The following is a 57,671-nucleotide window of genomic DNA, read 5'->3' as shown; positions in this document are numbered from 1 at the left end:
GGCCTCGACGAAGGGCATGACCATGCCCAGGGTGGCGGGCGCCGAGTCCCAGATGGTGATGCTCTCCTGTTCTAGCAGATCCACCAGGGTGTCCGGCTCGGCGAGGTCCGCCGCGGACGCCACCCGCACGGTCGCGCCGGCGGCCAGCACACCGAACATGTCGTAGACCGAGAGGTCGAAGCAGAACGACACGGTGAACAGGATCTCGTCGGCGGGCCCGACCTCGTAGGTGCGGTTCATGCAGTCGATCAGGTTCACCACGGCCCGGTGGCCGACGACGACTCCCTTGGGCGCACCGGTCGAGCCGGACGTGAAAATGGTGTAGCAGGCGTCGTCGGCCGTCGGACCGGTGGCGAGGGGGCCGGCCGGCCGGAGGCCGATGTGATGGCCGGTCCACAGCGGCTCGCGGCCCGGCGCCGCCGCACGGTCGCGGGACGGCTCGACGCGGATGACGGCGTCGTACCGCTCGGCGGGTTCACCGGTGAACTCCCCGGCCCGGCGGCGGTGGACGCCCGCGTGGGCCACCCCGGGCAGGAGTTCGGGGAGGCGCTCGACGTAGCGGGGCGGCACCCGCAGTCCGGAACCGGCGCCGAGCCCGGGGCCGACGAGGTCGGCGAGGACGATGACACCGTCGTCGGCGAGCAGCCCGACAAGTGAGTCGAGGACGCCGGTCAGGTGGTCGAGGTCCGGCAGGAACCGCACCGTACCGGCCAGCACGACGACGTCGAACGGGCCGTGGACCCGCTCGGCCGCCTCATGGGCGAAGCACACCACGCCCTCGACCTCGCCCCCGGCGCGGTCCCCGGCCTCCTTGCTCCGGGCCACGGACTCCGGTGAGGGGTCGACGGCGACGTAGCGGGACGCCCACGGTGCCAGGGCCTCGACGACCAGGCCGGATCCGCACCCGATCTCCAGGACCGAGGGCCGTTCGGCGGACGTCGCGGACCGTACGAACCGCGCCACGTGGTCCTGGCAGACCTGGAAGCCGGCGGCTTCGAGCGGGTCCGCGGAGCCGGACGGAGGGTCGGAGAGATCCGCGACCTGCTCGCGCCGGAACGTGGCCGACCAGGAGAACTCCTCGGGGATGTCGGGGCACAGCACGTGGCGGAGCGAAGGCACCTCCCACCGGAACTCCTGCACGGAGGGCAGGGACGCGCGGTCGGTCAGTACGGCCGTCACGTCGAGCCGGTCGAGCAGCCCGACCACCCGGGAGGCGGGCCACGCCGGGTCGAGCGGGACGTAGGAGGCGCCGGCCTTGAGCACCGCGAGCATTCCGACGAGGGCCGGGGCGCCGCGCTCGCCGTAGACGCCCACGCTGGAGCCCCGGCCCAGCCCCAGCTCGCGCAGCAGCCGTGCCAGCCGGTTGGAGAGGCGGTCCAGTTCGCCGTGGGTGAGGACCCGCTTGTCGGAATCCACGATCGCCGGGTGGTCCGGGTGGCGCCGGGCGGCCTCGGCGATCAGCTCGGGGACCGTGGCGTCGTCGCGGAAGGGCCGCGTGGTCTCGTTCCACCCGCTCCAGGGCGCGCCCTGGACGGACGTCGGCGAGGCGCTCACCGGGCCGCCGCCTTGAAAGCCTCGTGGGCCGCGAGCGCGCCGGTCAGTTCATTGACCGTCGGGTGGGCGAAGAAGAGCCGGAGCTCCACGCGCACGCCGAACTCGGCCCCGAGCGCGGCCATGATCTCGGCGACCAGCAGGGAGTTTCCGCCGGCGTCGAAGAAGTCCTCGTCGTCGCCGAAGTCGTCGTGCTCCAGTACGTCGACCCACTGACTCCGCACCTGGGCGCGCAGCGGTTCGAGGTCCGGGCCGTCGTGGCCGGTGTGGTCCGGGCTCGCCACCCCGACCGGTCCGAAGTTGTCCACCACTCACTCCTGCGTCTCTCGCGGGCTCTGCTTCCCCCGACTGGCTCTCGCTGCCTTTCCCGCGTGCCAGTCTCGCCGTGACGCCCGGCGATCGGCCGAGGATCTTTCACAGGCCCGTCAGGGTCGGCGCCCATGGGCCGGGACGACCGGTCATCCTCACGTGCATGGGAACAAACACGAAGAGTCGCTGGTTCGTCGGTGTCCCTCACGACGGCCCCAAGGACCGCGCGCTGTACGCCTTTCCGCACGCGGGCGCCGGCGTGACCACGGTGCGTCAGCTGTGCGTCGAGCTCTCCGACGCCTTCGACGCCTTCGCGGTACGCCTTCCGGGCCGGGAGTCCCGGCTCGGGGAACCGGCGGAGACCGTCATGCACGAGCTCGCCGACAAGGTCGCCGACGAACTGCTCCACCACGCGCAGGGACGGCCGGTGGTGCTGTACGGGCACTGCGCGGGCTCGTCGATCGCCTACGAGGTGGCACGTCGCCTGGGCCCCGCCCGGACGCGGGCGCTCGTCGTCTCCTCGCACCCGGCGCCCGGGAGCCTCCGCCGCGAGCCCACGTGGGCGTTGCCGCGGCCGGACTTCCTCCGGCAGGTCGTGACGGACGGGTACCTCCCGTCACAGCTCCTCGGCAACGAGGACCTGCTCGACATCGTCGAGCCCGCCCTGCGCGCCGACTACGAGGTCATGGAGACCTACGAGCTGGAGCTGTACGAGAGCGGTGCCGTCGAGCCCGTCCCGGTCCCGACGGTCGCCGTGTACGGCCGCGACGACCACACCGTCGACCCCGCCCTGATCGAGGCGTGGTCGGCGCTCACCACCGGGCCGTTCCGGGTCGTGTCGCTGCCGGGCAGCCACGACCTGCCGAGCAGCCGTCCGGCGGACCTGGCGGCGGCCATGCGCGAGGCGCTGGCGGCCGTCGCCTGAGCACGCACGCGGACGGCTCGAGAACCCCTTCCAGGGTGGGCTCACCCTGCGCAGACGACCGAAAGGCAGACAGGAACATGGCGCCCCTCCCGTACGCGCGGCAGCGCACGTGGTCCGTCAACCGGTTCGAGGAGATCGAGGCCGCGCTCCGGAGGCAGGACGGCGTGGCGCAGGCGGCCGTGGCCCCCCGCGAGAACCCGCTCGGCGAGCGGCACCTGGTGGCGTACGTGGTGCCCGAGGTGCCGGACGCGGACGTGACCAGGCACGTCGAGAAGTGGCGCGCGGTCTACGACTCGATGTACGGCGACACCGCGCCGGCCGCCACCGGGATCGGCGACGACTTCACCGGATGGAACAGCTCCTACACGCGCGAGCCCATCCCCCTGCCGCAGATGCGCCGGTGGCGCGCGTCCGCGGTGGAGCGGGTGCGCGGACCGGGGGCGCACCGGGTGCTGGAGATCGGGGTCGGCTCCGGCCTCCTGCTCGGCCCGCTGGCCCCGGAGGCCGAGGCCTACTGGGGTACCGACTTCTCGGAGCCGGTCATCGAACGCCTCGCCGCCCAGGTCGCCACCGATCCGCGGCTGAAGGACAAGGTGACGCTGCGATGCCTGCCCGCCGACGCCGACGACGGCCTGCCGGCGGAGTTCTTCGACACGGTCCTGCTCAACTCGGTCGTGCAGTACTTCCCCGACGCCGCCTACCTCTCGAACGTCCTGGAGGTCGCACTCCGGCGGCTGGCCCCGGGCGGCCGGATCGTCCTCGGCGACATCCGCAACCACGGCACCCTGCGGGAGTTCCTGACGGCCGTCCACCACGCTCAGCGCCCCGGCGACGAGCCGTCCGCAGTCCGGGCGGCGGTCGCACGCGCCATGCTCGGCGAGACCGAACTCGTCCTCGATCCCGGCTTCTTCACCGAGTGGGCCGACGCGCACCCCGGCATCGCGGCCGTGGACATCCGGCTGAAGTCCGGACCGAACGGCAACGAACTCACCCGTCACCGCTACGAGGTCGTCCTGCACAAGCAGCCGAGCGGACCGACGGACCTCACGGACGTCCCCATCCTCACCTGGGGCCGGGACGTGCACCGGGTGTCCGGCCTGGAGGCCGAACTGGCCCGGCACGGCGGCCGCCTCCGACTGACCCGGATACCCAACGCGAGACTGGTGAGCGAGGCGGCCGAGTGCGGGGTCCCCGCCACGGCACACGGCACGCCGCTCGACCCGCACGCGCTGGAGACCTGGGGCGAGGAGCACGGCCGTGCCGTCCTGTGCACCTGGTCGGCCGAGGCACCCGGCTGGTTCGAGGCGGTGATCGTGCCCGCGGACGGTACGCGCTGCTACGACGGCGTGTACCGGCCCCTGGACACCCGTACCAGGCCGCTCGCCAACGCGCCCGCGGCCGCCCGCCGGGCGTCGAAGCTGCCGGCCGCACTGCGGCGCGAGCTGGCGGCCGAACTGCCCGGGCACCTGATGCCGGACGACATCGTGGTGATCGCCCGCATGCCGCTGACCGCCCGCGGCGAGATCGACCACACCGCGCTCGCCTGACCACCGGCCCCCGTGACGCACCGGACATGAGAGCAAGGGAGAAGACATGGCAGTGAACCCGTTCGACGACGAGAACGGCGAGTTCCTCGTCGTGGTCAACGACGAGGAGCAGCACGCGCTGTGGCCCACGTTCGCCGACGTGCCCGGCGGTTGGCGGATCGTCGCGGGACCGGCGGGACGGGCGGAGAGCATCGCGTACGTCGAGGAGAACTGGACCGACACGCGGCCCCGGAGCCTGCGCGAGGCGACACCGGCGCCCTGAACCGGGCCGCCCCGCTGCCCCCGGACTCGACCGGGGCTCGAGCCGGCCTTCTGTCCTCGGACTCGACCGGGGCTCGTCCGCGCCCTCAGCTCCGTGGGCTTTCGTGGGACGGACCCGGAAGTACGTGGGATGTACAGGGAGGACGTGCCGTGAACGGTCGACATTCCGACGTCGTCTTCGTCCGATGGCCCGTGCAGGCGGAGCTGAGAACGCGCTGCCGGAAAGAGGGCATGCCGCGCCTGCTCGTCGTGGAGGCGGGCGCGCAGCCGCCGATCAGCGACGACCCGGTCGAGGACTGGGTACGTCCCCCGGTCTCCCGGGACGACCTGGAGGCCCGGGTCGCCGTCCTGCAGAACCGCTTCGACAGCAGTCGGGTACCGACGATCGACTCGGCCGGAACCCTGAGCTTCGGGCCCCACTCCATCACCGTCTCGGCCACGCAGACCGAGTTGATGCGGCTGCTCGTCGACCGCTTCGGAGACGTCGTGCACCGCACCGAGTTCGTGCAGCGCTTCGCCCTGCGGACGCCGACACTGAACAGGAACTCGCTCGACCTGCACATCATGCGGCTCCGCCGCCGGCTCCTGCCCGTCGAACTGTCCATCCGGACCGTGTGGGGGAGGGGCTACATGCTGGAGAGCGCGGCCGCGGCCGAGGCCGCCCCGGTGACGAGCGCCCCCGATCCCGTGCACGCCTGACGTCGTCGCGCGCGACGGAGCCAAGGGACCAACCGACCACTCGACACCGGAGACGACATTGGACTCCTCGACGACCAGCACTCTGTACGAGGTGGGCGACCTGCCCCCGCTCGGGACCGTCCCGCGTTCCATGTACGCGTCGGTCATCCGCCCGGAACGGTACGGGGATCCGGCGACGGCCTTCCGGACGGAAGTCGTCGACACGCCCGAGGTTCCCCCCGGGTTCGTTCTCGTCGCGGTCATGGCCGCCGGCATCAACTACAACAACGTCTGGGCCGCCAAGGGACATCCCGTCGACGTCGTGGCCGCGCGCCGGAGACAGGGCAGCCCGGAGCCCTTCCACGTCGGCGGTTCGGATGCCTCCGGAATCGTCTGGAAGGTGGGAGAGGGCGTACGGCAGGTCAAGGTGGGCGACGAGGTCATCGTCTCGGCCGGCCTGTGGGACGAGGACGATCCCGATGTGCGGCTCGGCGTCGATCCCATGCTGGCGACATCGCTCAAAGCGTGGGGCTACGAATCGAACTGGGGGTCGTTCGCCCAGTTCGCCCTGGTGGCCGACTTCCAGTGTCTGCCCAGGCCCGCCCGGCTGAGCTGGGCGGAATCCGCGGCCTTCCTGCTGACCGGCGCGACGGCGTACCGACAGCTCAACGGCTGGGCACCCAACACGGTGCAGCCCGGGGACGGGGTCCTCATCTGGGGTGGCTCCGGCGGCCTGGGGTCCATGGCCATATCCCTGACCCGGCAGATGGGCGGCAGGCCCATCGCCGTCGTGTCCTCGCCGGAGAAGGCCAAGTACTGCCTCGACGCGGGCGCCACCGGCGTCATCGACCGGACCAAGTACAGCCACTGGGGCCGCGTGCCCGAGATCGGCACCGAAGAGCACAAGCGGTGGACCGCCGAACTCCGCGCCTTCGGGCGCGAGATCTGGGACATCCTCGGCGAAAAGGTCTCACCGAAGATCGTTTTCGAGCATCCGGGCAGCGACACCATCCCCACGTCGGTCTACGTGTGCGGCACGGGCGGAATGATCGTGATCTGCGGGGCGACATCCGGCTTCAACGTCGATGTCGACCTCAGGTACCTGTGGATGCGGCAGAAGCGGCTCCAGGGGTCCCACTTCGCCAATCCGCGCGAATGCCACGCCGTGGCCCGCCTCGTGGACATGGGTCTGCTGGACCCGCACCTGGGACACACCTACGCGTTCGAGGAGATCGGCCGGGCCCATCAGGACCTGCTGGAGGGTGTGCAGGCGCCGGGCAACTCGGCCGTACTGGTCGGTGCGAGCAGCGGAACCAGAGCCTGAGAGCACGCCCGGGAACGCGGCACGGTCCCGCGAGCGCCACCGAGGCCCCGAACCCCAGAAGTCTTCCCCCCCCGCGCCCTTCCTGGAAGGAATCCCGATGGCTGATCAGAATCGGTTGGAACTCGCCCTCCCCGTGATCCGGGAACTCAAGCGGCGGGCGACCGATCTGGAGGCCCAGCTCACCGAACCGGTCGCGATCGTGTCGATGGCGTGCCGGCTGCCGGGCGGGGTGGGCACGCCGGAGGAGTTCTGGGAGCTGTTGTCCTCGGGTGGGGACGCGATCGGGGGGTTCCCGTCGCGCTGGGACGGCTGGGACGTGTACGACCCGGACCCGGAGGCCGTCGGCAAGAGCTATGCGCGTGAGGGTGGGTTCCTGCGGGACGTCGAGGATTTCGACGCCGGGTTCTTCGGGATCCCGCCGCGCGAGGCACGAGGCATGGACCCACAGCAGCGACTGATCCTCGAAACCTCCTGGGAGGCCCTGGAGCGCGCCGGAATCCGCTCCGAAGCCCTGGAGAACAGCGACACCGGTGTCTACCTGGGCACGATGAGCGGCGACTACGGCAGCCTGGGGCACGGTCTCGGGGACCAGGACGGATACGTCAACACCGGCAGGGCGAGCAGTGTGCTGTCGGGTCGGGTGTCGTATGCGTTGGGGTTGCGGGGTCCGGCGGTGACGGTGGACACGGCGTGTTCGTCGTCGTTGGTGGCGTTGCATCTGGCGGTGTCGGCGTTGCGGCAGGGTGAGTGTGATGTGGCGTTGGCCGGTGGTGTGACGGTGATGTCGACGCCGTCGGTGTTCGTGGAGTTCTCCCGGTTGCGGGGGATGGCTGCGGACGGGCGGTGCAAGAGTTTCTCGGCCGATGCTGATGGTGCGGGTTGGTCCGAGGGTTGTGGTGTGCTGGTGCTGAAGCGGTTGTCGGCTGCGCGGGCGGCCGGGGACCGGGTGCTGGCGGTGATCCGTGGGTCGGCGGTCAACCAGGACGGCCGGTCGCAGGGTTTGACCGCTCCGAACGGGCCCGCGCAGCAGCGGGTGATCGAGGAAGCACTGTCGCGCGCGAGGCTGTCGCCGTCGGACGTGGACGCGGTCGAGGCGCACGGTACGGGCACACCGCTCGGTGACCCGGTCGAGGCGGGCGCGTTGGCGGCGGTCTTCGGGCCGGGGCGTTCGGCGGAGCGGCCGGTGTGGCTGGGGTCGGCGAAGTCCAACATCGGGCACGCCCAGGCCGCCGCCGGTGTGATCGGCGTGATCAAGATGGTGCTCGCGCTCCAGCACGAGACGCTGCCCCTGAGCCTGCACGCCGAGCGGCCCAGCGAGCACGTCGAGTGGGAGGGCAGCGGGCTGCGGTTGTTGGACGAGGCGCGTGCGTGGCCGCGGGAGGAGTCCCGGCCGCGGCGTGCGGGTGTGTCGTCGTTCGGCCTGTCCGGGACGAACGCCCACCTCGTTCTCGAGGAGTCCCCTGCCGGAGAGGCCGCCGTGACCGTCGCTGACGAGGTGGTGGCGGGGGGTGTGTTCCCGGTGGTGGTGTCGGGCCGGGACGCGGGTGTGGTGCGGGCACAGGCCCGGCGCTGGGCCCGGTGGTGGCGCGACCACCCCGAAGTGCCCCTGGAGCGAGTGGCGTCGACGGCGCTGTGGCACCGCAGTTGGTTCGACTCCCGTGGCGCGGTCCTCGCCACGACTCGCGAAGAGGCCATCGAACGGTTGGAAGCACTCGCCGAAGGCACCGATGCCCTCGGAGTGATAGCCCCCGCCGAAACGCCGGGCGGCATCGCCCTCCAGGACGCCGGCTCCGGTGGTGTGTGGGTGTTTCCGGGTCAGGGGTCGCAGTGGGAGGGCATGGGCCGGGCGCTGTTCGAGCAGTCGCCGGTGTTCGCCGAGGCCGTTCGTGCGTGTGAGGCGGCTCTGCTGCCCTGGACGGGCTGGTCGGTCGTCGAGGTCCTGACCGGACGGCGTGCTCTGTCGGGTGTGGAGGAGGTGCAGCCGGCGCTGTTCGCGATGAGTCTGGGCCTGGCGGCGTGGTGGGAGTCCATGGGTGTCACCCCGCAGGCGGTGATCGGGCACTCGCAGGGTGAGGTGGCCGCCGCGGTGGTCGCGGGGATCCTGACCGTGGAGCAGGGCGCGAGGATCGTCGCCGCCCGGTCGCGGGCTGTGGCCGCCTGCCGCGGGCGGGGAGGCATGGCCGTGGTCGAACGCGGCCTGGAGTGGGTCACCGAACGCCTCGCCGGCACCGGACTGTCCGTGGCCGCGGTCAACACCCCCGCATCGACCGTGATCTCCGGAGACAGCGACGCCCTGGACAGCTTCCTGGCGGACGTACAGGCCGAAGGGGTGTTCGCCCGCCGGGTGCAGGTCGACTACGCCTCCCACAGCGCGCACATGGACCCGCTCCTGCCCGCCCTGGCCGAGGAACTCGCAGACCTCCAGCCCCAGGCCGGACGAATCCCGATGTACTCCACCGTGTACGGCCGTGTCGTCCAGGGCGGTGAAGTGGGCGCGGACTACTGGTGCGCCAATCTGCGCCGGCCGGTGCGCTTCGATCTGGCCGGCCAGGCCGCCACCGCCGACGGTCACCACACGTGGACCGAGATCAGCCCTCACCCGGTCATGGCCATGGTCCTCGACGAGATCACCCGGCAGCACGGCGGAACCACCGTCGCCACCGCCCACCGCGACCAGGCCGACACCACCGACGTGCTGTCGTCGTGGACGCGTGCGGGGCTGGCGTACGCAGACCAGTGGCCGTGGGAGCGCGCGGTGCCGCGAACCCCGGTGGAAGCCGCCCTGCCCACCTACGCCTTCGACCGTGAGCGGTACTGGCTCCCCACCCCCGGCACCATCCCGGCCGACCCCTCGGCGTGGGGGGCGGACGGGCTCGACCACCCCTGGCTCACCCTCTCCACCCCTCGGGCCGACGACGACGGCCTCATCCTCAGCGGCAGCATCGACGCCACCCGACCCGGGCAGCGCTGGCTGACCGAGCACAAGGTGTTCGACACCGTCCTCCTGCCCGGCACGGCGATCCTGGACATGGTCCTCACCGCCGCGGAGCGGGTGGGCGCCAACGGGATCGACACCCTCACCCTCACCACCCCCCTCGTCCTGCCCGACAGCGGGGCGCTGCGCGTCCAGGTCGCGGTCACCGGCATCGACGGCAACGGGCGGCGCCAGGTCACCGTCCACACCCACCCCGGCCCCGAGACGCACCCCGACACCCCCTGGACCACCCACGCCACCGCCCACCTCACCCACCACACCCCCGCCCACGCCCCCGATCCCGTCGACTGGACGGCGATCGAGCAGGCGGAGCGCGTGCCCCTGGACGGCTTCTACGACCGCTTCCGCGAACGCGGAATCGACTACGGACCCGCCTTCCAGGGCCTGGTGGAGCTTTCCCGCAGCGACGACACCGCCTTCGCCGTGATCCGTCTGCCCGAGGCCGAAGCCGAAAGTGCGCAGGCAGGCGACTTCGCGGTGCATCCGGCGCTGCTGGACGCGGCGCTGCACGCGGTCGCCGTGCTGGACGACGACACGGCAGGGGTGTCGCTCCCCTTCGAGTGGACCGGGGTCGAGCTGTACGCCACCGGGGCGACCGAACTCCGCGTCCGGATCCAGCGGGATCCCGCGTCGTCCCGGGCCCGGCTGTGGATGGCGGACGCCCACGGCGACCCCGTGGCCTACGTGGACGCGCTCGTCCTGCGTCCGGCGACCGAACAGCGGCTGCGGCGGCGCACGGGCAGCCACCTCCACCGGCTCGACTTCCAGCCGCCCCGCACGATGCGCGAGACACCGGCCGAGACCTGGGTCCTCGGCGGCTCCGGAGAGCTCGCGCACGTGATCGGCGGGCGGCCCGTCGTCGATGTGGACGAGCTGCGCGCCCGGCTCGACGCGGGCGACCGGCCCCCGGCCCGCCTCGTCCTCGACAGCACCACGCCGGCCCCGGGCGGTCTGGCGGACGCGGTGCGCGTGGCCACCGCCACCGCACTGCACGTGATGCAGGATCTGCTGGCCGAGTCCAGGCTGGAGGGGACCGAACTGGTCTGGGTGACCCGGGAGGCCGTACCGGCCGAACCGGGGGAGGGCGTCGACGGCCTGGTGCACGCCCCGCTGTGGGGCCTGGTCCGCGCCGCGCGCGCCGAGTACCCGCAGCGGTCGCTGCGACTGGTGGACACCGGTCCCGCGGCCGAGGACGCCGCCGCTCTCGCCAGGGCCGTGTCCGTCACGGACGAGCCCGAGATCGCGGTACGGGGAGGGGAGATCCGGGTCGCGCGGCTGGTCGCGGTCGAACCGGAGCAGGAGGACGTCCCCGAGGGAACCCCGGCCTCGGAGGGAACGGCACTGATCACCGGAGGAACAGGTGAGCTGGGCAGGGAGCTCGCCCGGCATCTGGTGCGCACCCGTGGTGTCCGGCGTCTCGTGCTGACCTCGCGTCAGGGCGAGGGGGCACCCGGGGCCGCCGACCTCGCCGCCGAACTCGCGGGGGCCGGGGCCGACAGCGTACGGATCGTGGCCTGTGACGTCGCCGACAGGGAAGCCCTGGCCGGTCTGATCGGTTCCATCGACGATCTGGACTCGGTGTGGCACCTGGCCGGTGTGCTGGACGACGGACTGCTGCCGGACCAGAACACGCAGCGGCTGGAACGCGTCCTCGCTCCGAAGCTGGACGCCGCGCTGCACCTGCACGAACTCACCCGAGAGCACGAGCTGTCCGAGTTCGTCATGTTCTCCTCGCTCGCCGGAGTGCTCGGAAGCGCCGGTCAGAGCACGTACGCCGCGGGCAACGCGTTCCTCGACGCCTTCGCCGCTTGGCGTGTGCACGCGGGCCTGCCCGCCAGGAGTCTGTCCTGGGGACTGTGGGAGCAGGGCGGCACGGGACTGACCGCGCATCTCGGCCGGGCCGAGCTGACCCGGATCCGGCGCATGGGCGTCGAGCCGTTGTCCGTGGACGAGGGGCTGCGGACCCTGGACGCGGCGCTGGCGACGGATGCGCGGGAACACCTGGTTCCCGTACGACTGGGGCCGGCCTCGGCGCACCGTGACCAGGACGAGGTGCCGGCGCTGCTGCGCGGCCTGGTCAGGACGCGCCTGCGGCGGGCGAACACGGGCGAGACCCCGTCGGGCCTGCGCGGCAGGCTCGCGGTGCTCTCCCCCGACCAGCGGCGGGAGTCGTTGACGCTGCTGGTGCGTTCGGCGGCGGCGAGCGTGCTCGGCCTTCCCGGCGAGGGCGCGGTGTCGGCACAGCAGGTGCTCAGGGACCTCGGCCTGGATTCGCTGATGGCCGTGGAACTGCGGCGCCGCGTCTCGCGGGAGACCGAGGTTCCCCTGCCCGCGACGCTGGCGTTCGACCACCCGACCCCGGCCGCCATGGCGGAGTACCTCCTGGAACGGATGGACCTGTCCCCGGCCGTGCTGCCCGCCAAGGCTGTCGCCCGGGCCGCGGACGGGGACGACGATCCGGTCGCGATCGTGTCGATGGCGTGCCGGCTGCCGGGCGGGGTGGGCACGCCGGAGGAGTTCTGGGAGCTGTTGTCCTCGGGCGGGGACGCGATCGGGGGGTTCCCGTCGCGCTGGGACGGCTGGGACGTGTACGACCCGGACCCGGAGGCCGTCGGCAAGAGCTATGCGCGTGAGGGTGGGTTCCTGCGGGACGTCGAGGATTTCGACGCCGGGTTCTTCGGGATCCCGCCGCGCGAGGCACGAGGCATGGACCCGCAGCAGCGACTCGTGCTGGAAGCCTCGTGGGAGGCCCTGGAGCGCGCCGGAATCCGCCCGGAAACCATGGAGGGCAGCAACACAGGTGTGTACCTCGGTGCGATGGGGTCGGACTACGACCGCTTCCGCAACCAGGACCTGAACGCGCTCGACGCGTACGGCTCGATGGGAAGCGCCGGCAGTGTGCTGTCGGGTCGGGTGTCGTATGCGTTGGGGTTGCGGGGTCCGGCGGTGACGGTGGACACGGCGTGTTCGTCGTCGTTGGTGGCGTTGCATCTGGCGGTGTCGGCGTTGCGGCAGGGTGAGTGTGATGTCGCGTTGGCCGGTGGTGTGACGGTGATGTCGACGCCGTCGGTGTTCGTGGAGTTCTCCCGGTTGCGGGGGATGGCTGCGGACGGGCGGTGCAAGAGTTTCTCGGCCGATGCTGATGGTGCGGGTTGGTCCGAGGGTTGTGGTGTGCTGGTGCTGAAGCGGTTGTCGGCTGCGCGGGCGGCCGGGGACCGGGTGCTGGCGGTGATCCGTGGGTCGGCGGTCAACCAGGACGGCCGGTCGCAGGGTTTGACCGCTCCGAACGGGCCCGCGCAGCAGCGGGTGATCGAGGAAGCACTGTCGCGCGCGAGGCTGTCGCCGTCGGACGTGGACGCGGTCGAGGCGCACGGTACGGGCACACCGCTCGGTGACCCGGTCGAGGCGGGCGCGTTGGCGGCGGTCTTCGGGCCGGGGCGTTCGGCGGAGCGGCCGGTGTGGCTGGGGTCGGCGAAGTCCAACATCGGGCACGCCCAGGCCGCCGCCGGTGTGATCGGCGTGATCAAGATGGTGCTGGCACTGGCCCACGAGCAACTGCCCGCCACCTTGCACGTGGAGGAGCCGAGTCGGCACATCGAGTGGGAGGAAAGCGGGCTCGCGCTGCTGGGTCAGGCGCGTGCGTGGCCGCGGGAGGGGTCCCGGCCGCGGCGTGCGGGTGTGTCGTCGTTCGGCCTGTCCGGGACGAACGCCCACCTCGTTCTCGAGGAGTCCCCTGCCGGAGAGGCCGTCACCGAGCAGACGGTGGCGGAGGGTGTGTTCCCGGTGGTGGTGTCGGGCCGGGACGCGGGTGTGGTGCGGGCACAGGCCCGGCGCTGGGCCAAGTGGTGGCGCAACCACCCGGAGGTCTCACTGGACCGGGTGGCCTCCACGGCCTTGTGGCACCGCAGTTGGTTCGACTCCCGCGGCGCGGTCCTCGCCACGACTCGCGAAGAGGCCATCGACCGGCTGGAAGCACTCGCGGAGGGCACGGACACAGCCGGCGTCATCACCCCCGTGGAGACGCTCGGTGCGGAGGTCCTCGCCGAGGGGCCCGGTGGTGTGTGGGTGTTTCCGGGTCAGGGGTCGCAGTGGGAGGGCATGGGCCGGGCGCTGTTCGAGCAGTCGCCGGTGTTCGCCGAGGCCGTTCGTGCGTGTGAGGCGGCTCTGCTGCCCTGGACGGGCTGGTCGGTCGTCGAGGTCCTGACCGGACGGCGTGCTCTGTCGGGTGTGGAGGAGGTGCAGCCGGCGCTGTTCGCGATGAGTCTGGGCCTGGCCGCGTGGTGGGAGTCCATGGGCGTCACCCCGCAGGCCGTGATCGGGCACTCGCAGGGTGAGGTGGCCGCCGCCGTGGTCGCGGGGATCCTGACCGTGGAGCAGGGCGCGAGGATCGTCGCCGCCCGGTCGCGGGCTGTGGCCGCCTGCCGCGGGCGGGGAGGCATGGCCGTGGTCGAACGCGGCCTGGAGTGGGTCACCGAACGCCTCACCGGCACCGGACTGTCCGTGGCCGCGGTCAACACCCCCACCTCGACCGTGATCTCCGGAGACAGCGACGCCCTCGACGCCTTCCTCACCCGACTGCGGGCGGAGAACGTGTTCGCCCGCCGGGTGCAGGTCGACTACGCCTCCCACAGCGCGCACATGGACCCGCTCCTGCCCGCCCTGGCCGAGGAACTCGCAGGCCTCCAGCCCCGGGCCGGACGAATCCCGATGTACTCCACCGTGTACGGCCGTGTCGTCCAGGGCGGTGAAGTGGGCGCGGACTACTGGTGCGCCAATCTGCGCCGGCCGGTGCGCTTCGATCTGGCCGGCCAGGCCGCCACCGCCGACGGTCACCACACGTGGACCGAGATCAGCCCTCACCCGGTCATGGCCATGGTCCTCGACGAGATCACCCGGCAGCACGGCGGAACCACCGTCGCCACCGCCCACCGCGACCAGGCCGACACCACCGACGTGCTGTCCGCATGGGTCCGCGCGGGACTTGCCCGGGGGAACGGGTGGCCGTGGGAGCGCGCGGTGCCGCGAACCCCGGTGGAAGCCGCCCTGCCCACCTACGCCTTCGACCGTGAGCGGTACTGGCTCCCCACCCCCGGCACCCCGGCCGACCCCTCGGCGTGGGGGGCGGACGGGCTCGACCACCCCTGGCTCACCCTCTCCACCCCTCGGGCCGACGACGACGGCCTCATCCTCACCGGCAGCATCGACGCCACCCGACCCGGGCAGCGCTGGCTGAGCGAGCACAAGGTGTTCGACACCGTCCTCCTGCCCGGCACGGCGATCCTGGACATGGTCCTCACCGCCGCGGAGCGGGTGGGCGCCACCGCCGTGGACACCCTCACCCTCACCACCCCCCTCGTCCTCCCCGACACCGGAGCGCTGCGCGTCCAGGTCGCGGTCACCGGCACCGACGGCAACGGGCGGCGCCAGGTCACCGTCCACACCCACCCCGGCCCCGAGACGCACCCCGACACCCCCTGGACCACCCACGCCACCGCCCAACTCACCCACCACACCCCCGCCCACGCCCCCGACCCCGTCGACTGGACGGCGATCGAGCAGGCGGAGCGCGTGCCCCTGAACGGCTTCTACGACCGCTTCCGCGAACGCGGAATCGACTACGGACCCGCCTTCCAGGGCCTGGAGGACCTGTGGCGACAGGACAACGAGCTCCACGCCGTCCTCCGCCTTCCCGAGAGCCTGCGCACCGACGGCTTCGGGATCCACCCCGCCCTCCTGGACGCGGCGTTCCACACGATCCTCGCCGCCGAGGAAGCCGGGCAGCGCGCCGAGCGGGTCCTCCTGCCGTTCGAGTGGAGCGACGCCCGCCTGTACGCGACCGGGGCCTCGGTCGTACGGGTGCGCGTACGCCTCGACGAGAAGCACGAGCAGGCCGAGCTGTGCGTGACGGAGGAGAACGGGAACCCGGTGGCCGCGGCGAGCCTCCGCCTCCGGGAGGCCACCGCGGGAAGCCTGCGGGCGACGCGGCAGCCGGACCTGTACCGGCTGGAGTGGCAGGAGTGCCCGGCCCCCGCTGCCGCACCGACGGACACCGCGATCACCGCCGGCCCCCTGGCCGCCGCACTCGAACTGCCCACACCGGACACCGGGACCGGACCGGCTCCCTCTCGCATCGTGGTGGACGCCACGCAACCCTCCGGCACCCCGGAGGAGTTCACCGCGGCGGCACTGGTCCGTGCGCGTGATCTACTGGCCGATCCACGGGCGGCCGGCACCGAACTGGTCTGGGTGACCCGCCGGGCGGTCTCCGTGGACGAGGACGAGACCGTCGACCTGGCCTCGGCGCCCTTGTGGGGGCTGCTGCGCGCGGCACGCGCCGAGGGACATCCGGTGCGGCTGGTGGACGTGGACGGGGACGCCGATCCGGACGCGGTGCGGGCCGCACTCACCGTCGCCGAGCCGGAGCTGGTGGTCCGCGGCGAAGACATCCGGGCTCCCCGGCTCGTCCGGCTCACCCCGGGCGACACCGCCCCGGCGGAGGGCGGCGCGGTGTCCGCCGCGGACCCCGGTGCCACCGGACACGCATCGGGCACGGTGCTGATCACCGGCGGTACCGGTGCGCTCGGACGGCAGGTCGCACGGCACCTGGTGGGCGCATGGGGCGTGCGCAAGCTCGTCCTGGCCTCCCGTCGAGGTGACGCGGCGGACGGATCCGCCGAGCTGATCGCCGGGCTGACCGCCGCCGGGGCCGACAGCGTGCGCGTGGTGGCCTGCGACGTCACCAGCCGCGACCAGGTGGCCGCACTCGTGGAGTCCGTCCCGGATCTCAGCGGCGTGTGGCATCTGGCCGGCGTACTCGACGACGGGCTGCTCACGGACCAGACCCCGGACCGTCTGGAACGGGTCTGGGCGCCGAAGGCACGCGCGGCGTGGTGGCTGCACGAGCTGACCGCGGACCGTCCACTGACCTCGTTCGTGGTGTTCTCGTCCGCCGCGGGAGTTCTCGGAAGCGCCGGACAGAGCGTCTACGCCGCGGCGAACGCGTTCGCGGACGCGGTCGTGCTCGAGCGGCACCGGCGGGGACTTCCGGCACTGAGCCTGTCCTGGGGGCTGTGGGAGCAGGACGGCACGGGACTGACCGCGCACCTCGGCCGTGCGGAACTGGCGAGGATGCGCAGGCAGGGCGTGACCGCGCTGACCGGCGCGCAGGCGCTGGACGCTCTGGACGCCGCGCTGACCAGCCGGCGAGCACATCTCGTGCCCCTTCGCATCGACCTGTCGGGGGCCGAGGACGACCGCTCGCCGCTGCTGCGGGGCCGGACCCGGATGCGGAGACTCGCGGACACCCGGACGGACGGCGCCGGCACCGGCTGGTCCGCCCTGCCGGAACAGCGGCGCCTGCCCGCCCTGACCGATCTCGTGCGGCGCGAAGCGGCCGAGGCGCTGGGCTCCTCCGGCGAGGTCCACCCCGACACGCGGTTCACCGAACTCGGACTGGACTCCCTGATGGCAGTGGAACTGCGCCGCAGGCTGTCCGCCGAGACCGGACTGTCCCTGCCCGCGACGGCCGTCTTCGACCACCCGACACCCGCCGGCCTGGCCCGGTACCTCGACGGTCGCCTGGGAGACCGGGGGGACGACACGGGCCGGGCGCGCGTGCGACGCGTGCGGCGACGCGATGTCCACCCGGCGACCGAGGGGCAGCGCAGGCTGTGGTTCCTGGAGCAGATGCGTCCCGGCACGGCCGAGTACAACGTGACGATGCCGGTCCGGGTCGCCGAACCGCTGGACCGCGCGGCGTTCGCCTCCGCCGTCGAGTTCGTGGTGCGGCGACACGAGGCACTGCGCACCGGCCTGGAGAGCCGCGACGGTGAGCTGGTCCAGGTGGTGCACGAGGAGTTCGGCACCCCGCTGCGCTTCGAGGAGGCGGCAGGTCCCGAGGAACTGGCCGCCCGGATCCGGGACGAGGCCGAGACGCCCTTCGACCTGTCCGGCCCCGTGCTGCTGCGCTGCCTGGTGCTGACCGGCGCGGACGAACAGGTCGTCTGCTTCACCCTGCACCACGCGATCATCGACGCCTCGTCGCTGGTCATGGTCCTGCACGAGCTGTTCGCCGCGTACGACGCGTTCCGCGCGGGCCTCGTTCCCGACAGCGGCAGCGAGCCGCCCGTGCACCTCGGCGACTACGCCGGCTGGGAGCGGGACGCGATCGCCCGGGGAGCCTTCGAGGCGGGACTCGGCTTCTTCCGGAGCGAACTGGCCGGGGCCCCGCGACTGGAACTGCCCCGCGGCACCCCGGACTCCGGCGCGGGCAAGATCGGATTCGCCCTGCCGGACGCCCTCCGCGGCGAGCTGGAGACACTCGCCTCCGACGCGGGAGTCACCCTGTACACGGTGCTGGCCGGCGCCTTCGCGGCGCTGCTCTCCCGGTACAGCGACCAGCGGGACTTCAGCATCGGCACGGTGTGGTCCGGGCGCACCCTGTCCGGGACGGCGGAGATCGTCGGCTTCCTCGCCAACACCCTGCCGTTGCGCTGTGACCTCTCCGCCGATCCGACCGTGCCCGAGCTGCTGGCGGCGATGAGGTCCCGCGTGCTCGGCGTGATGGAACACCAGAACGTGCCCCTGTCCGAGGTGGTCAGGGCCGTCGGCGCCGAACGCAACGGCGAGGAGAACCCGCTGTTCCGGGCGGTGTTCAACTACGGCCTGGGGGCGGAGCCGGACGACGGCGCATGGCAGCCGTTCGCCGGGAGCTTCACCGGTAACGTCGCCGGAACCGCCAAGTTCGAGCTGACCATGAGCCTCGCGCCCGCCGCGGAGGGCCTGCGCGGGGAGCTGGAGTTCCGGTCCCACGTACTGGATCATGAATCCGCACAGCGCATGGTCGCGAACTTCGAGACCCTGCTGCACTCCTTCCTCCGGGACGGCGCCCTGCCCGTCAGCCGCCTGTCCCTGCTCCACCCCCGGGAAGAGGGCTGGTTCCGGCAGCACGGCGACAGCCCGACGCCGGATACGGCCGCGCTGCCCCCCGCGCGACCCGAGCTCTGCGAACCGGCCGCCGGTGCCGACCAGGTGTGGCAGACGGTGCTCTCGGCCTGGTCACAGGTGCTGGAGCTGGAGCCGGACGAGGTGGACCCGGACATCGGGTTCTTCGACCTGGGCGGGACGTCGTTGACGGCGGTGCGGGTCCACGAGCTGATCCGCACCGGCCTGGACCGCGAGTTCCCGCTCTCGACGCTGTTCCGTCACTCCACGGTGCGCCAGCTGACCACGTTCCTGCGCGGCGGCGCCACGCCGGCGGCGGGCGCGGCACCGGCACCGGCACCGGAGGGTGCCGACGAGGAAGCGGTGGCGATCGTGGGCGTGGCCCTGCGCCTGCCGGGCGCGAGTGACGCGGAGGAGTTCTGGGCGAACCTGCGGGGCGGTGTGGAGTCGATCCGCCGCTTCACCGACCAGGAGATGCTGGACGCCGGAGTGCCCGCGCACGCGGTGGAGGATCCCGCCTTCGTCCAGGCCAAGGGCTACGTGGGGGACGCCGACCTCTTCGACGCCGAGTTCTTCGGCTACTCCCGGGCCGAGGCGGAGAACATGGATCCGCAGCACCGGCTCTTCCTGGAGACGGCCTGGCAGGGCCTGGAGAACGCCGGCATCGTGCACGACGCCCACCCCGGCCGCATCGGAGTCTTCGCCGGCGCCGGATTCGGCGGCTACAACACCGGAACCGTCCGCGGCGACGAGATCAGCGAACTCCACGAGTTCTACCGCAACCTCCTCGGGAACAAATCCGACTTCGTGTCCACCAGGGTGGCGCACAAGCTGAATCTGCGGGGTCCCGCGCTGACCGTGCAGACGGCGTGCTCCACGGGACTGGTCCTCGCGCATCTGGCCCGGCAGAGCCTGCTGCGCGGGGAGTCCGACGTGGCGATCGTCGGCGCCTCCGCCCTCACCTTCCCCCTGGAGTACGGCTACCCGCACCAGGAAGGCTTCGTCTTCTCCCCGGACGGCTCCTGTCGCGCGTTCGACGCCGACCGCCAGGGCACCGTGGTGGGCAACGGCGTGGTCGCGGTGGTGATGCGGCGGCTGTCGGACGCGGTCGAGGCCGGGGACCGTATCTACGCGGTCGTCCGCGGCAGCGCCATCAACAACGACGGGTCCGACAAGGTCGGTTTCACCGCCCCCAGTGTCAGCGGTCAGGCGACGGTCATCACCGACGCCCTCGCCGACGCGGGGCTGTCGTCCGCGGACATCGGTTACGTCGAAGCGCACGGCACCGCCACCGCCATGGGCGACCTCATCGAGATCCAGGCCCTGCAGGAGGTGTTCTCCTCCGACCGCGAGGAGCCGTGCGCGGTGGGTTCGGTGAAGTCCAACATCGGTCACGTCGACGTGGCGGCGGGCCTGGCGGGACTGGTCAAGGCGGCCCTCTGCGTCTACCACGGCGAACTGGTCCCCACCGTCAACTTCGACCACGTCGACCCGGAACTGGGGCTGGATCCGGCGGTCCTGCGCATCAGCGACGACACCCGGGCCTGGCGGGGCATCCGGCGCGCCGGGGTCTCCTCGTTCGGTATCGGAGGCACCAACGCCCACGTGGTGATCGAACAGCCGCCGCAGCCGGCCGTGCGGCCCGACCCGGTACCGGCCGCGGCGCCGGTGGTGCTCTCCGGGCGGACCCCGCAGGCCCTCAGGGACCAGGCCCGCCAGTGGGCCCACTGGCTCACCGAACACCCCGACACCACCCTCACCGACCTGGCCTGGACCACCACCCGGCACCGCCGGCACTTCGAGCACCGGGCCGCCGTCCTCGCCCACGACCTGGACGAGATGGTGCGCGGACTGACCGCGCTCGGGGACGGGCAGGCCGACGACGCGGTGTGCACCGGGGTCGCCGGGGAACACGGCAAGGTCGCCTTCGTCTTCGCGGGCCACGGTTCCCAGTGGCCGGGCATGGCCCGGCGCCTGCTCACCGAAAGCCCCGCCTTCGCCGACACGGTCGCCCGCTGCGACGAGGCACTGCGCCCCTGGACCGGCTGGTCCGTCCAGGAGCTGCTGGAGAACCCCGACACGAGCGGGCTGAGCCTGGACGACGTCGAGGTGACCCAGCCCGCGCTGTTCACGGTCGCACTCGGCCTGGCGCAGGTGTGGCGGTCCGTCGGTCTGGAACCGGAGGCCGTCGTCGGACACAGCCAGGGCGAGGTGCCCGCCGCCGTGGTCGCCGGAGCGCTGACCCTGGAGGAGGGCGCCAGGATCGTCGCCGTCCGCAGCCAGGCGTTCGGGCGCATCGAGAGCGGCTCGGGCGGCATGGCCCTGCTGGGACTGCCGCTGACCGAGGTGGAGGAACTGCTCGCCGACCACGACGGAGCCCTGTCGGTGGCCGCGGTGAACACCCCGGGTTCGGTGGCGGTGGCCGGCGCGGCGGACGCGGTGGACGACCTGCTCGCGAAGCTGGCGGACCGTGACGTGTTCTCCCGCCGCATCAAGGCGGACCGGGCCGGGCACTGCAGCCTGGTCGACCCCATGCTGCCCGAGGTGGAAGCGGCCCTGGACGGACTGCGCCCTCGCCCGACGACGGTGCCGATGTACTCCACGGTCACCGGTGCGCCGATCGGCGGAGACACCCTGGACGCCCGGTACTGGTGCCGCAACCTGCGCGAGCCGGTGCGCATGGACCTGGCGCTCGACGCGCTGCGCGCCGACGGCTTCGGCGTGTTCACCGAGGTCAGCCCGCATCCGCTGCTGGCCGTCCCGCTGACCGCCTTCACCGCCGACGGCGGCGGAGTGGTCCTGGGCAGTCTGCGCCGCGACCACGGCGGCCTCGCGCAGATCGTGCGCGGCCTCGGCGAACTGCACGTCCACGGTCACCCGGTGGACTGGACACGGGTCATCGACGGGCCCCGCCGCCTGGTGGACGTGCCCGGCTACGCCTTCCAGCGGCAGAGCTACTGGATCGACGGGGGAGCCCGTCCCCGGCAGGAACGACAGGCACCACCCCCCGCGGACCTGGCGACCAGGCTGGCGGCACTGCCCGAACCGGCCCGTGCCCGCACCGTGCTGGAGGCCGTGCAGGACGCGGTCCGGGGCGTTCTCGGACTCGGCGAACCCCTGCCCGTGGACGAGCGGTTCCAAGGCCGCGGCATGGATTCGATGATGGCCCTGCAACTGCGCAACCGGCTCAGCGAGGTGACCGGCGCCCCGCTGCCGTCCACGCTCGCCTTCGAACACCCCACGCCCCGAGCGATCGTCGACCACCTGCTGACCGACGTCTTCCGCGAGCTGCCGCCCCCCGGCCCGTCGACGGAAGACGCCGAGCGGCGCGAGGTCCACCCGGCGACCGAAGGCCAGCGCCGGCTGTGGTTCCTGGAGCGGATGCGTCCGGGCTCCGCGCAGTACAACGCCGTGCTCCGGTTCGAGGTGGACAGCCCCCTGTGCCCGGAGACGTTCCGCTCGGCCCTGCGCGTGGTGATGGAACGTCACGAGGCCCTGCGCACCGGCCTGGAGAGCCGCGACGGCGAACTGGTCCAGGTGGTGCACCCGGACTTCACCGTGCCGCTACGGCACGAGCGGGCGACCGGCGCCGACGAGCTCGACCGGATGCTGCACGCGGAGGAACGGGTCCCGTTCGAGCTGGACGCCGAGACCCTGTTCCGCTGTCTGCTGGTGGACTCCGGCCGGACGTGGACCATGTGCTTCACCATGCACCACGCCATCACCGACGGCTGGTCGATGTCGCTGCTGCTGAAGGAGCTGCACGAGGCGTACCAGGCCCTCGCCGGACAGTCCACCCCCCGGCTCGCAGAGGTCCGCTACCACCTCGGTGACTACGCGCGGTGGGAGAAGCAGTCCCTGGAGGAGGGCGCCTTCGAACGCTCGCTCGCCTACTTCGCGTCCGAACTGGACGGAGCCCAGCGCCTGGAACTTCCCGAGCGGGCCGCGGCGGAGGACGAGCAGGGCGACGCCGTGCGCTTCACCGTGCCCGCGGAGCTCCGGGCCGCTCTGGACGAGCTGGCCGCACGCCACTCCGTCACCAAGTACACCGTGTACGTCAGCGCCTTCGCGGTGCTGCTCGCCCGGTACACCGACCAGTACGACTTCAGCCTCGGCACGATCTGGTCGGCGAGGGAGCTGCCGCAGGTCGCGAAGACCTTCGGGTTCCTCGCGAACACCCTGCCGCTGCGCTGCGACCTGACCCGGGCGGTGTCCTTCGAGGACGTCATCGCCGCCACGCACGCCCGGGTGCGGGGAGTGTTCGAGAACCAGAGCGTCCCGCTGTCCGAGGTCGTGCGCATCGCCGGCGGTGACCGGACCGGTGAGGAGAACCCGCTGTTCCGGGCGGTGTTCAACTACAGCGGAACGGCCTTCCCCACGGTCGGAACGGGTGAGGCGGCCTGGCGGCTTCCCACGACGGGCAGCGTGTCCGGCAACGTGCGAGGCGCGTCGAAGTTCGAGCTGGGTCTCACGCTGAGCGTCGACGGCGATGTGCTGCGCGGGGAGCTGGAGTTCCAGGCCCATGTGCTGGACCAGGACTCGGCCCGCCGCATGACCGCCGACTTCGAGACCCTGCTGGCATCGCTCGCCGCCGAGCCCGCCCGCCCCGTACGGGAGGCCGGTCCGCTCCGCGGCGTGGAACGCCGCCTGCTCGCCGGGCACGGCGGCCACGTCGCGGCCCGGCCCGCCGGGGAGACCGCGTACGAGCCGATACCGGCCCAGGCCGCACGGGCCCGGAAGCTCGCCGCACCGCCCGCACCACGACCCGAGCTCTGCGAACCGGCCGCCGGTGCCGACCAGGTGTGGCAGACGGTGCTCTCGGCCTGGTCACAGGTGCTGGAGCTGGAGCCGGACGAGGTGGACCCGGACATCGGGTTCTTCGACCTGGGCGGGACGTCGTTGACGGCGGTGCGGGTCCACGAGCTGGTCTGTGCCGGCCTGGACCGCGAGTTCCCGCTCTCGACGCTGTTCCGTCACTCCACGGTGCGCCAGCTGACCACGTTCCTGCGCGGCGGCGCCACGCCGGCGGCGGGCGCGGCACCGGCACCGGCACCGGCACCGGAGGGTGCCGACGAGGAAGCGGTGGCGATCGTGGGCGTGGCCCTGCGCCTGCCGGGCGCGAGTGACGCGGAGGAGTTCTGGGCGAACCTGCGGGGCGGTGTGGAGTCGATCCGCCGCTTCACCGACCGGGAACTGCTGGACGCCGGAGTGCCCGCACACGTACTGGAGGAACCCGGGTTCGTCCCCGCCAAGGGCTACATCGAGGACGCCGACCGCTTCGACGCCGAGTTCTTCCGCTGCTCGCCCTCCGAGGCGCAGAACATGGATCCGCAGCACCGGCTCTTCCTGGAGACGGCCTGGCAGGGCCTGGAGAACGCCGGCATCGTGCCCGGCACCCACCCCGGCCGCATCGGAGTCTTCGGCGGAGTCGGCTTCGGCGGCTACGACCAGGGCGATCCCGAGGGCACCACGGAGGCCTTCCGCGCGGCCATCGGCAACATGAACGACTTCCTCACGACCCGCCTGGCGCACAAGCTGAATCTGCGGGGTCCCGCGCTGACCGTGCAGACGGCGTGCTCCACGGGACTGGTCCTCGCGCATCTGGCCCGGCAGAGCCTGCTGCGCGGGGAGTCCGACGTGGCGATCGTCGGCGCCTCCGCCCTCACCTTCCCCCTGGAACAGGGCTACCAGCACGAGGAAGGCTTCGTGGCCTCCCCGGACGGACACTGCCGGCCCTTCGACGCCGACGCCGCGGGCACGGTCCTCGCCAACGGCGTGGTCGCGGTGGTGATGCGGCGGCTGTCGGACGCGGTCGAGGCCGGGGACCGCATCTACGCGGTCGTCCGCGGCAGCGCCATCAACAACGACGGGTCCGACAAGGTCGGTTTCACCGCCCCCAGCGTGAACGGTCAGGCGACGGTCATCACCGACGCCCTCGCCGACGCGGGGCTGTCGTCCGCGGACATCGGTTACGTCGAAGCGCACGGCACCGCCACCGCCATGGGCGACCCCATCGAGATCCAGGCCCTGCAGGAGGTGTTCACCCCCGACCGCGACGAGCCGTGCGCGGTCGGATCGGTGAAGTCCAACATCGGTCACGTCGACGTGGCCGCGGGCCTGGCGGGACTGGTCAAGGCGGCCCTCTGCGTCTACCACGGCGAACTGGTCCCCACCGTCAACTTCCAGCGCGTCAACCCCGAACTCGGCCTGGACCCGGCGGCCCTGCGCATCAGCGACGACACCCGGACCTGGCGGGGCACCCGGCGCGCCGGGGTCTCCTCGTTCGGCATCGGAGGCACCAACGCCCACCTGGTGATCGAACAGCCGCCGCAGCCGGCCGTGCGGCCCGCCCCGGTACCGGCCGCGGCGCCGGTGGTGCTCTCCGGGCGGACCCCGCAGGCCCTCAGGGACCAGGCCCGCCAGTGGGCCCACTGGCTCACCGAACACCCCGACACCACCCTCACCGACCTGGCCTGGACCACCACCCGGCACCGCCGGCACTTCGCCGAACGCGCCTCGGTGGCCGGACCCGACCTGCCCACGGTCGTCGAAGGACTGACCGCCCTCGCCCAGGACCGGCCGGACGCGTCGGTCACCCTCGCCACCGCCCGGCCGGGCAAGGTCGTGTTCGTCTTCCCCGGCCAGGGTTCCCAGTGGCCGGGCATGGCCCGGCGCCTGCTCACCGAAAGCCCCGCCTTCGCCGACACGGTCGCCCGCTGCGACGAGGCACTGCGTCCCTGGACCGGCTGGTCCGTACTCGGACTGCTCCAGGACGAGGACCGCATCGCGTGGGACCGCCTGGACATCGCCCAGCCGGTGCTGTTCACCATGTATCTCGCCCTGGCGGCGGCCATGCGGGACCTGGGCCTGGAAGCACAGGCCGTCGTAGGACACAGCCAGGGCGAGATCCCCGCGGCCGTGGTCGCGGGCTCCCTGACCCTGGAGGAGGGCGCCCGGATCGTCGCCGAACGCAGCAGGACCCTCGCCGCGCTGTCCTCGGACGGGGAGATGGCGACCGTGCAACTCCCGGTCTCCGAGGTCGAGGCGGCGCTGGCCCCCCACGGGAACGCCGTCTCGGTCGCCGTGGTGAACACCCCCGGATCCGCGGTCGTCTCGGGAGACCGCGCGGTCGTGGAGAAGCTGCTGCACGCGTGGGACGACCAGGACGTGATGTGCGGCAAGCTGAACGCCGCCTGCGCGTCCCACAGTTCACACATGGACGCGCTGCTGCCCGGCCTCCGGGACCGGCTCGCCCCGCTGAACCCCCGCCCGTCCCGGATCCCCCTGTACTCCACGGTGCTCGGCCGGCGGGCCGCGGGTGAGGAACTGGACGCCGACTACTGGTGCCGCAACCTGCGCGAACCCGTACGGCTCGACCTCGCCCAGCAAGAACTGCTCGCCGACGGATACACCGTCTTCGTCGAGGTCAGCCCGCACCCCGTGCTGGCCATGCCACTGGCCGACGGCGGCGCGGAGCAGGACGCGGTGGTCCTGGCGGCCATGGAACGGGACCAGGGCGGCCTGGACCGGCTCCAGCGCACCCTGGGCGCCCTGCACGCGCACGGTGTCGAGATCGACTGGCCGGCGGCCGTCCCCCACGGTCGCATGGTCGACCTGCCCGGCTACGCCTTCCAGCGGCAGCGCCACTGGAAGGCACCCGCTCGCCGCAGGACGACCGACCAGCGCTTCTGGGACGCCGTCGGCGCGGACGAGGCGGACTCGCTCGCCGAGCTGCTCGGCGCGTCCGGACAGCACCGGGACAGCGTCGCGGACCTGCTGCCGCTGCTCCGGCGCTGGCACGAGAGCCGCGACGGCCACGCCGGGAGCGCCGGCCGGCCGCACGGGGACGAGACGACCGGCACACCCCAGGACAGCGGTCTCGCAGAGCGGCTGGCGGGCATGGACCGGGACACACAGCTCGCCACGGTGCTGGAACTGGTCCGCGCGGAGGCCGCCGCCACCCTCGGAACAACCGGGGTCCCCGCCGGACAACCCCTGCAGCAACTCGGGATGGACTCGCTGATGGCCGTCGGCCTGCGCGCCAGGATCGCCAGGCGAAGCGGACTGCGGCTCGGCACGGACGTGCTGTTCCGGCAGGGCGGTTGCGCGGGCATCGCGCAACACGTGGTCGACGAACTCACCGGACGGCAGCCCGCCGCCGAGGCCGCGCCCGACCCGCTGATACGGGTACTCAAGCCGGCGCGGCACCCCAAGGCCCGGATCCTGTGCATGTCGGGCATGGGCGGCACGACCACCGGACACGTCCCGCTCATCCCGTACCTCCCCGAGGACGTCGAACTGCTCGGCGTCCGGGTCCCCGGCCGTGAGGGACGCAGCGGGGAGGCCCCGGTGAGCGATGTGAACGTCCTCGTCGACCGGGTCGTGGCGGACCTGTCCGACCGCCTCGACGTGCCGGTCGTCCTGTACGGGCACAGCCAGGGCGCGTACACGGCCTGGGAGATCGCCCACCGGCTCGGCAGCAGGGTCGGGGGGCCGGACCTGTCCCTCGTCGTCGCCTGTGCGCCGTCGCCGTTCAGCGAGACGCCGGAGGCGCTCAAGCGGTTCCAGAAGGTGTCGACGCTGTGGGACACGGCGGCGCCGGCGACCCTGGTCGAGCTGTTCCGCGGGGTGCTTCCCGACGACATCCTCGACAACGAGGAGGTGTTCGGCACCTACGTGGAGAACCTGCGGGCCGACGTCGGCATGTGGAACCGGCACCAGCTCGCGCTGCGAGGCGACCGCCGCGGGCCCCTGGACATCCCGGTCACGGCGGTGTCGGGCACGGCCGACCCGGTGCTGCCCGAGGGCACGACGGCCGGCTGGTCCACGCTGACCAGCGGCGAGTTCGTGATCCGGTCCATCGAGGGCTCGCACTCGGCGCCCCTCGAGAACCCGAAGGCCATGGCCCTGGAACTGACCGCCGCGGCCATGTCCCACGCGGTCACCTCCCACGCGTGAGCGCAGTGGCGTCCGTCGCCGACCGACGACGGACGCCACTGCGGCCTTCCGATACCGGATCAGCGCTGGAACAGCCAGGTGACGAAGGCCGCGGTGCCGCCGGAGACGGCCGCGAGGCCGACCTGGCCCAGGAGGGTGCAGAAAGCCTTGCGGGTCCGCGAAGTGGCCATGACGTGCTCCTCGGAAGGGTGCCGGCCGCGGGGTGCGGCCGGGCGATGACGCCATGGCGCGGCTTTCAGGGCCTTTTCAGCGAAGTCACCGCCTCCCGCACGCTGCCTGACTAGCCTGGCCGGGCACCGTTTTCCGGATTCTTCAGCGGGTGCGGAGTCTGAACGGCCGAAAGGGCGCCGCCTGATGGAGCAGCAGTCGGACCGGCTACGAGCCGAGCTGCGGGCGTTGTACGAGGCGGCGGGCCGACCGACCCTGAGCCAGTTGGCGAAGCAGGGCGCGAAGCAGGTGCCGCCGATGCCCGTCTCCGTCGGCACAGTGCACAGTTGGCTGAACGGCCCGGCCGTCCCGGGACCGGACAAGACCGCCTGCTTCCTGGCTCTGGTGGCCTACCTGCACAGCGAGGCCGCGGCCCACGACAGCCGCTACCGGCCACGGTCGCAGGCGTGGTGGGGACAACTCCTCAAGCGCGCCCGGCAGGAACGGGACGCCCGGCGGGGCGGACGCCCCCGTACGACCGGCCCCCCGGGGCCACCGGCCACCGGCCCCGTGACGCTGCCCGCCGCCCCCGCTGCCTTCGCGGGCCGCACAGCCGAAGTGGAGGAGGTCCTGCTGTGGCTGGAGCCCCGGGCCGACGAGTCCCGGGAGCCCGTGACCGTCGCCGTGTCGGCCGTGGCCGGGATGGGCGGTGTGGGCAAGACGGCACTGGCCCTGCACGCCGCACACCAGGCGAGCGCCCGAGGCTGGTTCCCGGGCGGCACGCTCTTCGCCGACCTGCACGGCTACAGCTCTCAGCCACCGACGGAGCCGGAGCAGGTGGTCGGCCGACTGCTGCACGCGATGGGAGTACGCGGCAGGGATCTTCCCGATGGACTGGACGGCAAGCTGGACGTCTGGCGATACACGCTCAACACGCTGGCCCGGGCCGGCACACCGCTCCTGCTGGTGCTGGACAACGTCAGAAGCCCCGAACAGATCACCGCCCTGCTGCCCCAGGCCCCGCACAGGGCGGTGATCACCTCCCGTCACTCGCTCTCGGTGCTTCCGGTTCACCGACTGCGCCTGAACCCGCTCACCGAGGAAGAAGCCCTCGCACTGATCCACGCGGCACTGAGCGTGGACGACAGGGGTGCCGAGCGCGTGCACACACAGCGGGACGCGGCCGCGGAACTCGCCGGGCTGTGCGGCCACCTGCCCCTGGCACTGCGCATCGTCTCGGCGTTGCTCCGCGAGGCACCGGAGCGCGCCCTCTCCGAACACGTCGCGGACCTCCGGGCTGCGAGCAGCCTGCTCGACGTCATCGCCTACGAAGGATGCGACGAGGCCGGCCGTCCTTATGCCCTGCGGGCGTCGTTCGCCCTGTCGTACGACCACCTTCCACAGCCTCAGTCACGGCTGTTCCGCCTGCTGGCGGAGGTCCCGGGCGATCGCGTCTCCACCCGGGCGGTCGCTGCCCTGCTCGACGGGAGCACCGCTGACGCCCGACGCCTGCTGCACTCCCTCGAACGCTCCCACCTGCTGATCAAAGAGCCGGCGGACACCGAAGGCCCTCTGCCCACCGAGGACACCGAGTACTGGACCATGCACGACCTCATTCGGCTCTTCGCACGCGAGTACGGCGAGGAGGCGGCGACCGCGGACCGACGCGACGAGGCACTCGACCGGCTGCGGGACCACTACGCCGATGATGTGCTGGCAGCAGCCGGCCACCTGTCTCCCAAGGTCGCCACGCAGGCGGCGCCGGCCCGGTTCACCAGCAAGGAACAAGCCGTCAGCTGGCTGGAGACCGAACGAACCACGCTCCTGATCGCGACCACCACAGCACCGAAGAAGCACCGCCTTTTCAGGACCGCAGGCCTGCTCGCGGTCATCTACAACGAAATGCGCTACTTCGAAGACGCGGTGACCCTCGGCGAACAAACGATTGAGATATGCCGGGAAGCCGGGAACCAGGACACGGAAGCGGCGGCGTGGAACACCCTGGGAGAGGCTCTGCAGTCCCTCCACCGCTTCGACCGGGCGATAGAAGCTCATACAAGGGAACTGGCGATCAGACGGGAGACGAACGACCCGGCGGAAGAATGCTCGGCACTCACCGCCCTCGGCACGTCCTATGCCGGCCGACGGCGCTTCGACCAGGCCGCCCAAGCCCACAGGGCGGCCCTCGAACTGGCCCGGAGCACCGGGGACGTGAGACGGCGGGCAGTGGCACTGAACGGCTTGGGCCTCATGCTGCGCGAGATACGTCAGTTCGACGAAGCGATCTCCTGTCACTCGCAGGCGGTGGAGATCTACCGGGAACTCGGCAACATCAGGGGTGAAGCCGAATCCCTGAACAACCTCGGTCTGAACTTCCAGGACGTAGGACGCTTCACCGAAGCCGTCGAAGCCCATACCCGCGACGTGGCGCTCTGCCGCGAACTGGAGGACACGCACAGCTACGCGAACGCGCTGAGCAATCTCGGCCTCTCCCTCCACGCCGTCGGACGTTATCCGGAAGCGCTGGAGAAGCACGAACAGGCCGTGGAGATGCTTCGTGATCAGCGTGACCCACGAGGCGAAGGCGGAGCACTCGTCAACCTGGGCCGCACGCTGGAGAGACTGCGCCGCTTCGAGGAGGCCCTGGCGGCGCACCACGAAGCGGCACAGCTGCTCGCGGACGCCGGTGACCTCGTGTGGGAAGGGCGCGCACTCCAGAACGCCGGGGTCGTCCTCATGCACCTGGCCCGGCTCGACGACGCCATGGACCACCAACTCCGGGCCATCGAAGTCTTCGACCTCGCCGCCGACCGGCACGGCGCCGCGGCCTCCCACTACAACATCGGCACCTTCTTCCGGGCCAAGGGCGACTACGAGAAGGCCGCGGACTCATTCGCTCGTGCCACGGCCCTGTTCCGGGAGACCGGTGATGCGGTGCACGAGGCACGTGCGCTGCTGTCCCTCGGCATCGTCGAGGCGGTCCTGCGGCTGATCCGGCTCCGACGCAGGTGCCGCTGGCGGTGACACCCTCCGGCAGGCTGTCGGGACCGTCTCGCACAACCGGGTCGTTCATGAGAATGACCGTCCGTGGCGGCCGTCACGCTCAGTTCACGCCGGGACTGCGGCGCTCGACGAGGACGACGTCGCGCCAGGTGCCGTGGTGGCGGCCGATGCGCTCGCGCGTGCCGATGGCGCGGAACCCGGCCCGCCGGTGCAGGGCGAGGCTGGCGGTGTTCTCCGGGAAGATGCCGGACTGCACCGTCCAGATGCCGGCGGCGTCGGTGGAGGCGAGCAGGGCGGTCAGCAGGGCCAGGCCCACCCCGCGGCCTCGGGCGTCGGGGTGGACGTAGACGGAGTGCTCGACGACACCGGCGTACGCGCACCGGTCGGAGACCGGCACCACGGCGGCCCAGCCCAGGACCCGGCCGCCCTCGTCCAGCGCGACCAGGCGGTGCTCGTCCAGCTTGGCGGTGTCGAACACCTCCCAGGTCGGGGCGGTGGTCTCGAAGGTGGCGTCGCCCTCGTCGATGCCGAGCCGGTAGATCGCCAGGACCTGCTCGGCGTGCTCCGGCCGCAGCGGGGCGATGCGCACGCCGGTCTCGGTGGCCCTCACGCCGCCGCCTGGATGCCGAGGCCGGCGAGCAGGCCGCGGACGCGCCGCTCGATCTCGTCGCGGATCGGCCGGACGGCCGCGACGCCCTGCCCGGCCGGATCGTCGAGCTGCCAGTCCAGGTACCGCTTGCCGGGGAAGTACGGGCAGGCGTCGCCGCAGCCCATCGTGATCACGACATCCGAGGCCCGCACCGCTGCGGTGGTGAGGACCTCGGGGGTCTCGGCGGAGATGTCGATGCCGGCCTCCTTCATGGCCTCCACGACGGCCGGGTTCACGGTGTCGGCGGGGGCGGATCCGGCCGAGCGGACCCGGACCCGGTCACCGCCGAGGTGGGTGAGGAAGGCGGCGGCCATCTGGGACCGGCCGGCGTTGTGCACGCAGACGAACAGCACGGAGGGAACGGCAGGGGTGCTCATCAGGCCAGGGCGCTTTCTTCGGTGGAACGGGCGGGAGCGGCGGGCTGTTGCCCGCCATGGGGGACGACGGCCTGGTCCTCGCCCGCGGCGGCCGGGCGGCCGAAGCAGACGACGACCAGGCCGAGACCGGCGGCGGCGCCGAGCAGCTGGGCGGCGAGGAAGGGCGGCACGGAGGCGGGGGCGATGCCGGCGAAGGTGTCGGTGAACGCCCGGCCGATCGTCACGGCCGGGTTGGCGAAGCTGGTGGAGGAGGTGAACCAGTACGCCGCCCCGATGTAGGAGGCGACCAGCAGGGGCGCCAGGTGCGCCCGGCCGGCGCGGGCCAGGCCGAGGACGAGCCAGACCAGCCCGGCGGTGGCCACGACCTCCGCCAGCCACAGATGGCCAGCGGACCGGTCGTGGGTGGAGAAGTGCACCAGCGGCTTGCCGAACATGGCGTCGGCCAGTACCGCGCCGGCGATGGCCCCGGCGGCCTGGGCGGGCACGTACGCCGCGACGTCGCGCAGGGCGAGGGCGTCACTGGTGCGGCGGCCGGTGAACCAGGCGGCGAGGGTGACCGCCGGGTTGAAGTGCGCCCCCGACTCCGAGCCGAGCAGAGCGATCAGCACGCCGAGACCGAGGACGGTGGCGAGGGAGTTGGCCAGCAGCTGCACCCCGACATCGTGGGTCAGTTCGGTGGCCTGGATCCCGGATCCGACCACCACCGCGACCAGCGCGGCCGTCCCCAGCCCCTCGACCGCCGCCCGCCGCAGCAACGGCACGGGCGCGCTCACGCCGGGGCCTTCGCGGACACGGCGGGAATCTCCAGCAGCGCGGACAGCTTCGCCAGGGCCTCGGGCAGCACCCAGTAGTACACCCAGGTCCCGCGCCGCTCCGAGCCGACCAGCCCGGCCTCCCGCAGCACCTTCAGGTGGTGGGAGATCGTCGGCTGGGAGACGTCGAACGGGCCGATGAGGTCGCACACGCACGCCTCACCGCCCTCGTGGGAGGCGATCAGCGACAGCAGCCGCAGCCGGATCGGGTCCGACAGCGCCTTGAACATCCGCGACAGCTCGGCCGCGGCCTCCTCACCGAGCGGCTCGCGGACCATCGGCGCACAGCACACCGCCTCGTCCTGCTCGAGCACCGGCAGACCAGCTTGCTTCGACATTCCTCAATATTGACAGCCGTCGATCCCAGTGGCAAGGTCGGCTGTATCGATAGACGTCGAAACAAGTTGTCCGATGGGAGACCGCCATGTCCCGTGTCCAGCTCGCCCTGCGCGTAGCCGATCTCGAAGCCTCGATCACCTTCTACTCCAAGCTGTTCGGCACCGAGCCGGCCAAGCGCCGCGAGGGCTACGCCAACTTCGCCATCACCGAACCCCCGCTCAAGCTCGTCCTCATCGAGGGCGGGACCGGCGAGGACACCCGCCTGGACCACCTCGGCGTCGAAGTCGCCTCCACCGAGCAGGTCGACGCCGCCACCACCCGCCTCAAGGACGCCGGCCTGGCCACCTTCGAGGAGAACGACACCTCCTGCTGCTACGCCCTCCAGGACAAGGTGTGGGTCACCGGCCCCGGCAAGGAACCGTGGGAGGTCTACGTCGTCAAGGCCGACGCCGACCAGCTGGGCAAGAGCCCCGTCTCCGGCGGCGATGCCTGCTGCGCCGGCCAGGAGGAGAGCACCGAGCCCGCGCCGACTGCCGCGGGCTGCGCCTGCGGCAGCTGAACGGGACCGCTCGTCCTTCTTCCGGTTCGTCCTCCTGCGCGGCATCGGGGCCGCGCAGCGGGCACAGCTCCTGGCCGGGGCCGCCGGCCAACGACAAGCCGGGCTTCCGAACTCACAAGGAGGCGACGGACTACGTCATCAATTCGATGTGGGGGTGCTCGGGCGCCGCGGGGCAGATGGAGAGGTGCTGCCTGTAGCCGCTGCCGATCTGGACCGCGGTGGGCCGCCCGGGGTCGAAGTGGTCCAAGTCGGGGGACGGCTCAGCAGCCGGGTTCTCGTACGGGGACCAGCTGCGCCCCTCGTCGTCCCCTTCTTCGAACGTGGCGATGGTCAGCAGGACTTCCATCCCGGTGCCGCATTCAGGGCAGGGCCGCGGGCTGGGGTCGGTGGAGTCCCAGGCGGGCCAGCCGCCGACCTTCCAGCCGGGTGCGTTGGACAGCACACAGTCGTAGTACGTCTGCGGGTCCATATCCTCCTCGGCTGCCTGTGGCACACTCCACTGCCTGAGCTGCTCCTGCAGTTCCGTACTCAGTTCCAGGTGGTCGGGATATTCGGTGATCTGTTCCGGGTGGAGCAGGCACGGCTCGGGCAGGTAGCCGTCGAACTGCATCGCGGGTGGTTCGGGGGGTGTGCCGAGGATGTCGGTGACGGTGGCTGCCGACCGCCAGAACAGCGCGGTCCTGGGCATGATCGGATGGTCGAAGGGGCACCACAGAACCTGCAGCAGGTCCGTTCCCTCCGGCGCGCGCAGATCGGGCACGTCCCGTGCGTACAGTTGCGCCACGGGCAGCATCGCCATGGAGCCGTCGTACGGCCGGACCGCCGGCCTCACCGGAAACCTCCGAGGAGGCCGGATCCGCTCGAGGGTCTCCCGTTCCTGCGGGGTCACGTCCCTGCCGCGCGAGGCGGCATGGATCCGTCGTTCCAGCCGTACATCCGCCGGGGACAGGACCGGGTTCATTCCGTCCACTTCATGAGGGCCTTCGCAGTGGGGCCACGGCTCGTCGGCGGGCCACAGCAGCGGCCCGCCGATCGAGCTGTCGTACCACGTCGGCGCCCCGGGCCGGGGGTGCAACCGGGTCGCCGTGCGTGCCAGCGGGACCAGTTGAGGGAAAACCGCGGCAACATCGAGCGGCCGTGGCGGAGTGACAGGAGTGACATTCATGCCACGATCTTGCCGACTGCCTCTGACAACGACCCTCGCAGCCGCCCCAGGCACTCTTTCCCATGGGGGCCTTGCAGAACGATCCTCTTGTGGCACGGTGGAGTCGTGCGCGTTGTCGTGCTGTGGACGGTGATCGAACCGCTGCCGCCCAGGCACCACCGGGCGCGGTACCCAGGGCGCGCACGCCCTCGCACGGCTCAGCGCGGGAGCCGCAGCACAAGGGAGGTCAACTCCTCGGGGAACTCGTTCGTGTGACGCTCCGCGAAATACCGCACGGTGCAGGCCGCCGAGACCAGCTCCACATCCGAGTACCCGCCGTCTTCGAGCATCCCGGCGGCCATGCCGAGCGGCACGGCGAAGTCGGCTCGGGCCTCCGGCGACATCGCCTCGACGATGCCGGACTCGTCCTCGACGAGCACCAGGTCCACAATCTGGCGGAGCGTCTCCGCCATGACCGGCAGGTCCACCTCCCGGACAATGCCGGCCATGTCGTGGTACTCCGCGAACCCGAACCGATTGATCCGTTGGTACTCCGCGCTCATGTCGTGCCCTTTCGAGGCCTTGTCAGACCCAGCCCCGATCCATGTGGCTGACCGGGCCGGGCGGTCTTCGGGTCGATGCCGCGCTCGCGCGGGCGGCGCCGATACACGTCGTGGTCGTCACCGCGGTCGGCGTACGACGAGCGGGGCCTGCGCCGGGGCCGGCCCCGCTCGCCCCGCACCGGTGGCAACCCGTCGACCAGCGGCAGCGGCTGGGTCACGTCGTTGTGGACCATGTACGGGATCTTGAGGCCGCGAGCAGCCCATGGCAGGCTCGTTCCGCATGATCGATGAATTCGCGAAGGACCACCTGCACGGGAGACTGCGGCGGGACCGCGAGGCGCTGCTCTGGAAACTCGACGGTTTGTCCGAGTACGACGCCCGCCGGCCTTTGACAGCGACCGGGACCAACCTCCTCGGCCTGGTCAAGCACGTGGCCGGCGTCGAGGCCAGGTACTTCGGCGAGGTCTTCGACCGCCCTTCCCCGGAACCGCTGCCCCGGTGGCAGGACCACTCCGACGGCAGCGATCTGTGGGCGACCGAGGACGAGACCCGCGATCAGATCATCGGGTTCTACCGGCGCACGTGGGAACACTCGGACGCGACGATCAACGAGCTTCCCCTCGACGCCCCCGGCCACGTGCCGTGGTGGCCGGAGCCTCATGCCGACACGAACCTGTTCGCCGTCATGGTCCATGTCCTCGGCGAGTCCATCCGGCATGCCGGGCACGCCGACATCCTGCGCGAGGGCCTCGACGGCCGGACCGGATTGCGCGCCGAACACGAGAAGCAGATCGACGAGAAAGCCCGTGCAGCCTACTGCGCGAAGATCGAGCAGGCCGCCAGGTCGGCCGCACCGATCAATGCTTAGAGGCCGTCCCACGTGACTTGATGTCCGTGCGGCACGATGCCGGTCGCGGGTGCTGATCTGTCGAAGCGTCTGGTTCCTGATGGACTCCGGGAGCCGGCCGCCCCGTTGCTGCCCGTCGTTCGCTGCTCGTCCGCAAGGTGGTGGGCCCGCTCCGTGCGACGAGCGGGCCGTGTCCGCCACAGGATCGGCGGAGCGGCACAGGCGTCGGCTCACTCGTCGATCGACGTACCGAAGCGCGCGTCGGTTCCGGAAGCGCCGAGTGAGCCTCCGCCGTACGACCACGATCCGGTGCTCACCGTCCCGGCCGTGGAGGCGGCGAGCCACCAGACCACCCCGTCGTCGGTGTTCTCGCCGGGTGCCGCGGCCAGCAGCTCGGAGCGGCCGTCGGCGTCCGTGTCGGCGAGCCGGACCTGTCCGCCCCAGCGGTCCCCCTTCTCCGCCGTGCCGGGCACGCCCGCCGAGCTCTGGTCGAAGGACTTCGCGCCCACCGCGGTCAGCCCGGCGGCCGAGCCGCGCAGGATCCGCACCCCGCCCGCGTCCGCCACGGTGCCGATGTCCTCGCCGGGCACGCCCACGGCCAGGTCGGCGTAGCCGTCACCGTCGATGTCGGCGAGGGAGACATCGGCGCCGAAGCCGTCGCCCAGTTCGGCGGTGCCCGGCACACCGGCGGTGTACTGGGCCCACACCTGTGCGGGAGTGCCGAGTTCGTCCACGTTCTCCATGCCGTCCTCGGAGCCCAGGTAGACGCCGACGGTTCCACCCGTGAGGGGTTCGCTCTCGTCCTCGGGCTTGTCGGGCCTGCCGTAGACCAGGTCGTCGTATCCGTCGTCGTTGATGTCGCCGGAGGCCGTGGCGGAGCCGCCGGCGAGGTCGCGGGTGTAGGCCGGCCCGTCCGCGGCGCCCATGTACAGGGAGGAGCGTGGCCTGGGGTCCTCCTCCAGGCTGTTGCCGGACACGAGCAGGTCCGCGTATCCGTCGCCGTCGTAGTTCCCGGTGGTCAGGGAGGCGGGCTGTATCGAGTCGCGGCCGGGGACACCGGCGGTGTCGAGGCGGCCCGTTCCCTCCAGGGAGCCGGCGCCGTAGGTGAACAGGGAGGCGCCCCCGCGGTCGGCCACGGCGAGGACGTCTCCCGGTGTGGTTCCGGAGAGCCGGGCGGCGGCGACGGCCAGGCCGAACCGGGCGTCCGCCGCGGGCGCCTCCGACCTCAGGGTGGTGCTGCGGGCGGGGGTCAGTCCGGCCGGGGACCCGTAGAGGACCGTCACCCGGCCCGCGTCGCTCAAGGAACCCTCGTCCTCACCCGGCGCGGCGACGATCGCGTCGTCGTAACCGTCGGCGTCGAGGTCCCCCGTGGCCACGGCGGTGCCGAAGCCGTCACCGGACTCGGCGGAGCCCGGGACCCCCGCGGTCGCCTGACCGAAGACGGCGGTGCGGACCCGGGGGATGCTGGTGGCGGTCCCTATACCGCTCGCGGCGCCGTACTGGACGGTGACGTACCCCGCCCCCTTCTTGCCGCCGTCGGTGCCGCCCGGAGCGCCGGTCAGGACGTCGTCGTAACCGTCGCCGTCGAAGTCGCTGTTGCGGTCGTCGGCGTAGGTGCCTCCGGGCGTGCCCGCGAAGGCCGCGGGCGCGGCGGTGAGGGCCACACCGCTCAGCAGCAGGAACGATGCGGCGGCAACGGCCGTGGAACGTCTGTGGGTCATGATCTGCTCCCATGCGCGGGGCGACGGTGGGTCGCGGTCACAGGTTGGATCCATGGCACACAGGGAAGGTTGCGGCACGCCGGTCTTCTGTGACAGAGGGGTGACGCTGAGGCGGTGGACCGCGACGTCACTTCTGCCTGGCGCACTGGTCGATGGCGGTGGAGAAGACATCCACGAGTCCGGCGGGCATGGAGTAGCCCTTGACCTTTCCGAAGCCGGGCCCCTGTGCCTGGACCGGCGGCTGCATCCCGGCCGGCCACCAGCCCTCGCGGACGCCGCGCTCCAGAACGCGCTTGAGGGCGCCGCTGTGGCCGCGGAGGCTGCCGCCGTCGGTGCGGAGTTCGTCGTCGTCGACGAAACCACCGCGGGTGGCGGCCAGTTGGACGATGTGCCGTGCCCGAGCGGGCAGGGTCCGGTAGTACCGCAGGGCGCGTTCGACGGTCCAGGTGGCGTCGACGTCGACGTGGGCGGCGTGTTCCTCGAGGAGTGCGAGAAGCCGGTCCTGGAAGTCGTCGGTGGGATCGTCGACCGTGACGGTGATGCGCATGATTCCTTCCGTACCAATAGACGTGAACTGACGAGAACGGTAGCAGCGGTCCGTGTCCCGCCATCAGGAACCGCGCCGAGAAGGGCCTTGGACGTTACCCCTGTATAATTTCCCTTATACGAAGCTATCCTGAGGGAGGGGCACATGGCCGACTCCGTCGCCGTGGAAGTGGTCGACGCCGAGCTGGTCGACGAGGACGAGAACCGGGCGCTCCCCGCCCTCGCGGACACGCCGGCACACCGGCCCCTCATCGGCCGGCACACGCTGCTCCGGCCGGACGCCCCGATCCCGACGACGGCCGACCAACCGACCTACACCGAAGCCGACTTCCGGATCTCGCAGGAGACGGCCGACCTGATCGACGGGGCGCCGCCCGCCAACACCTCCCGCACGTACGGCTCGGCCCTCGGACAGTTCACCACCTGGTGCGCCGAGAACGGCCGGGTGCCGATGCCGTGCACCACGGCGACGTTCGTGGAGTACGTCGGACACCTGGTGCAACGGGACCTGGCGCCCGCGTCCGTCCAGGTCCACATGTCGGCGATCCGCTCCGCCCACTCCGACGGACAGCAGCCCGGAATGAAGGAGGCCCGGCAGGTCCTCCGCAGGCACGCCCGGGACTGGGCCCGGCGCCGCGCGCCCAGGAAGGCACCGCCGATCCGCACCGCGGCCCTGTCCGCCATGGTGGCCACCTGCACCGCGGCCGACGAGCGCGAGCAGCCGAAGGCCCTGAGGGACGCCGCGCTGCTCACCCTCGGATGGGGGATGCTGTCCCGCCGCAGCGAACTCGCCAACCTCCTGGTCGAGCACCTGGCCGTGGAGGACGACGGCGTGACCGTGCGCGTGGCGTTCTCCAAGACCGACCAGGCCGCCCACGGCGAGGACACCTTCGTACCGGCCGACCCGGAGGCCCCGTCCCTCTGCCCCGTCGTCCGCGTCCGCGCGTGGCTGGAGGAACTGCGCCGCCACGGCATCACGTCCGGCCCGCTGTTCCGGCACATCACCCGCGGCGGCACCATCCGCCCCCGCTCCGGGCCGCGCGGCGACTTCCTCAGCCCCGACGCGATCGGGAACATCGTCAAGACCCGCGCCCGGCTCGCCGGGGTCAAGGCGCCCGGCGGCCGCGCGGTGACCGCGCACGGCCTGCGCCGGGGCCCGGCACAGGAGATCTCCGAAGCAGGAGGAGACCCGACCGCCCAGGGCCGGTGGAAGCCCGGTTCCCCCACGGTCCTCAAGCACTACATCGAACCCGCCCGGGGCAGGACGAACAACCCCCTGCACGCCGCCCGCGCTAAGGCCCGCGAACGGAACGGCACCTGACTGGCCGTCACCCCGGTCGTCACGTGAGGACCGCCGGCGGGGCCCTCGACGGAGTCACCGCCCACGGCCGACGGATCCCCGACCCGGATCACCGGTCCCCCGGCCCGGGGCAGATGAACTCGGCGAGCTCGCGCTCCCACGCGTCGAGGGCACGGGCGTACAGGGCCGCCGACGGATGGAGTGTCAGCGGGTGGACGGCGTCGAGGAAGGCGTCGACGTCGTCACGCGCCGCGGACAGCAGTGCCGTTCCCTCCGGTGACCGCAGACGGACGAAGACGCGTCGCCGCTCGTGTTCCTCGTCCTGTGAAGGCCACACGATGACGTCCCCGATCCCCACGCTCTCGTGCGTGCCGTCGACGAGCAGCTCGTGAGCGAAGACCCATTCCCTCTCGTCGTCGGTCCCGTGGTTGAAGACGGCCGTGATCGCGTAGGGATCAGCGGTGCGATAGGTCAGCCGGACCGGGAGACGCTGTCCGGTGTCCTGCTCCGTGAGGTGCACACGCATCGAGAACCGGGCGTGCTGCTCGAGCCCGTCGCCCGCCTGCCTCCTCCAGAGCCTGAGCCGACCGGCGGCCGCGGCGACGGTGTGCTGCTCCTCCTGCCGCCGGCGGCCGGCCGCGCCCTCGGTGGTCGTTCTCGGCAGCAGCAGGCTGCTGCCCGGACGCGATGCGTAACCGTCCAGGGGTGGTAGGAGCGGCAGTCGGAGCAGGACGGCTCGCCGGTGCACCGGGTGCGGTCCCACGGCCGGGCCAACCGCCACCAGGAGGCAGACCTCTCCCGTCCCGGTGTCCATCGGCACGTCCGCGCCTGAGCGTGTCGCGTCCGCCAGGACTGTCCGGCCGGCGACGGACGGCGGACCTGCCGCACCGTGGGAGGAAAAGCCCGGACCCGGCGCCCAGGGGCGAGGCTCTTCTTCACCGGACCGCCATGGGCACAGGACGCGCACGGTGGAAGTCCACGGTACGTGCAGCAGCTCGGTCAGGCATGCCGCGGCCGACGGCCTCCGTCCGCCCGTGCTCATGCCGACGGACCCGCCCCCGCAGGACGTGACCACGCTGCCGAAGGCGGCCCCGGTGTCCTGAGGCACGGCGAGGCGTGGGCAGAGCGCGAGGGCGCGTGTCCGGTCTGCTCCCCACGTCTTCGCCCATGGCGGGCGACTCGGCCGCCGGGTCCCCGCCGTATGAACGACGAGTGGGTGGGCGTGACGGGCTGTCATGACGGACCGGTTCCACCATGGTTGCTCCGGAGCGAGGGGACCGGCCGGTTCCACGGCAGGTTCGAGCGCCCAGCGGGGTTCCGGAGCGGACGGCGCGCCGGCGAGCCGACGGCCCTCGTGGTGGATGATGAGGTAGGCCTCGGGAAGGGGTGGCACCGGCGGGGTGTGCCCCAGCGCCACGATGACGATGCCTGCCCGGCAGAGCTCGTCCCAGTCGCGGTGCGGCGCGGACTCCGTGATGTGCCAGCCGTCGGTCCACAGGTCGCGCATCCGCCGGTCGCCCAGCGGATGCAGCGAGAGGAGCGAAGACTCCTGGAGGTACGGCCGTGGCCTCCTCGGGGAGCGCCGGTTCGGCACCCGCGCTGGAGGCCGGTTCGGGGTCATGACTGAGTCGTTCGACCAACGCGGGCGTGGCGGCCGGGTCCCGGACGACCGGCCGACGGTGGTTTTCGGTTCACGCGCAAGGCCCAGGACCACCATGGGGATGGGGCCTCCAGGACGAGATGACGTCGTTCATGGGCTTGCCGTCCACCCATACGTTCGCGAGGTTGTTGATGTTCCCGGGGCCGAAGTGCACGAAGCTTCGCCCCTGGAAGTTGTTGTGCTCGTAGAAGCAGATCGGTGTGCTGGTCGGGTTCGCGATGGACGAAATGCTGTCCTGCGCTGCGGGGCTGACCTGCTTGAGGGCGTCCGACACGGTGGTCGGGGCGTGCCCACAGTGGTTCTGGTACGCGTCCCTGCAGACCGTGATCGTGTCGGCCGCGGCCGCGGTGCCCGGGAACGCGGCTACGGCGCCGACCGTCAGCGCCAGACATGTGGCGGCGCCGTAGATCGTGTTCTTGATTCTGCGCATGAGGTGCTGCTCCTCGTGTTCGGTCCGTTCCGCACGTCAGCAGGGTCGTCGAGCGACCGGTGCGGGAATGCGCCGATGCGTCCCCTCGGTGGAACCCGCTGAACGGTGGCGGGCGGTTGCGTCCGCCCGGACTCTTCGGGATCGTCGACCTCTTGACCACGTACACCCCTCAGATGTGACAGGGGGTCAGGGAGATCCTTGCTGCTCCGGTGGACAGAGCTCCCGGGACCGGCCCGATGTCAGAACCGGGTGCCATGCTCTGCCGCCATGGACAGACGGCAGTTCTGGCAGCTCATCGAGTCAGCCCGCAATCAGGCGTCCGACCCGGACGACGGCGAGGACGTCGCCGGCCGGGCGACCTCGCAGCTGGCCACGTACCCGGTTGAGGAGATCGTCGCCGCCCAGCAGGTGCTGTGGGACCTGATGGCGGACTCCTATACGAACCCTCTGTGGGCCGCCGCCTACGTGATCAACGGTGGATGCTCCGACGACGGCTTCGACTACTTCCGTGGCTGGTTGATCGCGCAGGGACGCGAGACCTTCGAGCACGTGGTCGCCGACCCCGATGCCCTGGCAGAACTGCCCGTCGTGCGGGCGGCGGCGGCCGGCGGATTCGATCTCGAGTGCGAGGAGACGCTGAGCATCGTCTGGAACGCACACATCGTGGCGACCGGCGGACAACTCCCCGACGACGCGTTCACCATCCGCTACCCGGAGCTGGACCCCGCCTGGAACTTCGATTTCGACGACCACGGCGAAATGACCCGCCGACTGCCCCGCTTGGCGGCTCTCCATCTGGGGTGAGCGGGGGCTCGCAGGTAGGCCGGACAGGTACTCCTCCAGGCCTCCCGGACAGTGAAGCGCACCGCACTGACGATGGGGCGACGTCCGGTCTGAAGCCGCAGGTCACAGCGTCGGTGCGGGCCGAGGGCGGCGAGAGCCGGGACGAGGGCGTCGCCCGGCTTTCCCCGCTCCGGGCCGGCACCCTACAGGTGCGGGTAGTCGGTGTAGCCGTGGTGGTCGCCGCCGTAGAAGGTGGCGGGGTCCGGTGTGTTGTACGGACCCCGGGCGGCCAGACGGGCGGGCAGGTCGGGGTTGGCGAGGAACAGCGCGCCGAAGGCGATCATGTCCGCGGTGCCGTCCTGGACCAGGGCGAGTGCGTCCGGGCCGGTGGGCTCGGGGTGGGTGAGCGGGTTGAGGATGAACGTGGCGGGCCAGGTCTTGCGCAGGCGTGCGGTCAGTGTCCGGTCGGCGCCTTCGATCATGTGCAGGTAGGCGAGGTCCAGGCCGCCGAGCTCGGTGACCAGGGTGGTGTAGGTGTTCTCCACATCCACCGCGTCCGTCTCGGCGATGTCGTTGTAGGGGTTTCCGGGCGAGATGCGGAAGCCGGTGCGGTGGCCGCCGATCGCTTCCGCGACGGCGGTGGCGACTTCCAGGCCGAAGCGGATCCGGCCGGCGACGTCGCCGCCCCAGTCGTCGGTGCGCCGGTTGGTGTCGGGTGCGAGGAACTGGTGGATCAGGTAGCCGTTGGCACCGTGGATCTCCACCCCGTCGAAGCCGGCGGCGATCGCGTTGCGTGCCGCGTCGGTGAAGTCGGCGATGGTGCGGGCGATGGCGTCGGCGTCCAGTTCCTGCGGGGTGACGAAGTCCATCGGCCCCTGGTGGGTGAACACCTGGCCCTTCGCGGCGACGGGTGAGGGCGCGACGGGGTTCAGACCGGAAGGAAGCAGACTGGGATGGCCGATGCGGCCGGTGTGCATCAACTGCGCGAAGATCACTCCGCCTTCACGGTGGACGGCATCGGTGACCTTGCGCCAGGCGGCCACCTGCTCCGGCGAATGCAGGCCCGGCGTGTCGGGGTATCCCTGGCCGACCGGAGAGGGCTGTATCCCTTCGGTGACGATGAGGCCGGCACTCGCGCGCTGGCTGTAGTAGGTCGCCATCAGATCGGTCGCGGTGGCTCCAGGTCCGTAGGCCCGGCTTCGGGTCATCGGTGCCATCACGATGCGGTTGGCCATCGGCCGGCCGGCCACATCGATCGGGGCGAATGCGTCCGTCATGGAAATCTCCCTGTTGTCGCGGAGGATGGAAGAGAAGAAGAGCCGGCTGCGGCGCGGCTGCTTTGCGGGCGGTTCCGGTGCACCGGCCGGGGCGGCGGGGGCTGCGCCCGGGTGGCGTCGGCGGGTCTGCGGCGCGCCGACGTGTGTGTACGCGCGTTCCTCCACCGCCGCGGTGATGCGCTCGACCGCCGCGGTGACGTGCTGCTCATGCGCGGCGTCGAGGCGTCCGCGGAGGGTTCTTGTCGCCCCGGGCGGCGAGGGCTGCCCTCGGGGCGCCCTCGCTCCGCGCGGGGTGGGAGGGCGGTTCGCCCGGCGAGTGGGCCGCCCGCCCGTGCCTGATCACTCGGAGGGTGCCTGCCGGCTGTGGTCCCTGACCGACTTCTCGATGGTGCGCGCACACGTGGTGAACATCTCGACCTGGTCAGGGGTCAGATCGCGTACGGAGATCTGCTCCAGGGTGCGCCACATGTCGGCGATGGGCTCCCGCAGGGCACGGCCGGCATCGGTGAGGCTGACCACCATGACCCGCCGGTCGTGGGGAGCGGGTTCCCGGGTGAGCAGTCCGGCCTCCTGCATGCGGCGCAGTGACTTGGAGACGGTGGAGTGGTCGAGGCCGACACGCTCCAGAAGCTCCGCCTGTGTCCGGCCGTCGCGGTCGAAGAGCTGCATCAGCAGCAGCTCCTGCCCCGGGTGCAGGTTCAGGGCGCGCAGCATGGCGGCGGCGTGGCCGCGGTGCGCACGGGCGAGCTGGAAGATGGCGTAGCTCAGTCGCCCGTCGCGCGCCGCGTCCGGTAGCTCCGGTGAGGTGGTGTCGGACATTGCTGCTCCCTGGTCGTACGGGTGAGGTGGTCAGTTGACGGTGAGGACGATCTTGCCGCGGTTGTGGCCGCCGTCGCTGGCCCGCTGGGCCTTGGCGGCTTCCGCCAGCGGGTAGGTGGCGCTGATCGTGGTCACCAGTGTGCCGTCGGCGGCCTGCTGGGCCAGTTCGGCCAGCCGGGCGCCGGAGCGGCGCTGCGGGCCCTCGGCGAAGACGACGCCGAGTTCACGGGCGCGGAAGTCGGCGGTGGTGACGATCCGGTCGGTGCCGCCGCGCAGGACGATGGAGTCCTCCAGCGCGCCCTTGCCCGCGGCGTCGAAGACGGCGTCCACCCCGTCGGGGGCGAGTTCGCGGACCCGCTGGACCAGGTTTTCCCCGTAGACCAGCGCGGTCGCGCCGAGCGAGGTGACGTACTCCTGGTTGGCCGGTCCGGCGGTGCCGATGACGCGGGCGCCGCGTGCGACGGCGAGCTGGACGGCGATGGTGCCGAGCGCGCCGGACGCTCCGTGGATCAGCAGCGTCTCACCCGAGGTGACGCCGAGCAGGTCCAGCACGCGTTCGGCACCGTCGCTCGCCACGGGCAGGGCGGCGGCGTGTGTCCAGTCCAGGCCGGCCGGCTTGGGCGCGAGGACGGCCGCGGACGCCAGGGCGTACTGGGCGTAGGAGCCGGTGTCGGACCAGCCCAGGACCTCGTCCCCCACCTTCAGGTGGTCGACGTCCTCGCCGACGGCGTCGACCACACCGGCGATCTCCCCGCCGGGCACGGCGGGCAGCGTGGTGGGGAAGACGGCCTCCATGACACCGGAGCGGATCTTGCCGTCCACCGGGTTGACGCCGACAGCCCGTACCCGCACACGGACCTGGCCGGGGCCGGGCTGCGGAATGTCGATCTCCGCCTCGTGCAGGACCTCGGTGCCGCCGAACGCGTCGAAAACGATGGCCTTCATGACGGGATCTCCTCGTGTGGATGCCGCGCCGACCACTTTCTGTGGCCAGCCACATAAAAGTAACACCGTTTATGTGGCTAGCCAAGTAATTGCTTCGAGCGGGATCCCGGAGCCGACCCGCCTGCCGGCGCGGCCAGGGCCGCACCCTGCGCGTCAGCGCCGCACCCGGCGTACCTGCCGTGCACTACGGGCTCCTTGCCCGCGATGAAAGTCTCCCGGCGGGCCGCGCCGAGCGAGGACGAGCGCCTCGATGCCCTTGGCCGGCTGCTGACCGACGCGGAGACACCCCTGCGTCTTTGAGCCGCCGGAGTCACCGTCCTCCTCCGGCGCGCCCGCGCTTCGGGCGGACGGCGGTTTGTTCGCAGGCGCTGAGCCGAACCCCTGACGGGGAGGTTCCGGAACACGTCGGAGGCCTGCTTTCTGCCGGTGGCAGAACACCGGCCCGATCGGGTTCGGCGATCACTACAGTCCAGGTTCATGACGACGGTTACCACGTGCGCGGTCGAATACGTGGCCGACGGCCTGACGATGATCGGGCACCTTGCGCTCCCGGCCGGTGTCGACCGTCGGCCCGCGGTCCTGGTCGGGCCCGAGGGGGTGGGGCTCAGCGACGTCGAGCGCCGCCGGGCCGACGCGCTCGCCGAGCTGGGATACGTGGCCCTGGCCTTCGACCTCCACGGCGGGCGCTATCTGGGCGACCCCGAGGAGATGCTGGCCCGTTGCATGCCGTTGCTCGCCGATCCCGGCCGGATGCGGGGCATCGGCCACGCGGCGCTCGACGTGCTTTGTGCCGAGCCGCGGACCGACCCGGAGCGGATCGCCGCCGTCGGCTACGGCACCGGGGGCGCGATCGCGCTGGAGCTCGGGCGTGACGGCGTCGGCCTGCTCGCCGAGTGCCTGCCCGTGACGGAGTGATCCGGTCGGCAACCACGACAGCGGGCCGGGCTCCCCGGGGAGGCGGCGACAGTCGAATACGCGAGCCCACCAGTACCGAGGACCGTTTCCCGTGCCGGCACCTCGATGCGCACCGTGACGCACGCCATACCAAGCCCATGTCACGTCCGGGCCGCCTGCTCCCATCTGGTGGGCGTCAGCAGGCGAACCGAGGAGGACGGAACGATGAGCGCACGGCAGAAGACCGGCACGGCGACCGCGCACCGCGTGGTGATCCTGGGGGCGGGATACGCGGGCATGGCCGCGGCCGTCCAGCTCGCGGCCCGGACCAAGCGGCACGAGGACGTGCGGGTGACCGTGGTGAACGCGCAGGAGCGGTTCACCGAACGCATGCGGCTGCACATGACGGCGACCGGGCAGCCGCTCGCCGAGCTGAGCATCCCCCGACTGCTGGAGGGCACGGGCGCGCGGTTCGTGCGCGGCTGGGTGACGGCGGTGGACGCGGACGCGAAGACCGTGCGGATCGACGACGACCGGGTGCTGCCCTACGACACCCTGGTGTACGGGCTGGGCGGGGTGGCCGACACGTCGGCGGTACCGGGGGCCGAGGACCACGCCTACACCCTGAGCGGCGCGCAGGACGCGGAGCTGCTGGCCGACCGGCTGGAGCGGCTCGGCAGCGGCACGGTGGTGGTCGCCGGCAGCGGACTGACCGGTGTCGAGTCGGCCGCGGAGATCGCCGAGCGGCACCCGGAGCTGAACGTCGTGCTGCTGGGCAGGCGGGAACCCGGTGCGGACATGAACCCCAGGGCGAAGGCGTACGTGCGGGCCGCGCTCGGCCGGCTGGGCGTCCAGGTGCGCACCGGCGTCGAGGTGGCCAAGGTGCTGCCCGACGCGGTGGAGCTGGCGGACGGGGGGAGCATCGCCGCCGACGTGGTCCTGTGGACGAGCGGCACGCGCGTGTCGCCGCTGGCGGCCGCCGCCGGGCTGGCCGTCGACGAGCGCGGACGCGTCGTCACCGACGCCGCGCTGCGGTCGGTGTCCCACCCCGAGGTGTACGCGGTCGGCGACGCGGCCGCGATCCGCCAGGGCTACGGCGTCATGCACGGCACCTGCCAGGGCGGCATGCCGACCGGGGTGCACGCCGCGCTGTCGATCGACCGCGCGCTCAGGGGCAAGCAGCCCAAGCCGTTCCGCTTCGGCTACTACCACACGCCCGTGAGCCTGGGGCGGAACGACGCGGTGGTGCAGTTCACCCGCCCCGACGACAGCCCGCGCCGGATCTGCCTGACGGGCCGCACTGCGGTTCGGTACAAGGAGACGGTGACCGCCTCGCCCTGGCCGACCTACGGCCGTATGAAGAAGATGCCCGCCTCGGGCGCGTTCTGGCCCCGCGGGGGCCGTTTCACCCGTGTCCGGGAGACCCGATGACCCACCTGACCGCCCATCCCGACCAGCAGGTCTTCCACGAGCACCGCAATCTGCTGTTCTCCGTGGCCTACCGTCTCCTCGGCACCGCGGCCGACGCCGAGGACACGGTCCAGGACGCCTGGATCAAGTGGTCCGCCGCGGACCGTTCGCAGGTGGCCGACCCCAAGGCGTACCTGACGCGGATCGTCTCGAACCTGGCGCTGGAACGGCTGCGCTCCACCCGGCACAAGCGGGAGACCTACGTGGGGCCGTGGCTGCCGGAGCCCGTACTCACCGGCGGGGATGCCGCCGAGGCCGTCACGGAGGCCGAGTCGGTGTCGATGGCCATGCTGGTGGTGCTGGAGACGCTCAGCCCGCTGGAGCGCGCGGTGTTCGTGCTGAAGGAGGTCTTCGACTTCAGTCACGCCGAGATCGCGGAGGCGGTGGAGCGTTCCGAGGCCGCGGTGCGGCAGGCCGCGCACCGTGCCCGTGAGCATGTGCGGGCCCGCCGTCCCCGCTTCTCCGCCGACCGTTCGAGGCAGCGCGAGGTCACCGAGCGGTTCTTCGCCGCCGCGACCGGCGGGGACGTCAACGCCCTGATGGAACTGCTCTCCCCGGACGTCACCCTGTGGACCGACGGCGGCGGCAAGGTCCGCCAGGCCCTGCGTCCGGTCGTGGGTGCGACCACGGTCGCCGCCTGGTTCGCGGCCATCGGCACCGTCACCTACCAGGGCGTCGAGCCCGCCGACATGAAGGCCGAACTCGTCGAGATCAACGGTGGGCCGGGCATGGTGTTCAGCGCGCCGGGACGCGTGATCGCCACCGTCACCTTCGACTTCGGCACCGATGGCCGCATCACCGCCATCCACAACGTGGCCAACCCGGACAAACTCCAGGCCGTCGCCGACGGCACCACTTACGACCTCGGGACGCGGTGAGCGTCGTCACCGTGTGCTGCCGCCGGGCGTGAGCAGGCCGGTGCTCACCCAGACCTTCCACCGCCCGGCCGGCGGCCCTTGTCCTTCCAGGCCTCGCGGCCCTCTTCCGCGGCCTTGTGCCGGGGCCGGGGGGCAGGGGGTGGGAGCGGGGTCCGGGGCTCGTCGCCGGCCTCGGTTCCGCAGAACTGTTCGAGCAGCAGTGGTGTGCCCAGGGCTGTGGCGGTCAGTTTGCGGTGTGCCGCTTCCAGGGTGCGTACGGCGGCGGGCAGGCCTGCGGGGAGTGCGGGCTGTCCGTCGCGGGGGCGGCCGGGTGCGGTGGTGATCCACAGGTGTTCGACCCGTCCGCCTCGGAGGGCTTTGAGGTGTCCGGTGGTCAGGGCCTGGTGGGTGGTTTTCCAGCGGGTGAGGGCGTCGCGGGAGACGGTGTCCAGGGGGTACCAGTTTCCGGCGGCTCGGGCGCGGGGCAGGGGGCGTTCCAGTTCCAGGTCGGTGAGCCGCATGGGGTGGAGCGTGCTGATGCCCTGTCCGGTGCAGACGGCGAGGGCGATGAGTGCGACCGAGCGGTGCCAGGTGGTTTCGAGTGTTCCGGCGGGGTGGTGGCCGGCGAGGAGCCGCAGTGTGCGGTGGGCTTCGGTGGGTGTGAGCCGTTGGGCGAATTGCGGGGCGGGTGGCTGTAGTTCGAGGGGGTGTCCGCAGTACCGGGAGAAGGTGTTGAGTGAGCTGGTGCGTGCGGCCATGGAGTTGGTGGCGGCGGGTGCGGTGGGGCCGTGCAGGCCGGGGCGGCGGCGGGTGGTGCCGCGTCGGGCGGCGGTGAGCCAGGCGAGGGCGTTGTCCTCGTCCAGCAGGTCCTCGGTGGTGAGGTGGCCGGTGTCGCACTGGCGTTGTGCGGCGAGCCAGGAGGTGTACTCCTCGAGGTAGGCGCGGCGCTGGCGCCGGGTGGCCTCGGAGCGCAGCGTGTCCAGGAACCGGTTCACGGCGGCGACGGCGCGGGTGGGGACGCTCATGGGGTGCCCGGCTCGACGACGGGGGCCGGCTTCGACAACGTCTCTTCTCCTTGGCTGTATCCGACTGCAGTGTTATTAAATAACAGCAAGTAGCTATCGATCATTCCACTTCCCTCTTCCGGCGAGCCCATCGTTTCGGCTCGTGTCGAACCGAGTCGTACGTGCCGGTTCGGTACGTACAATACGGCCCTCCGGCCTCCCGGCCACGTACCTCCCTGCCCCGGCCGATCCCGGTCGCCGTCATGTTCGGCTTCTTACTGTTATGCCGTACCTCACGGGAACATCCGCGAGGTACGGCGCAGTGCGGCCGCCAGGGACGCGACCGCCGGAAGCCGTGCGGACCCGCCACGCGCAACAGACTCACCGCGACACCTCGACAACGGTCACCACGATGTCGTCCGGGACCCGCTGGATCGACACCGTGCGGCAGACGACCACGTACCGGACGGGTCAACACCGTCACCGCCCGCACGGACCGGGTGGACGTCGACGCGTCGATCACCCGGCCCGACGGCTGTGTCGCCTGGGCCTTGCCTACCGGGCAGGACCTCGACGCCACCACGCTGGTGCGTGCGCTGGGCACATGGTTCGGCCAACCGGCCTGAGCACCGTATTAACAGTCGTCTCAGGTTCCCTCAGTACGAAGTAGGCCTCCGGACAAGCGATGTAACCCGTATGTAGGAGGCTAGTGATGGCAGTCAACGCAGCGCCGACCGGGCGAGCGCCGGCCGGTCGGCTGGCAGGCCGGTGGGTGCCGTGGCTGGTGATTGGCTTGTGGCTGGTGCTGGCGGCGGGCATGGTGCCGCTGAGCGGAAAGTTGAGCTCGGTCACCACCGACAGCGCCGTGGACACCCTGCCGGCCGGTGCCGAGTCCACCAAGGTGGCGGCGCTGGACGACAGTCTCCCCGGCGGTGAGGACAGCACGTTCGTCTTCGTGTACCACCGGGCCGACGGCATGACCGACGCCGACCGCGCGGCGGTCGAGCGCCACTACGACACCCTTGCCAAGCGGTACCCGCCGAAGGCGACGGAGGCGGCCGGCGAGGACGACGAGGGCTCACCGACGAGCCTCTCCACCGACCGCAAGGCGATGACGTTCACCCTCGAGGTGAGCACGGCCTACGGCCCACCGGAGGAGATCGTCGGGCCGTTGCGTGACGCCGCGGAGGACCGCCCCTCCGGCCTGGAACTCGACGTGACCGGCCCGGGCGCGATCGACGGCGACATGGACGCCGTCTTCGACGGCATCGACGTGCAGGTCCTCCTCACCACCATCGTCGTCGTCACGCTCCTGCTGATCCTCACCTACCGCAGCCCGGTGTTGTGGATCATCCCGCTGGTGGCCGTCGGCGCGGCCGCACTGACCTCGATGGGGACCGTCTACCTGCTCGTCAAGGGCTTCGGCATCGTGGTCAACGACCAGAACTCGGCGCTGCTGACGATCCTGGTGTTCGGCGTCGGCACGGACTACGCGCTGTTGCTCATCGCCCGATATCGGGAGGCACTGCACCAGCATGAGAACGTCCGGGTCGCGATGGTCCACGCGCTGCGCGGCGCGGCGCCGGCCATCGTCGCGTCCGCGGCCACCGTGGTCGCCGGCCTACTGTGCCTGCTCGTCGCGGACCTGAACAGCACCAGCGGGTTGGGCCCGATCGGCGCGGCCGGCATCCTGTGCGCGCTGGTGGCCATGCTGACGCTGTTCCCGGCGGTGCTCGTGGTGCTCGGCAGGCGGATCTTCTGGCCGGCCATCCCGCGGTTCAGCACGGCCGTGGAGGAGAAGCCGGGGCTGTGGGGACGGCTCGGCACCGCCATCGGCCGCCGCCGGTGGGTGGCGACGCTCGGCTCGCTCGGAGTCCTCGGCGTGCTCGCCCTCGGACTGGCGGGCAACACCGGCGCCCTGCGGGAGCAGGACCAGTTCCTGTCCGCGCCGGAGTCGGTCACCGGCTTCACCGTTCTCCGCCAGCACTTCCCGGAGCTCGGCGGCCAGCCGATGACGGTCTTCACGCGGCCGGCGCACCAGGAGCGGGTGCTCGACATCGTCAAGGACACTCGCGGCGTGGCCCTGGCCGTCCCGGAGCAGACCAGCGGTGGCTGGGCCGGCATCTCCGTGTTCCCGAAGGACGCCCCGGACACCGCCGCGGAGTACGACACGATCAAGCGGGTGCGCACCGCCGTGCACGCGGTGAGCGGGGCGGAGGCGATCGTCGGCGGGCCGAGTGCGGAGAACCTCGACACCGAGGTGACCACCGGGCGCGACGAGAAGTTGGTGATCCCGCTGGTGCTCGTCGTCGTCCTGATCGTCCTCGGGCTGCTGCTGCGCGCGGTCCTGGCCCCGCTGGTCCTGATGGCCACCGTGATCGTCTCGTTCGCCGCAGCCTTCGGCGGCAGCGTGTTCGTCTTCGACACCATCCTCGGGTTCAAGGGCATCGACTACTCGGTGCCGCTGCTGGCATTCCTGTTCCTGGTGGCGCTCGGCGTCGACTACAACATCTTCCTGACCAGCCGGGCCCGGGAGGAGACCGTGCGTCTCGGCACCAGAGAGGGCATGCTCAAAGCCCTCTCGGCCACCGGTGGCGTCATCACCTCGGCAGGCCTGGTCCTGGCGGCCACGTTCGCGGTCCTCGTCACACTTCCGCTGGTGATGCTGGTCGAGGTCGGGTTCCTGGTGGCCTTCGGCGTGCTGCTCGACGCCCTGCTGGTGCGGTCGGTCCTGGTGCCCGCCCTCACCTTGCTGATCGGCCGGCGGATGTGGTGGCCGAGCCGGCTGTCCCGTCCAGCGGCAAAGCTGCCGGACGGTCGACAGCCGCTCGCCGACGACGAGGAGCCCGCGCTGCAACGGTGAGCGCGGCGGCACGGACGAGTTCCGGGACGGGCCCCAGGCCCGTCCCGGATTTCCATGGGCCCGCGGCCGCCGCCCTTTGGTCCTGCGCCGCGCGCCGGGGCTGGGGCCGGCGCATCGCGGTGTCCTGCCCCGACAGTGAGCCGCGCGGGCCATGCCCGAGGGCCGCCGTCCCTCGTCCCGCGCCGCGCCGCCGGGGCGGGTCAGCACGCCTCGGTGTCCTCCCCGGCGGTGAGCCGCGCGAGCGGGGCGGGCGGGTCCGCGGCCGGAAGGTCGACCCGAAGCAGCGCGCCACCGCGTGCGGAGCGGGCGACGGTGGCCCGGCCGCCATGGGCGTCGACGACCCGCTGCACGATCGACAACCCCAGACCGGATCCCGGCAACGCCCGTGCACTGTCGGCACGGTAGAACCGGTCGAACACCCGCGGTACGTCGGCGGCGTCGATGCCCGGCCCGGCGTCGTCGACCTCGAGCACCGCCGACGCGCCCTCGGCACGGAGCCGGACCTGGACCGGCTGGTCCGCGGGGGACCACTTGCCGGCGTTGTCGATGAGGTTGAGCACCGCCCGCTCGAGCGCAGCGGGGCGCCCGCTCACCCACACGGAGGTCACGTCGAGCGCCACCTCGATGTCGGGCACGCGGGAACCCGCCCGGGTCGCGGCGGCCACCACCACGTCGGCGAGGTCGAGCACCTCGGTGCTCTCGTCGCTGACGTCACCGCGCGCCAGGTCGGTCAGCTCGGCGACAAGGGTGCCCAACTCGGCCACCTGGGCGCCGAGATCGTTGAGCAGCCGGGTCCGGCTCTCCGCCGGCAGTGCGCTGTCCAGGGTGCCGCGCCGATCGAGCCGGATCAGCAGCTCGACGTTGAGGCGCAGGCTGGTGAGCGGGGTCTTGAGCTCGTGGGCGGCGTCCTCGGCGAGCAGCCGCTGGGCCCGCCGGGAGTTCCGGAGCGCGGCGAGCATGTCGTTGATCGACTGGATCAGCCGCCGGATCTCCCCACCGCCCTCATCCGGGATGTCGGCGTCGAGGTCCTGGGTGTGCGCGACACGTACGGCGGCGGCGGTCAGCCGGTCGATCGGTGTCAGCCCGGTCCGCGCCACGGTCCGCCCGACAAGGGCGCCGCCGACCACGCAGAGCAGCCCGATCAGCAGCATGCCGAACCCGAACTGGTTGATCGGGCCGTCGTCGACGGCGCGGGCCACCTGGACCGCGCCGTCGCCCGCCCGCAGCGTGTGGATGAGGTAGCCGTCCTCGTCGCTGTCGTTCGACTCCATCAGGTCGGCCGACACGCCCTGCGCCACGCGCCCAGCCTGCTCGCTGACCGGGGGCAGCGAGGGTTGGCCGGCCGGCGTCCGGATCGAGCCGTCGGACAGGATGACCCGCACCAGCCGACCGGATCCGGGATACGGCGGTAGCTGGACCTGCGCCGGACCGGCGCGCTCCGCGTTCGTCGCCAGGACGCGGGAGTCGGCGCGCAGCTGATCCTCGACGGTGTCCTGCAGCTCCCAGTCCAGTAGTTCGCTGGCCACCTGGAAGGCCAGGAACACGCTGACCGCGATGGCCGTCGCCGCGATCACCGTCAGCCTGGTCCGCAGGGACCGCCGGCGCCACCACCGGGTCAGCCGGCGAGGTTCCCGGCCGGCGGGCCTGCTCACGGAGGAGTCTCCCGCAACGTGTAGCCCAGGCCGCGCAGCGTGTAGATCAATCGCGGCTCGCCCTCGGCCTCCATCTTGCGGCGCAGGTAGCTCACGTATACCTGGAGGTTGTTGGCGGTGGCGCTCATGTCGAAGCCCCAGATCGCCTCGAACAGCGCGTCACGGGTCAAGACCCGGGTCGCGTTGCGCATGAGGACCTGCAGGAGGGAGAACTCGGTCCGGGTCAGGCGCAGCGGCCGCCCGCCACGCCACGCCTCGAACCTGTCGGGATCGAGCCGGACGTCGGCGAACGACAGGATCTGCGACTCCCCGTCGGTCGGCGTGCGCCGGCGCAGCAGGGCCCGCACCCGGGCCAGCAGCTCCTCGGTGGCGAACGGCTTGGGCAGGTAGTCGTCGGCGCCCGCGTCCAGCCCCGTGACCCGGTCGGAGACCTGGTCACGGGCGGTCAGCATCAGCACCGGCAGATCCCGGCCCGCGGCCCGCAACCGCCGGCAGGTCTCCAACCCGCCGAGGCGGGGCATCATCACGTCGAGGATCAGCAGATCCAGCGTGTCACCGCCGACCCCACCGACCCCGTCGAGCACGGCGAGACCGTTGGCGACGGTGCTGGTGTCGTAACCCTCGACCTGGAGCACCCGCTCCAGGGACTCGCGGATGGCCACTTCATCATCCGCGATCATGATCCGCACGCCGGCCCGCCCCCTTCCAGTCGATGTTTTTGCCGCTCACTGTCCCCGGTCAACCTGAGACCAGGATTAGAGCGTCGCTGGGGACCGCGCTCTTACGGATGCCTAAGAAATGGAATCTACCTCGGCCCATGAGCAGGGGAGGACCAGACGACCAGCATCGCACCGGCAACCAGACAGTAGATCCTCCGCGGCGGCCACGGAGGGGTCCGGCAGGAGCCCCGGTGCCGCTTCCGGCGCCCGATCGTCGGCCGGGACCGGGCGGCCCCGGCGACCGGGCCCGGCCGCTGTACTCATCCGGGAAGGCCGGAGTTCAGCGACCGGGTGCGGGGCCGGCCCGCTCGGCCGGCCACCGCGCTCTCCAGGTGCCGGGGCGGTCAGTAGAAGCGGCGGACGAAGACGTCCGACATGCCGTTGGTGTCACCGGGCACGATGTCGTCGGCCGTGGACTGGAAGACCACGTCGCGACCGCCGGCGCTGACCGCGTCGGTCCCGGCCGAGGCGGGCCGGTCCGAGACGGTCTCGTCGGTGCCCGTCTCCAGGTCGCGCAGCACGAGCGACGGCCCGTCCGTGTCGTTCGGGGTGTACAGCAGGTAGCGGCCGGTGGGATCGATGGCCACGCCCCGCACGTCCGGCACCAGTTGGTCGGTGCCCGAGCTCACGTCGTGGACGTGGGTGTCGGAGCCCGAGAGGTAGACGACCTTGCCGCCGTCCTTGCTGAGCTGGACGAGTTCCGCCTCCTGGGAGGGGCCCTCGATCGGGCCGGAGGTGGTGCCGTCGGTCCGGTCCCACACGAAGACGTCCTTCGCCTGGCCGTCCTGGTAGGCGACGTGGCGGCCGTCGCCGCTGAGGGACGGCCGGGACGAGGCGACGTGGTCGAACTCGGCGATGATCTCCGCGGTGGCGGCGTGCCAGTCCTGTACCTCGATGCGCTGCCGGGACGGAGGCCGGCCGGAGGTGGCGACGTGGGCGATGTAGCGGCCGTCCGCGCTCAGCGACGGCTGGCTGCAGCTGAGGCCCGGGCAGTTGATGCCGATCGTGCGTCCCAGGCTCACCTTGGACAGGAAGGTTTTCGTGTCCCTGAACAACAGCCCCCACAGGGCGACGTACTGCCCGTCACCGCTGATCACCGGGCGTTCGATCGGGGGCGTGTTGGTGCTCATCAGCGTGGTCTGGCCCGTCCGCCGGTCGCGGACGAACACCCTTTTCCAGGTCACCGGGTTGGCGGAGGTGAGGTTGTTCGCCGCCGACGCGAAGGCGACGAGCCGCCCGTCGGTCGTGATCGTGGCACCGGCGGAGTCGCCGTCGCCCTGGGTGCCGTCGGTCGAGACACTGATCCGCTCGACCCCGGCTCCGCCGTCGCTCGCGGCGCCCGTCACGGCCGCGGGCTCGGCCGCGGCGGTCGCGGGCAGCACCGCCGTGACCGCGCAGACCGCGACCGCCGTGCTCAGGGCGGCCCGCACACGTCTGGTGGTGCTCCGGTTCGCGTTTCCCTTCATTACTTCCCCCCAATAAGGACGCGGTCCTTCTTCCGGCTCCCCACCGGGGGACCACGAGCATGCAACCGTGGTGGCGACGTGAGGTCAATGCGTCACATGACGTATTCAGAGGCACGCTTTCGGTCATGTGAGGGCGGTCCGCTTCACATCGTCCGGGCGCTTCCCCGGAGCGGTGGGTGTCGCATAGGGACCACGCGACGGCAACACCTGCGCGGTCCCGGCCCGCGGGCTCAGGTGAGGGCGGTGGCCAGCAGGGCGAAGGCGGCGATGATGACGGCGACGCGCGCGTAGTGGTAGCGGTCCCAGCGGTTCATCTGCTCCTTCCAGTCCTCGGGCCGGTTCTCGGGGGTCCACGTCCTGCCCCGGTTGTTGATCGGGACGAGCAGCAGGATCGACATGATCACGCTGACGATCAGCAGCGCGGCGGCGGTGACGACGAGGCCGGTGCCATGGTGGTCCCGTCCGGCGACGGCCCAGACCGCGACGAGGACGAGCGAGCCGATGTACCAGAACGGCATCACGGCGCCCAGCATCCGGCCCCCGTGGGCGCGGCCGAGCTGGTCGCTGTCGCCGGGGAGTGCGTTGAGGATCGGGTTGATGACGAAGGCGACGGAGAACTCCACCCCCACCATCAGGCCGACGACCACCGTGGTGAAGACCTCGAGTGCGGTGAGCATGACTGTCCCTCCTGGAATCTAGCGTTGCTAGCTGATGAGGCAACGCTAGACCTGCTGTCGCTCGATTGTCTAGCGGTGCTAGGATCGGGTCATGTCGGTACAGGAACGCAAGGAACGCGAACGGGCGGTACGCGAACGCCTCATCGTGGCGACGGCCCGCGAACTCGCCGAGCAGCAGGGCTGGGACGCGGTCACCACCCGCCGGCTCGCCGAGCGCATCGAGTACAGCCAGCCCGTCCTCTACAGCCACTTCCGCGGCAAGCGCGAGATCATCGGCGCCGTCGCCCTCGAGGGCGCCGTCGAGATGGCCGCGGCACTGCGGGCCGCTACCTCCGCCGCCGACGGCCCGCGCGCCCGGGTCACCGCCCTCGCCCGCGCCTACCTCGACTTCGCCGCACGCAACCCGGCGGTCTACGACGCCATGTTCCAACTCGACGGCGGCCTGGCGTTCGCGCAGGAGGACACCCCGGAGCCGCTGAAGGACGGCTTCGCCGCCCTGCTGGAAAGCCTCGGCGAGGTCGCCGGGGACGGCGTCCACCCGGCACTGTTCACCGAGGTGTTCTGGGCGGCCCTGCACGGCCTGGCCACCCTGTCCCGGGCGGGACGACTGCCCCCGGAGGACGCCGAACGGAGGGTGGAACTGCTGGTGGACCGGCT

Annotated in this window: 35 protein-coding genes and 3 pseudogenes (2 of these 38 only partly in view); 17 read left to right on the top strand and 21 right to left on the bottom strand. The window is 71.8% G+C overall.

The window, feature by feature from the left end:
* Both AMK33_RS30920 and AMK33_RS30915 read right to left on the bottom strand, forming a co-directional pair.
* Positions 1-1,554 carry the 5' portion of an amino acid adenylation domain-containing protein gene (locus tag AMK33_RS30920; RefSeq protein ID WP_073936299.1) on the bottom strand. It extends 744 nt beyond the left edge of the window, so the window shows 1,554 of its 2,298 coding nt (coding positions 1-1,554); its start codon is at positions 1,552-1,554; its stop codon lies off the left edge, out of view.
* Positions 1,551-1,859, bottom strand: coding sequence for an acyl carrier protein (locus AMK33_RS30915; RefSeq protein ID WP_073936298.1), 309 nt, complete (start codon positions 1,857-1,859; stop codon positions 1,551-1,553). Before AMK33_RS30915 ends, AMK33_RS30920 begins: the two co-directional genes overlap by 4 nt.
* 164 nt (positions 1,860-2,023) lie before the next feature.
* Between AMK33_RS30915 and AMK33_RS30910 the strand changes: the two genes are divergently transcribed.
* The 7 genes and pseudogenes from AMK33_RS30910 to AMK33_RS30880 all read left to right on the top strand — a co-directional run bounded on the left by AMK33_RS30910 (position 2,024) and on the right by AMK33_RS30880 (position 30,662).
* Positions 2,024-2,785 (top strand): thioesterase II family protein, encoded by a 762-nt coding sequence (locus AMK33_RS30910; RefSeq protein ID WP_073936297.1) that lies wholly within the window; start codon positions 2,024-2,026, stop codon positions 2,783-2,785.
* Between the two features lie 77 nt (positions 2,786-2,862).
* On the top strand, positions 2,863-4,332 hold the full coding sequence (locus tag AMK33_RS30905; protein ID WP_073936296.1) for a class I SAM-dependent methyltransferase: 1,470 nt from the start codon (positions 2,863-2,865) through the stop codon (positions 4,330-4,332).
* Between the two features lie 46 nt (positions 4,333-4,378).
* Positions 4,379-4,594 carry an MbtH family protein gene (locus tag AMK33_RS30900; protein WP_073936295.1) on the top strand — a complete coding sequence of 72 codons (216 nt, stop codon included), beginning with the start codon at positions 4,379-4,381 and terminating at the stop codon, positions 4,592-4,594.
* 149 nt (positions 4,595-4,743) lie between these two features.
* Entirely contained in the window at positions 4,744-5,292 is a 549-nt protein-coding gene (locus AMK33_RS30895; RefSeq protein WP_201263106.1) for a helix-turn-helix domain-containing protein, read from the top strand.
* A gap of 58 nt (positions 5,293-5,350) precedes the next feature.
* Positions 5,351-6,595, top strand: coding sequence for a crotonyl-CoA carboxylase/reductase (gene ccrA, locus AMK33_RS30890; RefSeq protein ID WP_073936294.1), 1,245 nt, complete (start codon positions 5,351-5,353; stop codon positions 6,593-6,595).
* 184 nt (positions 6,596-6,779) lie between these two features.
* A pseudogene (locus AMK33_RS43325) lies at positions 6,780-27,491 on the top strand (SDR family NAD(P)-dependent oxidoreductase); the annotation flags it as partial.
* Positions 27,492-27,845: 354 nt separating this feature from the next.
* On the top strand, positions 27,846-30,662 hold the full coding sequence (locus tag AMK33_RS30880; RefSeq protein WP_073936292.1) for a tetratricopeptide repeat protein: 2,817 nt from the start codon (positions 27,846-27,848) through the stop codon (positions 30,660-30,662).
* A gap of 79 nt (positions 30,663-30,741) precedes the next feature.
* Here AMK33_RS30880 and AMK33_RS30875 read toward each other — a convergent pair whose 3' ends face one another.
* The 4 genes from AMK33_RS30875 to AMK33_RS30860 are packed head-to-tail and all read right to left on the bottom strand — an operon-like array spanning position 30,742 to position 32,817.
* Entirely contained in the window at positions 30,742-31,251 is a 510-nt protein-coding gene (locus AMK33_RS30875; protein WP_073936291.1) for a GNAT family N-acetyltransferase, read from the bottom strand.
* Positions 31,248-31,667: an arsenate reductase ArsC gene (locus AMK33_RS30870; RefSeq protein WP_073936290.1), complete on the bottom strand. Its 420-nt coding sequence runs from the start codon at positions 31,665-31,667 to the stop codon at positions 31,248-31,250. Before AMK33_RS30870 ends, AMK33_RS30875 begins: the two co-directional genes overlap by 4 nt.
* Positions 31,667-32,440 (bottom strand): aquaporin, encoded by a 774-nt coding sequence (locus tag AMK33_RS30865; RefSeq protein WP_073936289.1) that lies wholly within the window; start codon positions 32,438-32,440, stop codon positions 31,667-31,669. Before AMK33_RS30865 ends, AMK33_RS30870 begins: the two co-directional genes overlap by 1 nt.
* Positions 32,437-32,817, bottom strand: coding sequence for an ArsR/SmtB family transcription factor (locus AMK33_RS30860; protein WP_073936288.1), 381 nt, complete (start codon positions 32,815-32,817; stop codon positions 32,437-32,439). The genes AMK33_RS30865 and AMK33_RS30860 overlap by 4 nt, the downstream gene beginning before the upstream one ends.
* An 86-nt stretch (positions 32,818-32,903) precedes the next feature.
* Between AMK33_RS30860 and AMK33_RS30855 the strand changes: the two genes are divergently transcribed.
* The gene (locus AMK33_RS30855) at positions 32,904-33,377 is read left to right on the top strand and encodes an ArsI/CadI family heavy metal resistance metalloenzyme (RefSeq protein WP_073936287.1); all 474 of its coding nucleotides are present in this window, start codon (positions 32,904-32,906) and stop codon (positions 33,375-33,377) included.
* Positions 33,378-33,507: 130 nt separating this feature from the next.
* Here the strand turns inward: AMK33_RS30855 and AMK33_RS44995 are convergent, their stop codons facing one another.
* From AMK33_RS44995 to AMK33_RS40675, 3 genes and pseudogenes are all read right to left on the bottom strand, one after another.
* Entirely contained in the window at positions 33,508-34,176 is a 669-nt protein-coding gene (locus AMK33_RS44995) for a non-ribosomal peptide synthetase (protein WP_327380095.1), read from the bottom strand.
* A gap of 563 nt (positions 34,177-34,739) precedes the next feature.
* Positions 34,740-35,084: a hypothetical protein gene (locus tag AMK33_RS30845; protein ID WP_073936285.1), complete on the bottom strand. Its 345-nt coding sequence runs from the start codon at positions 35,082-35,084 to the stop codon at positions 34,740-34,742.
* 17 nt (positions 35,085-35,101) lie between these two features.
* A pseudogene (locus AMK33_RS40675) lies at positions 35,102-35,311 on the bottom strand (IS5/IS1182 family transposase); the annotation flags it as partial.
* A gap of 53 nt (positions 35,312-35,364) precedes the next feature.
* Between AMK33_RS40675 and AMK33_RS30840 the strand changes: the two are divergent.
* Positions 35,365-35,952 carry a DinB family protein gene (locus tag AMK33_RS30840; protein ID WP_073936330.1) on the top strand — a complete coding sequence of 196 codons (588 nt, stop codon included), beginning with the start codon at positions 35,365-35,367 and terminating at the stop codon, positions 35,950-35,952.
* 209 nt (positions 35,953-36,161) lie between these two features.
* Here the strand turns inward: AMK33_RS30840 and AMK33_RS30835 are convergent, their stop codons facing one another.
* Both AMK33_RS30835 and AMK33_RS30830 read right to left on the bottom strand, forming a co-directional pair.
* Entirely contained in the window at positions 36,162-37,652 is a 1,491-nt protein-coding gene (locus AMK33_RS30835; RefSeq protein ID WP_073936284.1) for an FG-GAP repeat protein, read from the bottom strand.
* 127 nt (positions 37,653-37,779) lie between these two features.
* A complete protein-coding gene (locus tag AMK33_RS30830) occupies positions 37,780-38,199 on the bottom strand; it encodes a hypothetical protein (RefSeq protein WP_073936283.1) in 420 nt (139 codons plus the stop codon).
* A 144-nt stretch (positions 38,200-38,343) separates the two neighbouring features.
* Between AMK33_RS30830 and AMK33_RS30825 the strand changes: the two genes are divergently transcribed.
* Complete coding sequence (locus AMK33_RS30825) at positions 38,344-39,519, top strand: hypothetical protein (RefSeq protein WP_073936282.1); 1,176 nt, start codon at positions 38,344-38,346, stop codon at positions 39,517-39,519.
* Between the two features lie 88 nt (positions 39,520-39,607).
* Here AMK33_RS30825 and AMK33_RS42535 read toward each other — a convergent pair whose 3' ends face one another.
* Positions 39,608-40,312: an SsgA family sporulation/cell division regulator gene (locus AMK33_RS42535; protein WP_073936281.1), complete on the bottom strand. Its 705-nt coding sequence runs from the start codon at positions 40,310-40,312 to the stop codon at positions 39,608-39,610.
* 877 nt (positions 40,313-41,189) lie between these two features.
* Positions 41,190-41,588, bottom strand: coding sequence for a hypothetical protein (locus AMK33_RS30815; RefSeq protein WP_073936280.1), 399 nt, complete (start codon positions 41,586-41,588; stop codon positions 41,190-41,192).
* Between the two features lie 267 nt (positions 41,589-41,855).
* On the opposite strand from AMK33_RS30815, the gene AMK33_RS30810 reads away from it, so the two are divergent.
* Entirely contained in the window at positions 41,856-42,392 is a 537-nt protein-coding gene (locus AMK33_RS30810) for a DUF4240 domain-containing protein (protein WP_073936279.1), read from the top strand.
* 182 nt (positions 42,393-42,574) lie between these two features.
* On the opposite strand, the gene AMK33_RS30805 is transcribed toward AMK33_RS30810, so the two are convergent.
* The 3 genes from AMK33_RS30805 to AMK33_RS30795 form a co-directional block, all read right to left on the bottom strand.
* Positions 42,575-43,648, bottom strand: a complete 1,074-nt coding sequence (locus AMK33_RS30805) for an alkene reductase (RefSeq protein WP_073936278.1) — start codon at positions 43,646-43,648, stop codon at positions 42,575-42,577.
* Between the two features lie 339 nt (positions 43,649-43,987).
* The gene (locus tag AMK33_RS30800) at positions 43,988-44,467 is read right to left on the bottom strand and encodes a MarR family winged helix-turn-helix transcriptional regulator (RefSeq protein ID WP_073936277.1); all 480 of its coding nucleotides are present in this window, start codon (positions 44,465-44,467) and stop codon (positions 43,988-43,990) included.
* Between the two features lie 30 nt (positions 44,468-44,497).
* Entirely contained in the window at positions 44,498-45,412 is a 915-nt protein-coding gene (locus tag AMK33_RS30795; RefSeq protein ID WP_073936276.1) for an NADP-dependent oxidoreductase, read from the bottom strand.
* Between the two features lie 477 nt (positions 45,413-45,889).
* Between AMK33_RS30795 and AMK33_RS30790 the strand changes: the two are divergent.
* From AMK33_RS30790 to AMK33_RS30780, 3 genes and pseudogenes are all read left to right on the top strand, one after another.
* Positions 45,890-46,303 (top strand): annotated as a pseudogene (locus AMK33_RS30790) (dienelactone hydrolase family protein); the annotation flags it as partial.
* 228 nt (positions 46,304-46,531) lie between these two features.
* Entirely contained in the window at positions 46,532-47,737 is a 1,206-nt protein-coding gene (locus tag AMK33_RS30785; protein WP_073936275.1) for an NAD(P)/FAD-dependent oxidoreductase, read from the top strand.
* Positions 47,734-48,654, top strand: a complete 921-nt coding sequence (locus AMK33_RS30780; protein WP_073936274.1) for an RNA polymerase sigma-70 factor — start codon at positions 47,734-47,736, stop codon at positions 48,652-48,654. Before AMK33_RS30785 ends, AMK33_RS30780 begins: the two co-directional genes overlap by 4 nt.
* 44 nt (positions 48,655-48,698) lie before the next feature.
* Here the strand turns inward: AMK33_RS30780 and AMK33_RS30775 are convergent, their stop codons facing one another.
* The gene (locus tag AMK33_RS30775; protein WP_073936273.1) at positions 48,699-49,658 is read right to left on the bottom strand and encodes a hypothetical protein; all 960 of its coding nucleotides are present in this window, start codon (positions 49,656-49,658) and stop codon (positions 48,699-48,701) included.
* Positions 49,659-49,900: 242 nt separating this feature from the next.
* On the opposite strand from AMK33_RS30775, the gene AMK33_RS44990 reads away from it, so the two are divergent.
* The gene (locus AMK33_RS44990) at positions 49,901-50,263 is read left to right on the top strand and encodes an aromatic-ring hydroxylase C-terminal domain-containing protein (RefSeq protein ID WP_327380090.1); all 363 of its coding nucleotides are present in this window, start codon (positions 49,901-49,903) and stop codon (positions 50,261-50,263) included.
* An 86-nt stretch (positions 50,264-50,349) separates the two neighbouring features.
* On the top strand, positions 50,350-52,500 hold the full coding sequence (locus AMK33_RS30770; protein WP_073936272.1) for an MMPL family transporter: 2,151 nt from the start codon (positions 50,350-50,352) through the stop codon (positions 52,498-52,500).
* Between the two features lie 200 nt (positions 52,501-52,700).
* On the opposite strand, the gene AMK33_RS30765 is transcribed toward AMK33_RS30770, so the two are convergent.
* The 4 genes from AMK33_RS30765 to AMK33_RS30750 form a co-directional block, all read right to left on the bottom strand.
* Positions 52,701-54,152, bottom strand: coding sequence for a HAMP domain-containing sensor histidine kinase (locus AMK33_RS30765; protein WP_073936271.1), 1,452 nt, complete (start codon positions 54,150-54,152; stop codon positions 52,701-52,703).
* Entirely contained in the window at positions 54,149-54,841 is a 693-nt protein-coding gene (locus AMK33_RS30760; protein WP_073936270.1) for a response regulator transcription factor, read from the bottom strand. Before AMK33_RS30760 ends, AMK33_RS30765 begins: the two co-directional genes overlap by 4 nt.
* A 374-nt stretch (positions 54,842-55,215) precedes the next feature.
* Positions 55,216-56,301, bottom strand: a complete 1,086-nt coding sequence (locus AMK33_RS30755; RefSeq protein WP_235618252.1) for a hypothetical protein — start codon at positions 56,299-56,301, stop codon at positions 55,216-55,218.
* 266 nt (positions 56,302-56,567) lie between these two features.
* Positions 56,568-57,014 (bottom strand): DUF1772 domain-containing protein, encoded by a 447-nt coding sequence (locus AMK33_RS30750; RefSeq protein WP_073936268.1) that lies wholly within the window; start codon positions 57,012-57,014, stop codon positions 56,568-56,570.
* Between the two features lie 91 nt (positions 57,015-57,105).
* Between AMK33_RS30750 and AMK33_RS30745 the strand changes: the two genes are divergently transcribed.
* Positions 57,106-57,671, top strand: the 5' portion of a protein-coding gene (locus AMK33_RS30745; RefSeq protein ID WP_073936267.1) for a TetR/AcrR family transcriptional regulator. 13 nt of this gene lie beyond the right edge of the window; only the first 566 of its 579 coding nucleotides appear in the window; it begins with the start codon at positions 57,106-57,108; its stop codon lies beyond the right edge, outside the window.

The organism is Streptomyces sp. CB02400, assembly GCF_001905725.1.
In the GTDB taxonomy this organism is placed as follows: Bacteria; Actinomycetota; Actinomycetes; order Streptomycetales; family Streptomycetaceae; genus Streptomyces; species Streptomyces atrovirens.
This window is presented reverse-complemented; position numbering and strand designations above follow the sequence as displayed.

What these genes read in the sequence shown, in the direction of transcription:
- AMK33_RS30860 (WP_073936288.1), bottom strand. Translation starts at nt 32,817, where the DNA reads ATGTCGAAGCAAGCTGGTCTGCCGGTGCTCGAGCAGGACGAGGCGGTG.
- AMK33_RS30810 (WP_073936279.1), top strand. Translation starts at nt 41,856, where the DNA reads ATGGACAGACGGCAGTTCTGGCAGCTCATCGAGTCAGCCCGCAATCAG.
- AMK33_RS30750 (WP_073936268.1), bottom strand. Translation starts at nt 57,014, where the DNA reads ATGCTCACCGCACTCGAGGTCTTCACCACGGTGGTCGTCGGCCTGATG.
- AMK33_RS30795 (WP_073936276.1), bottom strand. Translation starts at nt 45,412, where the DNA reads ATGAAGGCCATCGTTTTCGACGCGTTCGGCGGCACCGAGGTCCTGCAC.
- AMK33_RS30900 (WP_073936295.1), top strand. Translation starts at nt 4,379, where the DNA reads ATGGCAGTGAACCCGTTCGACGACGAGAACGGCGAGTTCCTCGTCGTG.
- AMK33_RS30845 (WP_073936285.1), bottom strand. Translation starts at nt 35,084, where the DNA reads ATGAGCGCGGAGTACCAACGGATCAATCGGTTCGGGTTCGCGGAGTAC.
- AMK33_RS30880 (WP_073936292.1), top strand. Translation starts at nt 27,846, where the DNA reads ATGGAGCAGCAGTCGGACCGGCTACGAGCCGAGCTGCGGGCGTTGTAC.
- AMK33_RS30775 (WP_073936273.1), bottom strand. Translation starts at nt 49,658, where the DNA reads ATGAGCGTCCCCACCCGCGCCGTCGCCGCCGTGAACCGGTTCCTGGAC.
- AMK33_RS30835 (WP_073936284.1), bottom strand. Translation starts at nt 37,652, where the DNA reads ATGACCCACAGACGTTCCACGGCCGTTGCCGCCGCATCGTTCCTGCTG.
- AMK33_RS30830 (WP_073936283.1), bottom strand. Translation starts at nt 38,199, where the DNA reads ATGCGCATCACCGTCACGGTCGACGATCCCACCGACGACTTCCAGGAC.
- AMK33_RS30905 (WP_073936296.1), top strand. Translation starts at nt 2,863, where the DNA reads ATGGCGCCCCTCCCGTACGCGCGGCAGCGCACGTGGTCCGTCAACCGG.
- AMK33_RS30770 (WP_073936272.1), top strand. Translation starts at nt 50,350, where the DNA reads ATGGCAGTCAACGCAGCGCCGACCGGGCGAGCGCCGGCCGGTCGGCTG.
- AMK33_RS42535 (WP_073936281.1), bottom strand. Translation starts at nt 40,312, where the DNA reads ATGGACACCGGGACGGGAGAGGTCTGCCTCCTGGTGGCGGTTGGCCCG.
- AMK33_RS30815 (WP_073936280.1), bottom strand. Translation starts at nt 41,588, where the DNA reads ATGCGCAGAATCAAGAACACGATCTACGGCGCCGCCACATGTCTGGCG.
- AMK33_RS30780 (WP_073936274.1), top strand. Translation starts at nt 47,734, where the DNA reads ATGACCCACCTGACCGCCCATCCCGACCAGCAGGTCTTCCACGAGCAC.
- AMK33_RS30870 (WP_073936290.1), bottom strand. Translation starts at nt 31,667, where the DNA reads ATGAGCACCCCTGCCGTTCCCTCCGTGCTGTTCGTCTGCGTGCACAAC.
- AMK33_RS30840 (WP_073936330.1), top strand. Translation starts at nt 35,365, where the DNA reads ATGATCGATGAATTCGCGAAGGACCACCTGCACGGGAGACTGCGGCGG.
- AMK33_RS30855 (WP_073936287.1), top strand. Translation starts at nt 32,904, where the DNA reads ATGTCCCGTGTCCAGCTCGCCCTGCGCGTAGCCGATCTCGAAGCCTCG.
- AMK33_RS30825 (WP_073936282.1), top strand. Translation starts at nt 38,344, where the DNA reads ATGGCCGACTCCGTCGCCGTGGAAGTGGTCGACGCCGAGCTGGTCGAC.
- AMK33_RS30805 (WP_073936278.1), bottom strand. Translation starts at nt 43,648, where the DNA reads ATGACGGACGCATTCGCCCCGATCGATGTGGCCGGCCGGCCGATGGCC.
- AMK33_RS30800 (WP_073936277.1), bottom strand. Translation starts at nt 44,467, where the DNA reads ATGTCCGACACCACCTCACCGGAGCTACCGGACGCGGCGCGCGACGGG.
- AMK33_RS30785 (WP_073936275.1), top strand. Translation starts at nt 46,532, where the DNA reads ATGAGCGCACGGCAGAAGACCGGCACGGCGACCGCGCACCGCGTGGTG.
- AMK33_RS44990 (WP_327380090.1), top strand. Translation starts at nt 49,901, where the DNA reads ATGTTCGGCTTCTTACTGTTATGCCGTACCTCACGGGAACATCCGCGA.
- AMK33_RS30910 (WP_073936297.1), top strand. Translation starts at nt 2,024, where the DNA reads ATGGGAACAAACACGAAGAGTCGCTGGTTCGTCGGTGTCCCTCACGAC.
- AMK33_RS44995 (WP_327380095.1), bottom strand. Translation starts at nt 34,176, where the DNA reads ATGGCGATGCTGCCCGTGGCGCAACTGTACGCACGGGACGTGCCCGAT.